This is a genomic window from Serratia sp. ID 25-353 (genome assembly GCF_054792795.1).
Window position 1 is genome coordinate 1,075,264 of the sequence record NZ_CM139236.1, and the last position, 56,896, is coordinate 1,132,159.

The window sequence follows — 56,896 nt, forward strand, 5'->3', positions numbered from 1 at the left end:
TGTCGCCGTAGGCGCTGTTGGCCTTGCCTTCGATCACCCGTTGGCGTTCGCTCAGGCTGTGCCCCAGCGCACTCAGAAAACCGTCGATCTTGTGGCTGCGCCCGACGGTCAGCGTCGCTTCGGTGGCGAACACAATGTGTCGGCAGCCGCGTTCGAGCAGGTGCTGCGCGGCCAGGCGCCCGGCGGCGACATTGTCCATCGAGACGCTGTCGAACAGCGGGGTATCGATGGCCGCCCGCTCGGGAAACGGATTGTCATAGCTGACGATCTTCATGCCCCGTTCGGCGGCCCGGACAAAATGGGTCTGGCGAACGTCGCTTGCCGCCACGATGATGCCGCGCACGCCATGCAGGAACATATCGTCGATAAACGCGGCCTCTTCCTGTTCCTGGCGGTAGGCGTTGCCGAGCAAGACGCGGTAGCAGTGAGCCCGCGCCGCGCCGTCGACCGCATGCGCCAGCGCCGAAAAGCTCGGGTTGACGATCGACGGCAGCAGCAGGCCGATGATCTTGGCCTGCGGTGCGGGCACCGCCGCCGCCCGGGCCGGTCGATACCCCAGGGTCGCCATCGCTTGTTCGATGCGTTCTCGGGTCTGCGCGCTCATCTGGTGGCTGCGGTTATTCAGCAGGTTCGACACGCTGCTGATGGAGACGCCGGCCAACCGCGCGACATCACGAATATTTGCCATTTGCCGATACCTTGCTGCCTGCCGTTAGCCTGCAATCTATAAGGGAAGCCGGCCGCAGGCAAGCCGTAACCGGGGCGCCGCACGCATGGGATTGCGCATTTGTGAGAGTCGTCAGGCGGCGGCCGGATTGTTTACTAAACAGTAAGGCGGGGCAGGAGGTTAGGCCAAGATCGGGCATGCGTCCGGCGGTGTCTCGGCGGCCTGCTGGCGGAATTTTCCCGGCGTCAGGCCGAAGTGGCGGGTGAAGGCTTTATGCAGCGCCACTTCCGACGAATAGCCGGTCTGTTCGGCGATACGGCTCAGCGGCAACGCCTGGCGCGCCAGCAGCCGGGCCGCCAGCTGCATGCGGATGGCGGTAAGGGCCTGCAGCGGCGTTTGCTGCGTGACCTGACGAAAGACGCGGGCGAAGTTGGCGCGCGACATATGGGCCCGTTCGCTCAGTTCCACCAGCGTCCAGGGGTGTTGCGGGCGGCGCAGCATCTGTTCAACCACGTTGCCCAACTGCGGATGCAGCAACGCAGCGACCAGATTGCCGCTCTGGTTCGGCTGGGCCAGCCAGGCGCGGATCGCCAGCGCGAACAGCAGCGCCATGGTCTGGCTGACAATGGCGTTGTGCCCCTGGCCCTGTTGGCTGAACTCATCGCTCAGCAGCTGGCCGGTCGCCTGCAATAGCGCCAGCCGCCCCTGCTGGCGGCTGTTGAACAGCAAACATTTCGGCAGGCTCGCCAGCAGTGGCGATGCGCTGTGCGGCAAGATTTGCACGCCGCACAGCAGGTGCGTAGCGCTGTCGGCCCCCTCCGGCAGCAGGCGGTGGGCGGAGTTGTGCGGCAAGAACAGCAGGCTGCCTTGCTCCAGCGGTACCGGGCGGCCGCCGGGGATCTCCAGCCGACAGCTGCCTGCCAGCACCATGTGCCAGCGGATCTGGCTCCACTCCCCGGCGGCATGCGGCGAGCGCCACTCGCCGCTGAAATGGCAATCGCGCGCCACGTAACCGCGCATGTCGTTAAGCATCAACAGTTGGCTGAGCGGATCCATTTTGAGACTCCTGGCTAAGAAGCTGATTGTTTCGGCAATGGGCCGGCGTAATGCGAAGCACTAAGATCGGTTCGATAGTGCAGCGATGCGGAGGGCGCCGCTGCGATGCATGAGTTATCAATGACATGGAGCCGGTAATGAAAATACTATTCTTTCTGAGCAAGGGCGACAAGCTGGGATTAACGCTGATTCGCCTCAGCATCGCCATCGTCTTCTTATGGATTGGCCTGCTCAAATTCATCCCTTACGAAGCGGACAGCATCACGCCGTTCGTCGCCAACAGCCCGCTGATGTCGTTTTTCTATGACATGCCGCAGGACTATCAGGCGCATCTGACGCACGAAGGCGAACTGAACCTCGCCGCGCGCGCCTGGCAGCAGGCCAACAATACCTATGGCTTCTCCAACGGCCTGGGCGTGGTGGAGGTGGCGATCGCGCTGCTGGTGCTGGCCAACCCGTTCTCCAAATGGCTGGGGCTGTTGGGCGGCATGCTCTCCTTTTGCACGCCGCTGGTGACGCTGACCTTTTTGATCACCACCCCGGAGGCCTGGGTGCCGGCGCTGGGCGATGCGCATCACGGCTTCCCTTATCTCTCCGGCGCCGGGCGCCTGGTGCTGAAGGACACGCTGATGCTGGCGGGCGCGGTGATGATCATGGCGGATTCGGCGCGCAGCTTGCTCGAGAAACAGTGGCGGGGGAAGGCCGCATGAGCGTCATGAACCGAGCCGTGGCCGGTAGCCTGATGATGCTGGCCTGTTCTGCAGTGGCGGAGGGGACGCCGGGGCAAGAAACCCGAACGGTAGAGAGCGCCTACGCTTATCAGGAAACGCGTCAGCGCATTATCAGCACGGCCGAGCAGAAGGGCGTGACGCTGTTTGCCGAGTTCGATCACGCCAGGGCGGCGCGTGAGCATCATCTGGCGATGCCGCCCACCACGGTGCTGGTGCTGGGCAACCCGCTGGCGGGCACGCCGCTGATGCTGGCGCGGCCGGCGTTGGCGCTGGATCTGCCGTTCAGGGTGCTGATTGCGCAAGACGAACGGGGCAAAACGCAGGTCAGCTACCACCCGGCGGAAAGTCTGAAGTGGAGCGCCGGGGCCGACGAACGACAGATCGCGGCGCTGAGGCCGCTGGAGCGGTTAGTTGAGGCCGCAATACGCTGATTGACCGGCGATGAACATCACGAGACGAGGCGACACAATGTACGATTATCAAGCGATTATCATCGGTTTTGGCAAGGCCGGCAAAACGTTGGCGGCCTTTCTGGCCGGGCAAGGATGGCGCGTGGCGATGGTGGAGGCGTCGGCGCAGATGTATGGCGGTACCTGCATCAACATCGGCTGCATACCGACCAAAACGCTGGTGCACGATGCCGAGCTTCACGGGCCGGGCGAACAGGCGTTCAGCCAGGCGATGGCGCGCAAGCGGCAGGTGACCGGCCTGCTGCGGGAGAAAAACTACCAAAACCTGGCGGGGCTTGAACAGGTCACGGTGATCGACGGACGGGCGGAGTTTATCGATCCGCACCGCATCAGCGTGCAGGGCGCCGCGGGAACGCAGGTGCTGAGCGGCGAGCGCATCTTCATCAACACCGGGGCCGTCAGCCGCCGGCCGGCGATCGACGGGTTGGATCGTTCGCAGCGGAGTTACGACAGCACCGGCCTGCTGCAGTTGACGCAGCGGCCCGCGCGGTTGGGCATTATCGGCGGCGGTTATATCGGGCTGGAGTTCGCTTCGATGTTCGCGCAGTTCGGCAGCGCCGTGACGGTATTCGAAGAGGCGGGCGCGTTGCTCGGCCGGGAAGACCGCGATATGGCGCAGGCGATACAGCAAATCCTGAGCGACGCCGGGGTGAGCTTCACGTTTAACGCCGGCGTGAAGCAGGTGCGCGATGTGGAAGGGGGCGTTGAGGTGGTGCATCAGGGCGGCGTGCAGTCGTTCGATGCGCTGCTGGTGGCGGCCGGGCGCGCGCCGAACACCGCCGGCTTGCAGCTGGCGCGCGCCGGTGTTGAGACGGATGAGCGCGGCGCCGTGCGGGTGGACGCGCAGCTGCGCAGCAGCGTGCCGCATATCTGGGCGCTGGGGGACGTCAACGGCGGGCCGCAGTTTACCTATATCTCGCTGGACGATTTCCGCATTGTGCGCGACAGCCTGTTCGGCGCGGGTAAACGCAGCACGACCGATCGCGGCGCGGTGCCTTACTCGGTGTTCATCACCCCGAGCTTCTCGCGCATCGGTCTCAGCGAAGATCAGGCCCGGCAGCAGGGGCGCAATATTAAGGTTGCCACGCTGCCGGCGGCGGCGATCCCGCGCGCCCGCGTGCTGGGCGACACGCGCGGCCTGCTGAAGGCGGTGGTCGATGCGCAGACCGGCCAGATCCTCGGCGTGGCGCTGCTGTGCCGCGATGCCCACGAGATGATCAACATCGTCAAAACGGCGATGGACGCCGGGCTGCCCTATACCCGGCTGCGCGATCAGCTGTTCACTCACCCGACCATGAGCGAGTCGCTCAACGACCTGTTTGGGTTGATAGGGTAAAGCGGGGCGAGAGGGGCGGCGCAGATGAGTGAGATCTGCGAAGCACCTCTCGTTTATCGCCCTTCGGGGCGGCGGGTTCTGTACTATTGTTTTCTCTTTGCGGCACGTTCCAGGCCGATGGGGCGCTGGGCGCAACGGAGATCACAGATGAACAAACGGGAATTAGAAAGCGCGATTGTCACCGATTTTTCCAAACGCATGAGCTACGGCGACTACCTGTGCCTGGACTCGTTGCTGGACTGCCAGCACCCGCTCTCCAATCCGCCGCATCATGACGAAATGCTGTTCGTGATACAGCACCAAACCTCCGAACTGTGGATGAAGCTGATGCTGCACGAACTGCAAGCGGCGGTGCGGCTGGTGCAGCAGGACAAACTCAGCCACTGCTTCAAAATCCTTGCGCGCGTCAAACAGATCCAGCGGCTGCTGTTCGAACAGTGGGCGGTGCTGGAAACGCTGACGCCGTCGGAGTACGTCGAGTTTCGCGACGTGCTGGGCAGCTCGTCGGGCTTCCAGTCGCACCAATACCGCTCGATCGAGTTCCTGCTCGGCAACAAGAATGCGGCGATGCTGGCGGTGTTCAGCAGCGATGCGGAAAAACACGCGGCGCTGAAGGCGATCCTCGAAGCGCCGAGCCTGTACGACGAATACTTGCTGTACCTGGCGCGCCACGGCCTGCCGATCCCGCAGGAGTGCCTCGAGCGCGACTGGACGCAGCCCTACCAGCGCAACCCGGATCTGCTGCCGGCGTTCAAAGTGATCTACGACAACCCGCAAACCTACTGGGAAGCCTATGAAATGGCGGAGAAGCTGGTGGATATCGAAGAGAGCTTCCACCTGTGGCGCTTCCGCCATATGAAAACGGTGGAGCGGATCATCGGCTTCAAGTCGGGCACCGGCGGTTCCAGCGGCGTCAGCTTCCTGAAAAAGGCGTTGGATCTGACCTTTTTCCCCGAGCTGCTGGACGTGCGCACCGAAATCGGCGCCTGAGATAACGAGAGAGGATAAGGGCGATGAGCGTGAGGGTTATCGATAAAGCGGCGGAGAAGGTGGCGGGAGTGAGAGTCGTGGGGCCGTATCCGCAGACGATCCCGCAGGGCTCGCAGCAACTGCTGGCATGGCGGCAGCGCCACGGCGTGCCGTTCGGCAAATGGCTGGTGCTGTATTGGGACGATCCGGCGGAAGTGGCGCCGGAAAAGCTGCGCGCCGACGTGGTGATGAGCGTCGCGGACGATTTCGCGCTGCCGTTGGGCAGCGAGGGCGTTACCGTGCAGACGCTGCCCGCCGGGCAGTATGCGGTCTACCACGTGCGCATCAGCGATGGCGACTTCGAGCGGGTGTGGGGCGAGTTCTACCAGAAGCTGCTGCCGGCCAGCGGCTACCAGCCGGTTGAGGGGGTGAGCTACGAACATTATCTCAACGACTGCGAAGCCGACGGCTATTTCGACCTCGATATTTACCAGACGGTGAAGAAGTGGTGAGGGTGGCTTAATGCGAAGAAAGGCTGAATCGATGGGGTGTGCCGATTCAGCCTGTGACTGTCATTCCTGTTCAGTTTAGGCGTCGTGAGCAGACGAGCGAGAGTGTAAATTTATTTTTCTATCGGACCGATACCCGTATTGTTTTCCTTTAGTCGGTTGCTATCTACCCATCCCACACCTCTTGAGAGGAGCTTAAACCTGAAATAAACAGCGTTGTGGTGATGATGCTAATTCTTACGAGCCTGTTTATTATGCTGCTTGCTGAAGTTATTTTATTTTCTATATTCACGTGTTGGTGGGTGGTTTCACTCTTCATCTGAGTCGAGAACGACTTGGCTCAAACATTGCTGTTCTTTCGCCGTGAATCCAAATGATATATGTTGGCCGTACGGGTTATTCCCTGTTGTATAATAGGTCTTTTCTTCAGGTGATTCACCGCGAGGGTAATCCGTAAGCTGCAGATTACTATAACGCTTCTTGATGTCATCAAGGGTAATGCAGTCACCGGTGACTTCAAAGGAGAGAAATACAGCGGCCGCTTTCTCGTCCTTGCTGACTCTAAGATCTAAATGTGATATTTTTATCTTTCCAGTTAAAGTTACATCTTCGCCTGAATAAAATGCCGTGTATTCATTTTCTGACTTTATGGTGAAGGGAGGGGTAATTTTCTTTATGCTACTTGTTGTTAGTGTTCTGGTTTTTTTTTGCATGTCATCGATGAAATGCCATAATTCTGTATTTTTCACGGGTGCTCCTGCCGCAGAGTGAAAAGAGAAGGTAAAGAGGCTTAATGTCAGGGTAAGGATCTTAGTTGGCATATTCTTTATCATACCATCCTCCATAATAGGCCTCATAATTTTCTCCTGTATTGGACGTAATTTCTCCCTTGCCGAAAATGCGTCCTATTGATTCGCGCGCTCGAATCTCACTAATCTCTTTTCTTTCGAGCGCATCATAGATGGTATTGTAGTTTGGCTGATTAGCGGGGTTTCCCGCAATACCAATATCGGGGCCACCATTAGCAATGATTTCACGTTGCACACGGATGTTGTTCAGAGTTGCAGCTCCTTCGTCACTGAGTGAACTGTTCAAAAATCGTTCTCTTGTGCTTGTGTCCATACGTGGCTTGTAAAGAGCATGCCCGCTTTCATGGGCCAACGATTGTACGACTCGTTGGGGGTTATCTAATTCATTACTGTCTATTGTAATGGTCTTCAAACGCTTGTCTGCAAAGGTCCCTTTACCTGCCACACCTTGATTAAATCGCCATTTTTTCTTTTCCAAATCGCTAATGTTTTGGCTCAACGTCGGTGACTTTGCCGCCAGCTCATTCACCTCCTTGCCAAAAGGGGTTACAGCGGCAGCCGGTTTCGCCGGCGCCGCTGCCGCCGCCCGAGGGGCGGCGTTAACCGGCTTTCCCGGCGTACCACTCGCCTCCGCGTTCGGGAAAAGCTGATCGACGGCACTCTGGATCGCCGCCTGATGGCCGCCGCCTGGTGCGGCGGTGCGTGCGGCGCCGCCGGGCTGGTTGAGATCCAGCTGGCCGCCGGTATTGATCTCTCCGTCCTCTTTCACCGTGATATTGAAGCTGGTGCCGGTGATGTTGATTTGGCCGTTCGCCAGCAGCTCGATCACGCTTTCGCCGCACTCCAGCCGCAGCGATTCGCCGGAGCCGAGGGTAAAGGCGTTGACCACGGCGTCGCTGCGCGTTTTGCCGGTCAGCGCGGAGGCATCGCCTTTGACGCCGGTGGCCTGATTGAGCACCACCCGTTTGATCTGGTTGCCGCCCACCAGATGGGTGTGGTCGTTATCGATGGTGTGGCTCTCATCGTTTTTGACCTGGGTGTCCATGTTGCGTTCCGCCTGGATCCACACCTGTTCGGCGCCGGCCTTGTCTTCGAAGCGCAGGGCGTTGGCGTTGTCGGCGGTGCCGTCCTTGGTGCGGCTCATAAAGCCCATTTGGGTGGCGGCGGCCGGCAGCGCCCACGGCGGCATGCTGGCTTCGTTATAGACGCGCCCGGTGACGATCGGCCGATCCGGATCGCCGTTGATAAAGTCCACCACCACTTCGTCGTTGACACGCGGGATCTGCACGCCGCCGTAGCCCTGGCCGGCCCAGGCGCTGGAGACGCGCACCCAGCAGGAGCTGCCGTCGTCCTTCGGCCCGAAGCGGTCCCAATGGAATTTCACCTTGATGCGGCCGTATTTGTCGGTCCAAATTGATTCGCCGGCCGGGCCGACCACCCGGGCGGTCTGCGGCCCGTGGGTTTTCGGCCAGGTGGCCTGCTGCGGCGGGTGCCAGGGCACGTCCGCCGGCAGCACGATGAAGTCGATACGGTGTTCGCTGCTTTGATCGTCGCCGCTGGCATAGCGGTTCTCTTTCAAATGGTAGTTGGCCTGCAGCGTCAGGTACTCGCGGTTGTCGTCGGCGTGCGGGGCGTTATACAGCGTAAAGGTGCTGCCGGGAGCGATGCCCAGCGCGGTGGCGGTGCCCCGGATCTGCTGATGTTCGGCCTGCCAGGCTTCCTGACGCACGCGGGCGTAGAACTCCCCTTGCTGATGCTCGGTGTAGCGGCCCGGCCAGTCGTAGACGTCAATCTGCCCCGGCGTTGGCGAAACCGGGTTTTGCCGCGCCTGGAACAGCCAGGCGTTCGGCTTGCGGAAATCGTAGTCGTCCAGGCTGTAGATGCCCGGTGTGACGCGATCGGACAACGTCCACTGACTGATGCCTTCCTCGCTGGTGCTGCCGCCGGACGGCGTCAGGTGATAGGGGATCATCTCGTAGCCGGGATAGGGCTGGTGGTGGTGGGGCGCATCCCCGAGCACCAGCGTGTGTTTGCCCATCTCGTGTTTGAAATAGTAATAGATGCCCTCCAGCTCCATCAGGCGGCTGATGAAGTTGAAGCTGCTTTCGTTGTACTGCACGCAGTAGCCCCACAGGCGATAGTCGCCGGTCAGCTGATCTTCCAGCTGCACGTTGTGCTCCGCCAGCAGGGTCTTGACGATCTGCGGTACCGTCTGTTCCTGGAAGATGCGGAAGTTGCGGTCCTTGGTCATCGGCCACAGATCCGGCTGCACGTGCAGGTTATACAGCGCGTAGCGGGTGCCGCCGATCTCTTCGCTGCTGACGGCGATGGCGGTGATCTTGCCGTTCAGGTAGCGCGGGGCGCTGAGAAAGCCCTGGGTCGGGATCTCCAGCGTCAGCGGTTGGCCGAGCAGCGCTTTGCGATCGAGCCGCGCGTCGGTGCTCAGCAATTCAATAGAGAAGTTGAAAGGGGTGGAAAGCGCTTCGATGCCGTCCAGTGAGCGGAACAGTAGCTGCTCCTGGCCCAGCGGCGTGTGCGCAATAATGCGATCCAACATGAGGACGTCCTCTGTGATTGACGTCATGCCCTGCATACCCCGGCGTTGCAGCGGCCTTGCCACGCGGCCAATGAGGGTGGGCAGTGGTGCGTCAGTCTCATGAAATAGGAGAAACCCCGCCGCGACGGGGCTTCAGAACGGAATTAACCGGCGCTGGCCGGATTGACCAGCCAGGTGCCGGCGGTGTCGATGCTGAGTTGCTGCTGGCGACGCCGATCGTTGTGACGGATCTCCAACTGATAACGGCCCGGCGCCAGATTCAGGCTGGCGAAGCCGTTTTCGCCCGGCGTCACCTGCTGCGGCTTGCCGTCGAGGCTGACCTGTTCGCCCGGCTGCAGTTTGAAATACACCAGCGCCACCGGCTGCGGTGGCGGCGCCGCCTTTTCAGGTTCCACCGGCGCAGATGGCGCGGTTTGCGGCGCGCTCGGCTGCTCCGTCACGGTTTTCTGCGCCGGTGACGCCGCGGTGTTTTTCGCTACGGCCTGGGTATCGTCCTTGCCGCCGCTCAGCCAGGCGACGGCGCCGATCACCAGCAGCGCCGCGACGCCGGCGCCGGCCATCATCGGCCGTGAGAATTGGGTGCTACGCGCGGTAACGGCACCGGCGGCCGCGGCGGCGGCTGCCGGGTTGGCGGCCACCAACAGGTTCTCCGGCGCGGCGGCCGGGGTGCTGACGATTTCGTTTTCATCGGCGATCGGCAGATGCAACAGCTCGGCCATTTCATCGATGGTCTGCGGGCGGTCTTCCGGCTTCAGCGCCAGCGCACGGTCGACGGTGCGCAGCAGCTCCGGCGAGTAACCGGCGGGGCGACGCTCGGCCAGCGGCTGGTAGCTGTCTTCGATGCTGCGCACCACGCTGACCGGCGGCGGCGAACCGACGATCAGCGTGTGCAGCACGGCGCCCAGCGCGTAGATATCGGTCCAGGGCCCCTGTTCACCGTCGCTGTTTTCGGTGTACTGCTCGATCGGCGCGAAGCCCGGCTTCAGCATGATCTCCGTTTCGTCCGACAGGTTACCGATCTCTTTGCGCGCCGACCCGAAGTCCAGCAGCACCGGCAGCTGGCTCTCCTGGATTTGGATGTTATCCAGTGAGATGTCGCGGTGCAGGTAGCCTTCCTGATGGATGGTGTTGATGGCGCTGAACAGCGGCGGCAGCAGCCGCCGGATCCACGCTTCGTCGATTTTCTCCGGCTGCTGCGCCTGCAGGTTCTTCAGCGTGGTGCCGCTGTAGAACTGGGTGCCCATGTAGGCGGTGCCGTTCTCTTCCCAGAAGCGCAGCACGTGCAGCAGGCCGGGGTGCGAGAAGCGGGCCAGCAGGCGCGCCTCCTGAATAAAGCTGTTCAGCCCGGCCTGGAAGGTTTTGCCGAAGCGCTCGCCGCGCAGCCCGATGCTGAGATCGTCGTTGCGTTTCGCCAGCGAGGTCGGCATGTACTCCTTGATGGCGATGGTGCGTTCCAGTTGGTGATCGTAGGCGCGGTAGACGATGCCGAAGCCGCCTTCGCCGATCGCTTCCTGGATCTCGAATTCATTGAATCGATAGCCGCTCGGCAGGCTGTTCGAATTCGGTTTGGTTATCCCGGTTCCCGACATAGTGATGACTCTCTGTGTTCAAAGGGCCGCCGTCTCGGCGGCCGCGGCGTTATGCCTGAAATTGACAAATGAATTCGTGGTTCTGCAGCGCGATATGCAGCTGGCGATAGCGCTGGTCGTTGGCGCTGCCGGTCAGCAGGGTGTGGCTGATCTGCGGCAGCAGGGTGTTGGTCAGGATGGCGTCGACCATGCGGCCGCCGGACTCTACCTCGGTGCAGCGGCTGACGATCTGCTCGATGACCGCGTCGTCGAAGGTGCAGACGATGTCGTGATTCTCCGCCAGGCGACGCTGGATGCGCCCCAGCTGCAGGCGCACGATGTTGCCCAGCGTGGCGTCGGTCAGCGGGTAATACGGCACCACCAGCAGGCGGCCGAGCAGCGCCGCCGGGAATACCGACAACAGCGGCTGGCGCAGCGCGCCGCTCAGCGCCTCCGGCTCCGGCAGCAGCTCCGGATCGCTGCACAGCCCGGCGATCAGATCGGTGCCGACGTTGGAGGTCAGGATGATGATGGTGTTGCGGAAATCGATATGGCGACCTTCGCCGTCCTCCATCCAGCCCTTGTCGAACACCTGGAAGAAGATTTCATGCACGTCCGGGTGCGCCTTCTCGATTTCGTCCAACAGCACCACGCTGTATGGGCGGCGGCGCACCGCCTCGGTCAGCACGCCGCCTTCGCCGTAGCCGACATAGCCCGGGGGGGCGCCTTTCAGCGTCGAAACGGTGTGCGACTCCTGGAATTCGCTCATGTTGATGGTGATGACGTTCTGCTCGCCGCCGTACAGGGTTTCCGCCAGTGCCAGCGCGGTTTCGGTCTTGCCGACGCCGGATGGCCCAGCCAGCAGGAACACCCCGACCGGCTTGTTCGGATCGTCCAGGCGCGCCCGCGAAGTGCGCACCCGGCGGGCGATCAGATCCAGCGCATGGCGTTGGCCGATCACGCGCTGGTTCAGGGTGTCGGAGAGTTGCAGCACCGCCTCAATCTCGTTTTTCACCATGCGCCCCAGCGGGATGCCGGTCCAGTCGGCCACTACCGCCGCCACGATATTGGCGTCGACGGCGGCGAAGATCAGCGGCGCTTCACCTTGCAGCGCGCTTAACTGCTGCTGCAGTTCGCCCAACTGGGCGCGCAGCGCGTCGGCGTCAGGGCGCGCCTGCGTCTCTTCTTCAGTAGACTCTTCTTCCTGCCGGTGCAGCTGGGCGCGCAGTGTGATGATCTCTTGGATCAGCGCCAGCTCCTGCTGCCAGCGGTCGGTCAACTGTTCCAACTCCTGGCGCAGCGCGGTCAGCTGGGCTTCAATCTCCTGCGGGCGCAGGGGATCGCCGATGCCCACCTTGGCCTCGCGACGTGCGATATCCCACTCTATCTGCAGCGCATCGATGCGGTGGCGGCAGTCTTCGACCTGGGCAGGCTCGGCGTGTTGGCTGACCGCCACGCGCGCGCAAGCGGTATCCAGCAGCGCCACTGCTTTGTCCGGCAACTGGCGGGCAGGAATATAGCGATGCGACAGCCGCACCGCGGCGTCTACCGCTTCATCCAGCAGCAGCACGCGGTGGTGTTGCTCCAGCGGGCTGACGGTGCTGCGCAGCATCAGCAGCGCTTTGTCTTCGCTCGGCTCGTGTACCTGTACCACCTGGAAACGGCGGGTGAGCGCCGGATCCTTCTCGATGTATTTCTTGTATTCCGACCAGGTGGTGGCGCCGAGGGTGCGCAGTTGGCCGCGCGCCAGCGCCGGTTTCAGCAGGTTGGCGGCGTCGCCGGTGCCCTGGGCGCCGCCGGCGCCGATCAGGGTGTGAATTTCGTCGATAAACAGGATGATCGGCGTCGGGCTGGACTGCACTTCGTCGATCACCGCCTGCAACCGTTTTTCAAACTCGCCTTTGACGCCGGCGCCGGCCTGCAGCATGCCGATGTCCAGCAGGCACAGCTTCACGTCGCGCAGCTGCGGCGGCACGTCGCCGGCCACGATGCGCAGCGCCAGGCCTTCCACCACCGCGGTTTTCCCGACGCCGGCCTCGCCGGTCAGCAGCGGGTTGTTCTGGCGGCGGCGCATCAGGATATCGATGATTTGCCGGATCTCTTCATCGCGGCCGGCCACTGGATCGATCTCGCCGTTGCGCGCTCTGGCGGTCAGGTCCTGGGCATACTGCGCCAGCACGCTTTCACCGCTGCGCGGCGCGCCGGATACGTTCTCGGCGCTGCTTTCCGCCGGCGCATCCTGGGCGTTTTCCGCCGAGTGAGCGGTGATGGCGGCGAACTGCTCCATCAACAGATCGGCGTTGATGCGCTCGAACTGCGGGGAAATGGCCTTCAGCAGATGGCGCAGGCTGTAGGTTTTCAGGATGCCGAGCAGCAGGTGGCCGCCGCGGATGCGCGCCGCGCCGAATTTCAATGAGCCATAGACCCAGGCGCGTTCTACCGCGCTGTCGATGTGCTCGGACAGATCGGAGATGGCGCTGGCGCCGCGCGGCAGGCGATCGAGCGCCTCGACGATGTCGCGCGCCAACTGCGCCTCGTCCAGCGCGAAGTGGCGCACGATCTGTTGCAGATCGCCGTCCGGCGATTGCATCAGCTGATGTAGCCAGTGCGCCAGTTCGACGTAGGGGTTACCGCGCAGCTTGCAAAACGCCGTCGCACTTTCCAGAGAGGTGAATAACAGGCTATCCAGTTTGCCAAATAATACCGAGCGGCTGATTTCAGACATGGTTTTCCTCAGGTCTCAGAGTGGCCTGGCGCCGCAGGGCGCCGGCCGAAATAGGGTCAGAACGGATTTTCCAGCGGTTCAGGGCTGAAGATCAGATCGTCGAGATCGCGTTGCCGCCGATCGTCGGCCAGCCAGCTGCTCAGGCCCAGTCGCTGCGCGCCGCCGAGCTGGATGCCGTGCGCCTGCTCCTTCGCCAGGATCAGGCGGACTTCCCAGACGAACTCGATGCCCAGGTATTGGCGCACCCAGTCGCGCAGCTGCCGGCACAGATCGGCGCCCGGCAGGAAGCGGTCATAGTCCCGCTGCGGCATCGGCCCCAGCTCGATGCGGAATTTGTGCTGAATATCGCGCACCGCGATGCCGAGAAAGGCCGACTCGCCGAGCCGCGGCGCACCGCGCCCGGCCTTGAGCCGAGCTTGCTCGCGCGGCTCCACCCGCAGCCAGTGCGGCACGTTTTCGACGATGCGCACCGGCACCTTGAAATACTGCTGCAAAATCTTGCTCAGGCCTTCCGGATCGCGGCTGTGGCGAATCAGATGACCGGCCATAAAATGTTTGGCGTGGGCGTTGATGCTGTCGCGTTCCTGCTGCGCCGGCTGGCCGATGCCGATCAGGCTCGACAGGTACTCGTCGAAGCGCCGGTTGTCTGGACGATCCAGCGACACCGTCGGCTGCGCATCGGCCCAGGCGCGGTAAAACAGCAGCGTGAGCCGGTGATGGAACAGGTTGGTGAACGCCAGCAGGGTGGTGTCCTGATGGTGGTACACCCGTTCGCGCACGTATTCGGTCAGGTGTAGCGGCAGCGGCCCGTTGGGGCCGAACAGACCGAAGCTGAAGATCGAGACGTCGTGCAGCGTGCTGTTGGCGCGCGGCGCCACCTGCGCCAGCGTGGAGGGCGCGAACGACAGCGATGGCTCCTGGCCCAGGCGCAGCATCTCGTGGCGCGGCAGCGGCGCGCGCCCCAGCAGGTAGGGTTGACCGCCCTGGGCGTCGATGCGGCGCAGCAGCTGAAACAGATCGTGCTGGTAAGGCGCGCTGCGCAACCGCGGCCAGAAGTCGTCCGGCAGGCGATACAGCGCGTTGATCTGCGGCGGCGCCAGTTCGGTGGCAATCATCTCCGCGTTCATATCAGCGTCCTTTTGCCCATGCGCGCCTGCCAGTGGGCGATTTCGCCGCGCTGCTGACTGGAGAGCGTCATCTCGGTGAAGGTGTTCATCGCCACCAGGCGCGAGAACAGGCGCTCCAGCACGCTGCCGAGCAGATAGGGGCTGTTGCCGGAGAACGCCTGCTCATCGACCGTCAGATCGATGGCGATGCCGCGCGCGAACACGATGGGGCCCGGCTCCGGCACTCGCCGGTAGACCGGCCGCAGGTTGCAGTGGCGCACGCCCTGGATCTGTTTGGCGATCGCCGGTTCGCTCAGGTTGCCGTACAGCCCCAGCAACTGGCGCAGGCTGGCGGCGCCCTGTTCCGGATCGCCGTCCATCATGCTGAGGTAGTTCAGCTGCAGCTGGCTGATCAACCGCCAGGTGATCATCCCTTCGGCCAGCGCCGGGCGCGGCGGAGTGGGGCCTTTGCGCAGAGAGACCTGTTTGATCGGGATCGAGTCGGGCATCACGAAGTTGCCCTGATCCTGTTGCAGCAGCATCAACGGCAGGTCGCGGCTGGTGCACAATACGTCGGCGGTGAGGTATTTCAGATCGCTGTGCCACGGCGATTGCCGCTCGTCCACCAGCGACACGAACACTTCCGAACCGGCATAGCCGGTGCGGGTGCCGTAGCGGCGGGCGTGCTCCGACAGCGTGCGCTGTTCGCGCCGCAGCGAGAAGTAGGCGCCATAGTTGCCGTCGTCCGCGCTCAGGGTGCTGTAAAACGGCCGAAACTCTTGCTCGTAGCGTTTTTCGCTGGCGCTGCCGCCGAGCCGCTGCACCGAGAACACTTCGTAATCCAGCGGCCGGATATTGTCGACCACCAGATGGTATTCGTGGTTTTTTTCGTTGATCGCGATGCGTTCGGCGACCTTCGGAAACAGGTTGATCACCGGCGTGCAGTGCAGCGCCAAATGGGCGGCGTCGACCACCCGTTCCAGCGCGGCATCGTGCCGATCCAGCAGCACCACGATCTCGAACTGGCGCAGCGCCTTTTTCCCTTCGCGCACGCTTTGCAGCAGCGGGCGCAGGCCGTTGACGCTGAAGAACTGGAAGCGCGCCGGGAAGGCGAAGTACTCCTGCAGCAGCCGGTAGCCTTCGAAGTTGCGCAGGTCGTTGGGCAGCAGCGCCTGTTCGGCGGCGAAGCCCTCCTGCCGCAGCCCGTCCAGCGCCAGCGCGCGCCGCTGCGGCTGCGCCTCCACCGTTTGGCAGACAAGCCCGACGCTGTGCTGCATCAGCAGTTCCAGCAGCTGCTGCGCCTGTATGTCCGGCCCGGCCAGGTAAAACATCAACTGGTCCAGCTGCAGGTTGTTGAGCGTCACGCTTTCGTAGCACTCGAGGCGAATGCGCAGCGCGCTGACGCAGCCGCTGTGCTGCAGCCCCAGCGAGGCCAGCGGAATATCGGCCGGAATGCCGCCCAGCTCGACGCCGGCGATGCGCACCGGCTGCAGCGTGACGTCATGCGCCGTGGTGTAGCTGCAGGTGATGCCGCTTTTCTTCAGCGTCTGGCTGTCCATCATGGTGCCGCGCGGCACCACGAAGCCGTTGCTGATGTCGCCTTTGCTGCTGTCCGGCTGCAGCTCGGCGATCGCCATCGACGGCGTCGGCGACAGGTAGTTGGGGTAGATGATCTCCAGCAAGCGCTGAGAAAAGCGCGGGAACTCGGCGTCCATTTTCAGCTGCACGCGCGAGGTGAGGAAGGCGAAGCCCTCCATCAGACGCTCGATATAGGGATCCGCCACGTCGATGCCGCGCATGCCGAGACGGCCCGCGACCTTCGGGTACTGTTCGGCGAACTCGGCGCCCATCTCACGCAGATAGGCCAGCTCGCGGTTGTAATAATCTAAAAGTTTACTGTCCATCGCCTTACCCTATGTCTTTCAGATCGAAGTGGCCGTTTTCCAGATCCACGTCGGTACGGAACAGAAACTCCAGCGGATAGGGCACGCACCACAGGCGGCCCTTGATTTCGATCGACAGCACGTTGTGCAGCTCCAGCGAGCCGGTGTCCGAGATGCAGCGCACCTGCAGCCCCTCGGGCAAAATGCGCGGTTCGAAATGGAGAATGGACTCGGTCAGCGCGCGCTGAATGTCGAGCCATTCGATGTCCGACATGCGCTTGCCCGCCAGCGAGGCGATGCCGTAATTCAGGGTGGAGCGCCGCACCTGTGGAAAATCGCCCAGATCCAGATTGGATTCGCTGTTGACGCAGTTGAACAGCCACTGCAGATCGCGCAGCACCCGGCGGCGCAGCTCGCTGTGCGACACCAGGTTGCGCACCTGCGCCTCCTGCTTTTTCTGCGGTTCGTCGTCGGTCAGCATGTCGAGCAGCACCGGCTGCATTTTGTCGCGCGACGTCAGGCGCTCGCTGTCCTGACGATAGCGATAGCCCTGGCGGCGCAGATCGCCGCCGTCGTAATGGGGTGGGCGCTTATCGTTCATGTTCAGGCGCTCGCGTCGAAGCTCAGCTGCCGCAGGCTGTGCAGCGGGAATTCGTCGCTTTCGCTGAGCCAGGTCTTCAGGCCCAGCCCCGCATAGTGGGTGCCGTCGCCCAGCGGTTGCCATTCGGTGCGCTTGCCCAGCAGCAGCGCGTCGTCGCTGCCTTCGGCCAGCGGATAACGGGCGGGCAGTTGGCACACCTGTTCGCGGCCGTCGGTGAGGCGCACCAGCGCATGGCTCCACACCAGATCGATGGCGCTCTGCGGCGCCTGGAACTGGATCGCGGCGATATCGGCGAACGGCAGCCAGTAGTAAACGCCGTTCAGCGCCAGCTCGCATACCGGCCCGAGGCGGCCGTCACCGTCGGTCAGCCAGTCGAAACGCAGCTGCCGTTCTTGGTCGCCTTCGGCCAGCGTTAACCGCCCGGCGCCGGCCGGGGCGGCTTCCAGCGCTTCATCGCGCAGCGCCTGGGCCTGCTCGGCCGCGCCTTGCGCATCCTGATGCAGCGCCTGCACCATCAGTTTCAGCCAGGGCTGATCCTGCCGCAGCAGCGCCGGCGCGGCCGTGCCGGCGAACACCGCCTGGCGTTGCAGCTCGGCGTTAATCGACTGCGCCAGCAGCAAGGTGGTTGGTTGGGCGATCGGTTTCAGCGCCTGCCAGGATTTCAGCTGCGCGTTGGCGCGCGTCCAGTTGCCGCTCAGGCACAGCAGTTGCACCAGCGCGGCGCGCAGGTCGGCATCCGCCGGTTTCGCCTTGATCTCGTTTTCGACGGCGGTGATGGCCGCGCCAATCGACTGGCCTTGCAGCATGCTTGCTAATGATTTCACAGGCTTTCCTTATAATCAGTGAGTGGCGCCGTTAACCGACAGGTAGCTGCCGCTGGCGGGATCGACCCGGTCTGCGGCCAGCTTTTCCACCAGCTTGAAGGTCAGCGGAGCGGGGGCGTTCAGCAGCGGTTGCCAGGCGGTTTGCGCCTGCTGCAGGCGCTGTTTGACCTTGTTCTCGTCAGCGGCGTCGATGCGCGGCATTTCAACGATCGCTTCGCCGTTGAACGCCCAGGCGTGCAGCTTCGGTTCGAATCTCAGCAGCAGGAAGCTGCCCGGCGCCTGCGGGTTACCGCCCAGAACCAGCCGTTGGGCGTTGGCGCTGACGACGGTCAGCGCGCGATCGCCGCCGTTGATCTGCGCCAGCGGATAGCCCTGCAGGAACCACAATGTCGGCGAGAGGATTTGGCCGCCCTGTTGCAGCGTGACCGCGCCGCTGCCCTGCAGCCAGCCGTCCTCGCCGCAGCGCAGCGCGTCGCCGGCGGGAATGAACAGCGCGCCGCCGTTGGCGTCGTCATGCCAGAAGGTGCGGAAGTGGCAGCCCTGCGGCAGGTTGAAACGCTGAGGCGGCGCGGTGTCCGCCTGCGGAGAGGTCACGGCTACCGCCGCAGGGATCGCCGGCTGCGGCGGGGTTTCCGGTTGCTCGGCGGATTCCTGTTTGACCACCGGTTTCCAGCCGCGCGCTTTGGCGGCTTCGCCGCTGGCCAGCTTTTCACCGCGCTTGTCGGTCAGCGTCCAGGGCAGGTGGCCGGCTTTGGGGCACTGCTTTTCCAGCAGATTGCCGACGCGCGGCAGAAAGTCGTTCAGCACCGCCGGATCTTGGCTTTGCGCCGAGACGATGCGCAGCGGGATGCTCTTGCCGCACCAGCTTGCCGGATTGCTGTTTTTGACGTCATCGATAAACACTTCCAGCTTCTGGCTGGGGGAGTAAACCAGGCGATAGTTCATCGCCTGCGCGGTCGGTACCGCCATCAGGGCGACGAGCCCCGGCATCCAATATTTCATAGTGAACCTTGCTGTGAATGTGCGCTGCTCAGTCGCGGCTCAGAAACCGCTCCGCATCCGCCAGCGAATGCAGCAGGGTGGTTTCCTGCGGTGAGCCAATCCAGACGGCGATAGCGCTGTAGTTATCGCTGTTATTGTTTTTCTTCCATGCCTGCTGCATCAGGGCGATCCACTCGCTGGGGGAGTTGACCATGTGCAGCGACTGTTCCAGCTCGGCCTGGCTGAAGCTGTGCCAGAAGCCGTCGGTGCACAGCAGGAAAACGTCGCCGTCTTCCAGCTGCAGCACGTCGCTGTAGGTGGCGTCGCGCTCTTCGTTCAGCCCCAGCGCGAAATACAGCAGGTTGCTGTTGATGCCGTTGGTCTGATAGCCGGCGTCCTGCATCTGCTGGATCAGGCTGTGGTCGGTGGTGACGGCATGCAGGTAGCCGCGGCGGAACAGGTACAGGCGGCTGTCGCCGGCGTGCGCCCAGTAGGCCAGCTGGTAATCGCGATCGATAAACAGGCTGACCAGCGTGGTGCCCATCTTGCTGTATTCGTCCGACTGTCGCTGCTGCTGGTGGATGGCGGCGTTGGCGCGCGTAATGTGCTGGCGAATGCTTTGGGCGTTCAGGTGCTTTTCGCCGTCGAAGTTTTGCAAAATGGTGTCGCGCGCCAGTTTGGCGGCGATATCGCCGCCCGGAAAGCCGGCGATGCCGTCGCACACCACGAAGCAGGCGGCGCGGTTGCCGAGCACCTCGCCGGTCTGATCCTGGTTGGAGGCGCGGCCGCCCTGGTTGGAGGTAGAGGCTATGGTGATATTCATTACGCGTCCGGTTTGGTCTGTGAGTCTTTGTATTGATTCACTTCAACGTCATAGGCGTGCAGGAAGGCTTCGCCGAACAGGGTGTGGAAATCGTCCTCGATCTCGCCGGAGGTTTGCTGATAGTTCTTCACGAAGTAGTCCCACAGCGCAGCCTTGCGGTTGGCGGGCAGCGACAGGCGCGGCGCCACGCCTTCCTTGCGCGCTTCCTCTTCGAGGCGCTCCGGGTTAAACGACTGCAGCATGGCGGCGATGATGGCGCGAATACCGGCGATCATTCCCAGCTGGTGCGCCTGCAGGTCGATCAGCGCGTCGCGCACCGCCTGCTCCGGCGGCATAAAGCCCGGCATCTGGCTGCCGAACATCTGCATCAGCACCGTTTTGCCCGAAGGCAGCAGCTTGAACGGGTTGTTGGCCTCGTCGAGGATCATGGTCATCTCGGCCTTCACGCCGCGCTTGAGGATCGAGCGGGATGAAAGCAGGGCGACGGTGCCCTGCGAGAACAGGCTCAGCAGGCGGCCGGCCTGGCGGATCTGCCGTTCGTCGAAGTGCGGCTGTGGCTGCAGATCGTCGAGGCCGATGCCTTGCAACAGCGCCGTCAGCAGTGGCCCCTCTAAGGTGTCGCCATTCGGCGCGGCGGCGTGCTGCCGCTGAGCGGACTGGTAGGCGACCGGATCGATGCCCAGGCGGTTGCCCTGGCGCGGGCGCGGCGGCTGCGCAGGCGGTTCCTGCTGGTTGAACTGCGGCACGGGTTGTGGCTGTGGCTCAGGCGTCTGCACGGGCGGCGGCGTCGGCTCTGGGCGTGGCGCTTGCGGTTGTGCGGCGATCGGCGGAGGAGACGGCGGCACGGGCGGCTGTACCGGCTCGTCCGGCTGAGCCAGCGGCACGGCGCCGCCCATCAGCAGCCCCAGCGGATCGTTGCTGTTTAGCGTCTCGGGCGACGCGGGAGCGGATGAACCGCCGAACAGCGCCAGCGGATCCAGCTCTTGCTCCGGTTGCTGCGCATTCTGAGCCGGGGTTGCCGGCCGCGCTGGCGCAGCCTGCTCCGCCAGCAGCGCGCTGGGGGTGGTATCGGCGAGGATGTGTTCGCGCTCAAAGGTGGTGTCGGTGTTGAACAGCGCCGCCGGATCGGTTTGCTGCTGCTGCAGCTGGCGCAGATCGACATCGCCCGCCAGCTGCGCCAGCGGATCGGCCGGGTTCAGCTCGCGAGCGGGGGTGTCCAGCAGCGGGTGGTTGCCAGGATTGGCGACCGGCGGCGGCGTGACGGCGGCCGGCGCATTCGGGGTAAATTCTTCCACCAGGCTGTCCCAGATTTCGTTGGGGATGGGCGCGGCGGATTTTTCTTTGGCGGCGGCTGTTGGGGCCGCCGCAGCGGCAACGGCGGCGGCCTTGGCCACCGGTTGAGTCTGTGGCGCGGCGTGCTGGTGCAGCGCGCTGACTTCAATCTGGTAATCGTCGATGCCGAGCACGTCGCCGTCCTGCAGTTCAACCTGGCGGCCACGTTCCAGCGGAATGTCGTTCAGCAGCACGCGGGTAACGTTGCCGCGGTTGGTGATGCGGCATTCGCCGTCAGCGGAAATATGCACGATCGCCTGCAGGCGAGAAATGGCGCGCTCTTCGTCCGGCAGTACCAGGTTGTTGTCCACGCTGCGGCCGATGGTGCCGCCCGGCGGCAGAAAATCGCAACTGCTCTGCGGCGGAACCTGGCCGCTTTTATTTTTTACAATGGAAAATCGCATAAGGCATTCCTGCTGATTAGGAGGTAGTGCAATAATTAATGATTCGATCTATGGCTTGCCAAAATTTGCGGGTATTTTGGCAAGCCGTTAAGTTGTTTCTTAACTCGTTCACTAAGGCTTGTTGTAGTCTTAATTTTACTAAATGCTTTTATTATTAATTGAAAGAATTATGGAATAAGAAGGTGAAATAAAATTCCGTTGAACATCTCAAGGGTAACGGCTCTCTCATAACTAATTCTGATATCAGTTGTCGTCTTTCCCTTGGTACTTCTTGATGATGGCTTGCAACGCTTGGCTATGTACAAGATCGATGCACTTTGCCATCGTCATCGGCTCCCCAGACATGCTGTCATAGGGCTTTGCCAGAAATTCTTTTGCCAGCGCCCTGACAGCGGTATGCGCTTCCAGAGAATAATTGCCGAACTCCATGTAACCCCTGGCGGCGGCATCGTTTTTGACTTCTTTTGCTGAGTACCCCTCGGCGATACAAACGCTAAGCGCGTAGTTTTTGAGGTACTCGGCAGGGGAGTACTTTTCGTTGGCGGAAGCTTCAGTATTTAATACCGCCAACGTGAGTAGGAATACAGTTTTAATCGTATGACGTGAGTTCATCGATTCGTTTTTGCATGGTATTGGCCAGGCAGTCTTTGTCATCTCGGCATTTATCCCTTTGCAGTAACCAAGATTTTTGCGTGTTGTTTAAAGTGGCCACCAGTTTTTTATCTCCTGCATCGGCCGCCTGCTTTTTTGCCAACAGCCAAGCTTGAGAAACGCTTTTGTCATAGGCGGATAAATTGAAGTCTGAGCAGATAGTTTTTTCAACAACGCTTGTAGATTTAGCACAGTCGAAAGACGCAGCAGGTTTAGGATCTTTCGGTAACCGTTCTAATTGCAGTAGCGAACCATCGTACCAATTAACCAGCATTTTTTGTGGATTGAGAGCGGCAAAGCTGGAGCCTGCACCATTATCGGATGGGCCGAATGATCCGGAGTGACAAGCGATCTTGAAAAGAGAGACTTCTGCTAGGCCGTTTTCTTTCAATGTATAGTTTTTAGCCGAGATGCTTTTATCTCCGCCCATCGACTTGCCGATGAATTGATTCAGCGTGCTTCTCTCAATACTTAAGGTTGGCGCTGTGCAGACGTCTTTTTCCGGCAGATTGTTTTCTATTGATTTAGTGGAAATATTGATTACCCTTCCTAGTAAACGAGGGTCGTTAAGTTGATAGTTAAGTGTGCGGGTAGTCTCATTGTCTATGTTGACCTGAGTCACTTGCCATAAGCCATCAATAGTTGATGATGTTGGGGCATTAACGTTTTTTTCTGCCGCGTATGCACAGAACGATAACAAGACGCCACTGATTAGAAATTTATGTTTTTTCAATAGAGTGATGCCCTTCTTTCTGCAGCGAACTGTCCTGTGTTTGCTAACCAACCTCCCCATAACGGGGAGGTTGTATAACAATTAAGCTTCGCGGTTTTCCTTGATGTTCCAACCTGCGCTGCTTTCGGCGCCTTTGCCGCCTTTGTCGCTCTGCTCCCAGTATTGCTGTTTCACTTTCGCCGCCTGGAAGGAGTAGGTGACGCCCACGGTGTCTTCGCCGCCTGCGCCGGTGTACTGCACGGCGGTGACCAGCACGTCGTCCAGGGTGATTTTAACGTACTCAACCTGAGTACCGCCCGCCTTGCAGACAGACAACTCAACCTTGGTCAGGTGCTTACCGCTGGAGCAGTGCTTCAGCAGCGCCGGGGTTGACTTGTCGACCAGCGCGTTAACGTGCAGATCGTTGAAGCACACTTTACCGGCGCCACCGCCGCCGCCAACGCCCATATTGCCCGGTTGAGAAGCGCCCCAGGAGAAAGAAGTAATGTCGGTCCAGCCTTTGTGATTCGAATCTTTAGATTCGCCGCTGGCACCTTCAACTTTCAGGAACATATCAATAGCCATAGTTTCTTCACTCTTTATTAAGGGTTAACAGTAGTATTAACGTTACGTTGAAAAACTCAGGTAATAGCAGCAGGAATTGCAAGTGTGGTAATGCATTACCAATTTATATCCTTGTGCCATGCACCTTCTTAAATACCGAAAACTATCGGTACGGGTTACCGAGCCACTATTAAGTGCTAATGGCTCAATGCTTCATTATTTCGCGTTATCTTGATTCCACGTGCGATCTGGGTTGCCAGCTATAAGCTGTCGAGAAAGCTTGTCCAATTCAGGGCTATGGTACAATCGCAGGCAGTTTAAGGTGACACCTTGACTCTTGTCTTTAGTTTCGCTGTGAAACTCATTAATTCTGGATTTATATTTGTCGATGAGAACATTGATTTTCTCATCACCTGATTCGATATCGAATGGCATCCATTCTCTCATCGCATTCGCCGTTCTGGCTGCATCAAGAGAGAATGCTTTATCCGAATCGGAGACCTGTACCAGGCAGCGTGACAATGCCAGTTCTTTTACGACCTGGTGATAAGGCATCTGTTTGATAAATGCCACAGGATCCTGAATCAGCGCTGCTTGCAGCCTTAATGAGGCGATAAGCAAGCATGCAGTTAAACCAAACCTCATGCATTTACTGATAAGCCGATGAAACACTAGCTTAATTCCCAAAACCAGACTTCTTTGCAGTTAAAATAGCAATGGGAATGGCAGGTCAATAGCGAGTTTTCTGGTTCGATAAGATCAATGTGTCCGCCATCATAGTTGGTTATTTTATTGAAGAACACGACGCCTTTTTTATTGCCGATACCCTTCTCTGCATCTGGAGCATTAAAGAAAATGTTGGCTTTGCCAAAACTACTGGAGCGATGCAACTGATCGGCCAGCAGTTTGGCTCCAGGTTCAATCGCTTTACCCTTATAGGCGCCTTTTTTGATTGGCAGGCGGCCTTTGAAGCTGATGCCGGCTTTCAACAGCGCCAGGCTCATGCGGACGGCACAGGTATTGGCATAACCAGGGTTTTGCTTTAGAAGCGTATCAAGCTCATAACCAATCTCGGCGTAAACGGCTTCTGCTGCCAAATATCCCGGGCTAGAGTAATCAGAGGAGTAATGGCTGCTTTTTAGCTGACGATATAAAGGTTTCATGCTTTGCCTCCTTTGCAGGGGAAGCGAGTCGCCAGAGCCTCTTCAATCAGGGGGGCAGCCCTTTCGTGCAGGCGCGCAGCGGGAAGTTTATTAAAGAATTCGAACACAAACTCCTGCAGAGTGACGGTTTGTAGCTGGCTGTATTGGCACCAGCTTTTTCCTTCCGTCGCGTCCAGCACGCCCAGCAAATAAATCCGCGCTTTCTCTTTTTCCTGTTTATCTGCACTGCGATAGAAACGGAAAAAGTCGCTGCCTGGCAGATTGACATCATCGGACGTCAAATGCGCTATCGATGTCTGCTCTGCGAAAGCTGGCGGCGCGGCGGAGAGCGAGCAGACGACAGCCAACAGCGATGCCAGATAAAACCGTTTTGTCTTCATCTTTCTTTCCCTGTGATGAGGTTGATGTATCAGCCAGGCCGCACTACCGCGGCCTGACTTCAGTCCATCAAGACGCGTCGTTTTGCTTCAGCGAAGGCAGCTTCGACACCAGGCGCAGGGAGACGGTCAGGCCTTCCAGCTGGTAGTGCGGGCGCAGGAAGAACTTGGCGCTGTAATAGCCCGGGTTGTCTTCGATCTCTTCCACCTGCACTTCCGCCGCGGCCAGCGGTTTGCGCGACTTGGTTTCCTGCGAGGAGTTGGCCGGATCGCCGTCCACGTAGTTCATGATCCAGTCGTTCAGCCAGCGTTCCATGTCGTCGCGCTCGCGGAAGGAGCCAATTTTGTCGCGCACGATGCACTTCAGGTAATGCGCGAAGCGGCAGCAGGCGAACAGGTACGGCAGGCGCGCGGAAAGCTGGGCGTTGGCGGAGGCGTCGGCATCGTAGTATTCCGCCGGCTTCTGCAGCGACTGCGCGCCGATAAAGGCAGCGAAGTCGGAGTTTTTGCGGTGCACCAGCGGCATAAAGCCGTTTTTGGCCAGCTCGGCTTCGCGGCGATCGCTGATGGCGATCTCGGTCGGGCACTTCATGTCCACGCCGCCGTCGTCGCTCGGGAAGGTGTGGCACGGCAGGTTTTCCACCGCGCCGCCGGATTCCACCCCGCGAATGGCGGTGCACCAACCGAACTCTTTGAACGAACGGTTGATGTTGGCGGCCATGGCGTAGGCGGCGTTGGTCCAGGTGTAATTGCCGTGGGTCGCGCCGTCGGTGTCTTCTTCGAAGTCAAACTCGTCCACCGGGTTGGTGCGGATGCCGTATGGCAGGCGCGCCAGGAAACGCGGCATTACCAGGCCCAGGTAGCGCGCGTCTTCCGACTCACGCAGGCTGCGCCAGGCGGCGTACTCGGTGTTCTGGAAAATCTTGGTCAGATCGCGCGGGTTGGACAGCTCCTGCCAGGACTCCATCTGCATCACGCTTGGCGCGGTGCCGGCGATGAACGGGCAGTGCGAGGCAGCGCCGATCTTGGCCATTTCGCCCAGCAGCTCCACGTCCTGCGGGCTGTGATCGAAGTAGTAGTCGCCCACCAGGCAGCCGAACGGCTCGCCGCCGAACTGGCCATACTCTTCTTCATAGACTTTCTTGAAGATCGGGCTCTGGTCCCAGCCCACGCCCTTATAACGCTTCAGCGTGCGGCCCAGCTCCTGCTTGGAAATGCTCATGAAGCGGATCTTCAGCATCTCGTCGGTTTCGGAGTTGTTGACCAGATAATGCAGGCCGTGCCAGGCGCCTTCCAGCTTCTGGAAGTCGTCGTGGTGAATGATCTGGTTGATCTGCTGCGACAGCTTTTCGTCGATTTCCGCAATCAGCGCCTGAATGGTGCGGTAGGCGTCGGAAGAGACGGTGACGGTGTTTTCCAGCGCCTGCTGCGCCAGGGTTTTCACCGCGTTCTCGACCGCTTCTTTGGCCTGATCGGTCTTCGGCCGGAACTCTTTATTCAGCAGCGCGCTGAATTCATCGCTGGAAAAAGTCTCGGTGGTCTGCAACGCATTTTGTTGCTGAGGCGAGTTGCTCATCGATTAATCCTCACGCTCGTTGTTTTCGTCGTTAACCGCCGGCTTCGGCGCGTCGGTCAGGGATTGCAGCAGCGCCGGATTTTGCAGGATCTTGGAGATCAGCTCTTCGGCGCCGTTCTTGCCGTCCATGTAGGACAGCAGGTTGGAAAGCTGGGTGCGGGCGTCCAGCAGATTGTCCAGCGCGTCGACCTTGCGGGCGATGGCGGCAGGGGAGAAGTCTTCCATGCTTTCGAAGGTCAGATCGATGTTCAGCTTGCCTTCGCCGGTCAGCGTGTTGTCGACCTGGTAGGCGACGCGCGGCTTCAGCGATTTCATGCGCTCGTCGAAGTTGTCGACGTCGATTTCCATGAACTTGCGCTCTTCCACGCTGGCTTGCGGATCGACCGCTTTCCCCACCAGATCCGCCATCACGCCCATCACGAACGGCAGCTGGATTTTGCGCTCTGCGCCATAAATTTCGACATCGTATTCAATCTGTACGCGCGGCGCGCGGTTGCGGGCGATGAATTTCTGCCCGCTGCGGGATTTCGAGTTTGACATGATTTACTCCATCTAATGGCGATTGGGAACGCGCCTCGTCCGGCTGGGAGAGTCAGGTTCTGATTCGGGTCTGCGCGGGAGCAGACGGTATCGGATGCGTCAAGAGAACAAAGGTCGGCGGCTAGCTGTTCTCCTCGTTGTCGGGGCGACCGAGAATGGTCTCCAGTTGGTTAAGCCCATCGGGCGCCAAATCGCGGACGATTTGCATAAAGTCCAGCGTAATCAACCGCTGGACCCGATCGATCATCAGCGGCGCCGGGTGGCTCGGCTCATGAAGACGAAAATAGTTTTTCACCTTGTCCAGCATCAGCTGTGCGTCGTCGCGCGACTGGATCTGCGCGCTGCGCCAGTTGAGCGGGGCGGTGGCGCTTTGCACGGCGGCGGGGGGGGGCACGGCGGCGGTGTCCGGCAAGGCGTCCGGTTCGGCGGCGGCCGGGGCATCGCTTTGGCCGGCGAGCGCCACCAGAGAAAAGACCTTGGTGAGCGCGCTCATTTCCGGCAGTGCGCTTTCTCCCAGATGGCGGGTCACTTCGCCGCGAATGGCGCTCAGGGTGTTGGCGATGCGCGTCACCAGGGCGCCTTCGGGGCGATCCTGCTGCGCCAGTTCATCCTGCAGCCGCGCACGGCCGCCGGGAAAGTTGGGGCACTCCTGCTTGCTGCCGTCGAGCAGGGCGCCGGCATCGCGCAGCGAGATTTCTCCGGCAGCGCTTTTCAGCAGCGGCGCAGCGCGGACGCTGGCGGCCAGCGCGGCCTTGTCGCCAAGGTCAGCCAGCGCGTTGATGCGAAACAGCGGGTCGGCTTCCCCATCGAACTCCAGAGGCGGTTGCAGGGTGTCCCAGTAGCGGAGTATCGACTGGTGGATCAGCGTCAGCCCGTCGGCGTAGCCCGGCAATCCGCGCAGCTGGGTCCAGGCGCGGGTGAGATACAGCATGACGCGCAGGTCCTTGGTTCGTGCCAACAGCGAGGTCGCGAGGCGCTCGACCTGCACCCAGTCCGGTGCTTCTTCCGGAATGATGGTGCTGCCGAACTGCTGTTCGGCCTTGCCGGTGGCGGCTTGTTCCATCGCCAGAAAGTCGGCGTCGTATTCCAGGTTGTCGCCGCAGGGATTGTCTGCGTCGACCGGGGCCAGCAGGGTATCGGTGTCGATAGCCATAAAATTTCCTTCAACGAGCGATGTTAATCAAACATTTGCGGGTACTGGCCGCCGCGACCGGGGCGCGCCCAGCCGTTGGGCTCGAACAGCAGTGAAAACAGCTGCACGGTGAGGTTGCCGCTGTGCACGTGGGTGTAGAGCGGGTGTCCGTCGGCCTGATTGGTCCACCAGAAACTGGTGTACTGCGCCGGGTCGAAACAGTCGGCGGCCTGTTGCCAGCCGAGGCCCGGCACGTCCGGATGCTGAAAACCGATAATCGACAATATCTCAGAATCCGCTTCCGCCGGCGGGCTGGGCAGCGCCGGAATAGCCTGCAACGTGCGGTCGATCTGCTCGGCGGAGAAACCGTTGCGCACGCCGTTCAGCAGGGTATGACCGAGCTGTTGGTACCAGCTCGCCGCCATGTTCAGCTGTTGCGGTCGCCAATCCTGTTGGCTGAACAGGCGCAGCGCGCAGATCGGGTAGCGTCGCCCGACGCGATCGCGCGCCGGCAACAGGCAACCCATCTGCACGTACGGGCTGCCGAGCGTGGCGGGGATCACGAAGTTCCACACCGGTGCATTGCTGAACGGGTGGCCGTTCGGCCCCTGTGCATCGCGCTGCAAATTCACCAGCCCGTTATGGAACCAGTGGGCCCAGTTGTTGACCACCGGATCGGGCAGGCGGCGCTGCAGGAAGTCGCCGGCGGAAGGAAGTTTGCCGTACCAGCCGAGGCTCGTCGGGGCGCTTGAATCAGTGCTCATGGTCATGTCCTTTCGGGGCTACGGGCACGAGAAGGCCGGCAGTTGGAACGGATTACGGATGCTGTTGGGCGTGAACTCCAGCGTGACACGGTGGCCGTCGAGATTGAAGGTCGCCTGGCGGCCGAGGCCGCCGGTGCCCGAAGATTGCGCCATATCCACCAGGCGGTTCAGCGCCCATGGCCCGCTGGTCACCAGGCTGGCGGTGGTGCCGTTGGCCAGCGCCAGCTGCAAATGCACCTGGTTGGTATTGCGGGTGCCCGGCCAACTGACCACCAGCGGCACCTGTGGGCCGTGGCTGTATTTGAACAGCTGGCCGTCGATATCCAGCGTCAGGTTGAGGATATCGTTATCCATCCGCACCGGCCGTACGGTCACGCGGTAGGAGGGCGTCGCGGTACCGTTGGCGAAAAAGGCGTCGCGGATGCGCTGTGCCTGCTGGAATGAACGCAGGATGCCTTCGCCACCGGGCAGCGTCTTGCCGTCCACGCCGGGGGTAAAGCGCCAGTTGGCGCGGGTGGTATCGACCTTGCCCTGCAGATTGTCGCGGAAGAAGCTGTCCATCAGCCCGCTGTTCGGCGCGAACATGCGCGCCAGATCGTCCGGCGTCACGTCCTGGCGCGCCCGGGCCACCAGCGGATAACGGCCGGCGATCGCCTGGCGGCAGAAGCTGCCGACCTCGAAGCTGATGCGCTTTTTCACGTTCTCCATCTCTTTGCGCTGGGTGTCGCTGCTGGCGCCGATCGCCAGCGACAGTAGCATCTGTTTGAACGGCACCGGCAAGCGGCCGGACTCGGCCTGCAGGCGCGGGATGATGTCGCTCGGCGGCGCCGACATGCCGCTGTTGGCCGCGCCCTGCACCGCAGTCAGATAGCTGTACAGCTCATCGACCTGCTTCAGCACGCTGTCGAAAGGGATCGCCTTATTGCCTTCGCCCTGGCTTTGCGCCAGCTCCAGCAGCGGCGCGAAGTGCGCCATCACCAGCTGTTCCGGCTGGACCGACACGTCGCCGTCGGCGTTGGCCGGCCGGTTGGTGAACAGCGCTTCCAGCGTGCGGTTGGCGTTTTGATTCAGCCTGTCTTCGGTTTTTGCCAGCAGCGAGCGGGAGTCGGCGTCGCTTTTCTCGTCGCGCAGGGTGACGTTTTTGCTGACGTTGACCAGCAGGTTGCGCATCGGCGACGGGTTGCCGGAGAGCAGCCGCGCGCTGCTGATGCGCTGGGTCAGGTTGCCGATGTTGGCCAGCTGGATATCCCCCAGCAGCTCATCCCAGGCGCCGATGAAATCCTGCATGTACAGCTGGCGGATGGTCTTGGTCAGATCGGCGCTTTTCTGCTCCGGCGTCTGGCTGTTCAACACCCAGACGTCTTCCTTGCGCAGGGTGTCGGTCACCGGGTCGATGTTGTCGTTGAACGCTTTCCAGTACCCCTGCGGGGTGAACAGGCCCGGCACGCCGTCGGTGACCGGTTTGCCGCTTTTGCGACTGAACGCCAGCTCGGTCTGCGGGCCGGCCAAATCGACCAGGCTGACCGGCTTGATGTCGGTCTGTTTCAGCAGCAGGCGCTTGAGGCGGCCATAGACGCGCTGCGACAGCGGCGCCCGATTGATGGCGGCCTGCGCCTGTGCCACCAGCTGTTCGTCTTTGGCGTAAGGCGAGGCCTGGATCTGCGTATCCAGCAGCTGGCTCAGGTGCCATTCGATCTGCTGCAGCTGTTTCTGCGTGCTGCCCTGCGGCAGGTTGCGCTGCAGGTTGAGCATCACCCAGGCGCGCAGGAATTTGCCGTCGTACTGCTTCGGCAGATACAGCATCTGATAGGCCTTCAGCGCTTCGTAGCTGAAGTCCGCGTCGCCGTGGTTGTCGTTGCGCAGCGTGGTGGCGATCTGTTGCGCCACCTGCGGCAGCAGCAGCTCTTTCAGCGCTTTTTGGTACAGCGCATTGCCGGCGTCGCTCACCTGATCGCCGCGGAACAGCCCCATGCGGTAGGTGAACGGTGGATCGTCCAGCGAAAAGTTCTGGCTGTCCGGCAGGTGCAGCAGGCTATTGAGGAACGGCAGCAGCGAGAACATGTCGCCGTTGCCCAACTGCGTCAGGTTTTGCCCCTGGCGCTCGACGCCGGGCACCTTGGCGGCCACTTCCGCCAGATAGGCCTTGTTGTTGCCGTAGCTGGTGAACCAGAGCATCGCCAGCACCGCCAGGATCGCCGCCAGCGCGATGTAACCCGCCCAGTGCAGGGCGCGGTTGCGGTATTCCCACCAGCGGTTGCTGCCCGCCAGCCCGGATTCCTGGAAGACCACCGATTCCAGCGTCTCTTTCAGGAAGAAGCTTTGGCCCTTGGCCGCCGGGATCGGCGCTTCTTGGCCCACGCTGTCCCAGGCCGCGTTGGCCTGCGCTCCTGAGTTTGCCGTCGGCAGCTGCAGGTAGCGGTTCAGCTCGCCCATCACCCGGTCGAACGGCAGACCTTCCTGTGTGCCGCTGGTGAAATAGATGCCGCGCGGGGTAAAGCGGGTTTCAAAACTGGAGGTGGCGAACACCTGTTCCAGGTATTGACTGAGCAGCGGGCGCAGGGCCGCGAACTCCTGCGGGAACAGATAACTTTCGGCGCGCTGGCGCGCGTCGTGCTCCATCAGCAGCGTATCCGGCAGCGCCGCGTCCAGCCGCTGTTGCAGCAGGGCGTATTGCTGTTCGAAAGCGGCGTTCAGATTGAAGTCCGGCTGCCGCGAGCGCTCGTAAGGGAAGGTGAACCCCCAGATCTGGTCACGCTGCGCTTTGTCGAAGCTGCCGAAGTAGGCCATAAAGCCGTTGAGCAGGTCGGTTTTGGTCACCAGCACATAGACCGGGAAGTGAATGCCCAACTGCTCGTGCAGTTCGATCAGGCGTTTGCGCAGCGCGCTGGCCTGGGCGGCGCGCGCTTCGGCGCTGTCACTCAGCAGATCGGCCACGCTGATAGTCACCATCACACCGTTGATCGGCTGACGGGTGCGGTATTTTTTCAGCAGCGCGACGAAGCTTTGCCATTCGCCGGCGTCTTCTTCGCGCTGGCTTTCCTGGGTGGTGTAGCGGCCGGCGGTGTCGAGCAGCACGGCGTCGTTGGTAAACCACCAGTCGCAGTTGCGGGTGCCGCCCACGCCGCGCAGCGCGGCTTTGCCGAAGCGATCCGCCAGCGGGAAGTGCAGCCCGGAGTTGACCAGCGCGGTGGTCTTGCCGGCGCCGGGCGCGCCGATGATCACATACCACGGCAGTTGGTACAGGTATTGGCGGCTGAAGCGGGTCATCCAGCGGTGTTTGCCGCCCTCCTGGCCCGGTGCGAAGCGCGCCTTTTTCAGCAGCTGCGCCGCTTCGTCGAAGCGCTGCGCCAGCTGTTCGTCTTGTTTAACTTCGGGCTTGCCGTCTTCCGCCGGCACCGCTTCGGCGGCGCGCAGGTTGCTCAACAGGCGGCTGTTGAACCAGGCGCTGTAGAGGCGCGGGATCAGGCGGCACAGGAACCAGATCAGGTAGATAACGCCGATGGCGATCTGGCGGTTGAGTTCCGGCTCCAGCGGGCGATAGTCGCCGATGGCCACCAGCGGGCCGATCATCCAGATGATGAACGCCAGCGCGGTGATGCCGACAAAGCCCCACAGCAGGCGGCTGGTGATGATGGAGAATAACGTACTGAGCATTACTTTCCGGTTCCTTGCGGCAAGCCGTTGATTTCCGCCTGGGTATTTTCCGGGGCGACCAACAGCGTAATTTCTACCCGGCGGTTCAACGCGCGGTTCACTTTGTTATCGTTCGGCGCGACGGGGTTGCTTTCGCCGCGGCCCTCGGCCTTGACCCGCTGCGGGTTGGCGAGGTGCTTTTGCAAACGGGCGCTGACCGCTTCGGCGCGCGCCAGCGACAGCTCCCAGTTGGAGGCGAAACGGGCGCTGCGGATCGGCACGTTGTCGCTGTAGCCGGTGACGAGGATCTTGCCGCTGACGCCGTTCATGGCGGCGGCGATGCGGTCGATGACCGGAATATAGTTGGCGCGCACCGTGGTGGCGGCGGAGTCGAATAGCCCGTCGCCTTTGAGGATCACCACGCTTTGCTGCGCTTCGTCGCGCACCACCACCAGCCCTTCGGCGATCTCTTTGCGCAGGAAGCTTTTCAGGCTCAGCGTCGGCGGCGCGGCCGGCGCCGGGTTACCGATCGCCACCTGCGGCAGATTGGTTTGGTAAATCGCCGCCAGCACCGGGCTGGTGTTGTCGCCCAGCCGCCAGTTGAGGGCGATGAACAGCAGCGAAGCCAGGAAGCCGGTCAGCGCCACGCAGGCCCACAGCGGCACCAGCGGGCGCCACAGTTTCTGCTGTACCGGCAGATCCAGCGCATGAGGCGACAGCGGCGGGGCATAGCCGCCACGCACCGACCGGATCAGCTGCAGCAGGCGCTGCTTCATGGTTTCTAGCTGCGAGCGGCCGTTTTCCATCACCCGGTAGCGGCCTTCAAAGCCCAGCAGCAGGCAATAATTGATCAGCTCCAGCAGGTTGATGTGCTCGCGCGGGCTTTGCGACAGCTTGGCCAGCAGTTGGAAAAACTTCTCGCCGCCCCAGGTTTCGTTATGGAAGGTCACCAGCAGCCCGCTGCCGGACCACACGCTGTTGCTGCCCCACGGGGTCAGCGCCGCCGCTTCATCCAGCGCGGTGCACAGGCAATAACGCGCGCCGATGATCACTTCGTACGGCAGGTTGGCGCGTTGGCCGCGGATCTCGAAGCGGCGCATTTCGTCGATCAACTGTTGGCGCAGCTGCGCCGGGTTGGCGTGCGTGGCTGACTGGCGGATCTGCGAAATGGCGTTCAGCAGCGGGTTGGCGGCATCTACCAGCGGGTTGGCCGCCGGCGCCGTGCTATTTTCCTGAGTCATAGGTTACCGGTCCGTATGGCTGCGAATCGCCCAAAATTCCATGTCCAGCCCCGGAAATTCGCCGGCCAGGTGCAGGGCGAAGGCGCTGGATTTTTCCATCTGTTTCCACAGGTCGCCGCCTTTTTCCAGCTCGAAGTAGGTGTAGCCGGCGTGATAGGGGATCTGGCGCGGCGCGGCGGGCATGGTGCGCAAACCGATGCCCGGCAGCTGCAGCTGCACCAAATCGCGGATGCGCGTGACCGGGGCGATCTTCATCTGCGCCGGGAAATGGGTCAGCAACACCTCGGCGGCCACGTCGGCGCGCACCGCCAACACGAAACCGAAGTCGCGCATCATTTTGGCGTCCTGCACGGTGGCGACGTTCAGTCCGTGGGAGCGTTCGACCAGCGTCAGCTGAATGGCGTTGTCTTCCAGCACCACCGACAGCCCCTGACGCAGCAACAGCATCAGCTTGCCGAAGCACAGCGCCAGGTTGTCGTGGTCATACACCGGCAGGCGGCCTTCCGGGGTGCGCTGCGCCGAGAAGCTGGCGAGCTCTGTCGCGAACTGCAGCCAATCGGCGAACAGGCGCTCCGGGTGCAGATGGTCGAGATGGTAGGCGTGGCTCACCTGGCCGAGATGGCGGTTGATCAGCTGCAGCAGCATGAAATCGACCATTTCGGAACTGCCGCCGCGGCCCGGCTGCAGCAGACGCTGGCTCATCTGCTGGCTGCGCTGTTGCAGCAGGCCCTGCAGATCGTTGATGAAGGTTTTCAGTACCGGGTTGCCCTGGCAGTTCAGCATCGGCGGGATCTGCGCGGTATCGAGACGCAGGCTGTTGTCGCCGCGTTTTTCCAGCACGCGGGTCACGCCGAGCGCCGTCCATTCGGCGTTGAGTTCGCTCTCCAGCATCAGCCGCAGGCGCAGGCGGCCGAACTGCAGCGCCGCGCTGCCCACCGAGACGGCGTTGAGATCGTCGACTTCGTTCTCGTAAGCCAGATAGCGCGCCAGCGCCTCCGGGCTTTCCTGAAAGATCACGTCTTCACGCCCCGCGCGGTAGGTCGGCAGGGCCAGCACCACGTTTTCACCGGTCTTGTTTTCGGCGATGGTCAGCGGCGCGGGCGCCTGCTGGGCGCCGGAGAAGCGAAACGGCGTGCCGTCCGGCATGATGCCGCTGGCGGCGTTGAGCGCAATCTTGCCCTGGCGCAGCAGCGTTTGGTCCAGATCCAGGGTGAGGAACCCCCAGAAACAGCCGCTGTGGGCCTGGCCCCAGTTGCGCATATAGCCTTCGAGATAGTTTTCCGCCTGCTGGAAATGGTGAGGGCGCAAAAACATCCCCTCAGTCCAGACAACCTTATGAGCATCTTTCATCATCACACCTATAGTTACTTCGCTTCAGCGCAGCGGTAGGTCAGTCGACCTTTTTTACGGGGCGCAGGCCACTCACGCCCGCGACGATATGCGCTTCCAGCTCATCCGGCGAGAATTGCCATACCTTGTAGAAATTGGTTTCGGTAGGTTCCGGCAGCGGCAGTGAAATGCGCCAGGTCTTGCCGTCCAGATTTTGATACTCGGCGATCACGCCGATGTAACGCGCGTCCAACGCGCTTTGCCCTCCGAGCTTCTTGCCGGTCTGGCCCGGCGTCAGGAAGAACTGATCGCTGTCCAGCAGGCTGTTGCCGAGCACGCTTTTGGCGTCGTTTTGCAGACTGAAGAAGTCGGCATCCATGAATTCCGCATCCGAACGCAGCAGCAGCACGCGAATTTTTATCGGCGCCGGTTGTGCACCGGCGGCGGCGTTGACCTGGCGATCGGCATCGAACACCAGGCTATAACGCGACGGCACGCTTTTGGCGGAAGACATGCAACCGCCGAGCGCCAGCGCGCCCAGCAGCAGAAACAACATCCCGCACCAGCGGGAAGCGATAGGGGTCGTCATCATGGGAATCTCGTCGCCCGCAGGCGTGCTGACTACTGGAGGATCCAGGTGGCTGAGCCGGCGTTTTTACACGCCTTGCTGTCGCCGCCGACTTTGACGCAGTCCTGTTTGGCGGCGCGCGCGCGGCGCGGCAGATCTTTGCGCAGCGTCGATTTGTAGCGCGCTTCCGGCACGCCGGCGTTGGCCTGGATATAACCCATCAGATCGCCCCCGCGGATGGCGGAGATCGCCAGCCAGTTGTTTTCCACTTCGCCCAGCGCGTAGAACGCGGCGGCGTTGTCCAGGCTGCCGACGGCGGTGCCAGTATAATTCGGGCTGCTCATGATGCTGGCGGCATACAGACTGCGGTACTCCTCACCGATCGGCTTGAACTGTTTCGGCGCGCTTACCGCGGCGCGGTGCTGCAGCGTGACGCCGTTGACTTCACTGCTGACGAGGGCGTCGTTATTGAGTGCCGGCGGCGGCGGCGGGGGGGTGGAACAACCGGCAAGCGTCAGGGCGGTCAGCAGCGTCAGGGTAATCCGTGTTTTCACAATATCCTCTTTTCTTGTTTGAATGGCTGTGTAATAAGGCGCCGTCATCAGGGCGCAAGCAGCAACACTTTTAATTGGCTCGGCACGATGCGCATGCCGAGCGCGTTGGTGGAATTCTGCAGGCTGAGGCTGGTCAGCCGGGTGGCCGGGGTGCCTTTGAGCAGCACGGTAAAGGCGCCGGTCAGGTGGCGGGACGGCCCCATTACCGTCCCGGAAGCGACGCCGGTGGCCACGCCGGGGTTGTCGCCGTTGGTCAGCGGCGTCACCGTCGCCATGTTGTGCGCCGGGGTGCCGACGAACAGAATGTTGAACGCGTTCGGGATGGCGGTCGGCGCCAGGGCGATATCCGGGTAGGGCACGGGCACCGGCGCCGGGCTTGGCGTCAGACAGACGTCGGGAAACGCCAGGTCCACGCCGATCATTTGGCTGTTGGCAAACATAAAAGGCCTCCGCAGGTTATCCGACGTGGATTTGTTCCGAATCCAGTTTGGTGATGTCTTTTGAGGTAATGAGCGTGTTGCGGGCATGAATGCGGGCGTAATCTTCCGCTTGATAATCCAGCTGTCCGGCGCGCACGTGCTCGGTTTGGCGCACTTTGCGGAACAGCGAATGGCTGATCTGGCTGACCGAATGCCACAGCGACTCGCAGCGTTTACCGACCAGGCGGCTGATGCTGACGAAGGCCGACAGCTCCTCGCCGCTGTATTTCATTTTGTCGACGTGGCAGTCGCCGCTGTTGGCCTGCAGCGTCATGGCGTCGCCGCTCAGTTTCAGCGCCTGCGCGCTGTGCAGCGACAGCGAACCGTTTGGCGTTTCAATTTGCAGATCGCCTGCGACGCAGAGCCGCGCCGCGCTTTGCGGTTCTGCGCGCTCGAGGACGGCGATCGCCCACAGCTGGTGGCCGCAGCCGGCGACCAGCACGCTATCGCCGAGGGCCGGCGTCAGCAGGCAGCTCGCCGCCCGGCGGCAATGCCAGCCGCGGCCTTCACATTCCACTACCAGGCTGCCGTCCGGCAACAGGTTGACGACCTGGCCGGCGGCCTGTTGGGGCGGTGCGATGTTGACGGCGCGAGTTGTGTTGGCAACGCTCATGGTGATCCCCTCGTGAAGTGGTCAATGCATTCAGATTCGGCTCTGGCGCTGTGCGCTCCAGGTTTCGGCGGCGTACAGCTCTTCGTCGCGCTCGAGGATCCCGTTGCGATCGCCCCAGCGCGTTTGCTGCTGGTGGGCACGATGCATGCGGGTGCGCATAAAGCGCGCGCGCCGGAAATCGGCGGCACCGATGTCGGCATAACAGAAATCGGCGTAGGTCAGGTCGCTGTCGCTGAAATCACAGCGTGCTGCACGGCTGCGCTGGAACACGCATTGATACAGGCGCGCCTGGCTGAAAATGGCGGCGTCCAACGTCGCTTCGCTGAAGATCGCCTGATCGAACTGCCCGCCACGGCACTGCGCCTGAGTCAGGTTGGCCTCCAACCACAGCGACTGTTGCGCCTGCACGCCCGCCAGGTTGGCGCGCCGCAGCGAAGCGCCCTTGAAATTGCTCTGGCGCAGCGTCGCCTGGCTAAAATCGACGTCGTCCAATTGGTTATCGGTAAACTGGCAGGCGATCAGGCGCTGCCCGGCGTAACTTTTGCCTCGATGGTCACATTCGAAAAACGTGACGCGGTCGAAATCTACCCCATCAAGCCCTGTCTCACAGAGGTTTAAGCGAAAAAACGTGACAAGGGATAACCGCGCCTGATTCAACGCAGCGCCGCTGAGCGGGCTTTCGTAGAAGGTGGTGCGATCGTGCTGAGTGGCGGAAAAGTTCGCGCCGGCCAATTGGCATGACATCCAGTGGCTTTGGTTGAGCGACAGCCGGCTGAAGTCGCTCTGTTCAAGCCGGCAGTCGTTGAACATCGTCAGTTCGATATGGCTCTCGTTGAAGCGGCCGCCCGGCATGGCGCACTGATTGAAGGCCGTTTGCTTCAGGTTCGCCCGTGCAAATTGCGCATGCTCGAGCCGGCAATCGCTGAAGACGCTGTCGCGCAGATCGCAATCGGAGAAGTTCACGCCGTTCAGGTTCAGTTCGTTGAACATGCCACCGGCCAAATCCATACCGGCGAATGACAGGCCGTGCAAATCCTCACCGGCAATCAGCTCGCCGCGTTTCACGCGCTGGCGTATCTGCTCAGGTTTTGAGGTCATACTTCCTTCCCGTTGTGGCGAGGCAATGTTTTCACCCTGGCGGTATAGGCACCGTCGAGCCGGGTCGCCTGATCCACTTGGGATTGCGACAGGTCTGCCCGGAACAGATTGGCGCCCTGCAGGTCGGCGCCTGACAGCACGCATTTTTGCAGGATAGCCGCAATGAAACTGGCGTCGCGCAGGTTGGCGCGAGACAGATCGCTGCGGATGAACAGGCTGCCGCTGCCGTTGGCCTGACGGAAATCGGCCTCGTTCAGCCGGGTTTCAGACAGGTCGCAGTTGTCGAGGCGCGCCCGGCTGAAATTAGCCCGCTGCAACGGCATCTGGCGCAAATTGCACTGGTTTAGCGTCGCGTCGCTGAAATCCGCCTGCGGCAACAGCGTCTTTGCCGCAAAGGCGCAGGCCGTGAGGCGTGCGGCGCGGAAGCTGAGGCTTTGCGTCTCGGTATCAACCCAGGCGCAGCTTTCCAGCCGCGCCCGATCGAAGTTCACCGCCTGCAGCCGGCATTTGACGAAGCTGACTTTGTCGAGCCGGGCGTGGCTGAATGCCAGTTGCTCCAACTGCAGCTCCATCAGCGTAATGTTGGCCAGCGTGGCGCGGCTGAAATCACACAGCCCGAGCAAGGTTTCGTATCCCAGCAAATCGCGTAATGACGCCATCGTGAAATCGCAGCGTTGAAACAACGTTTGCTGAATGTTGGTTTCGTGCAGCTGCGCGCCGCCGAAATTCGTCGCTTCGCATTTCGCCAGGGCCAAAGAGGCGTGGCTCAGATCGGCCTGCTGCAAGACGGCGCCGCTGAGATCGGCGCGCGCCAACATCGCCTCGCGAAGATCGCAACCCACCAGTTGGGTTTGGCGCAGATTGGCGTTTTCCAGCAAAGCGCCGCGCAAGTTAGCCTGGCAGAGATCCATGCCGGACAGATCGGCGCCGGTGAGATCAAGACCGCTGAGATCCTTATCGCGCAGCATGGCGGCGGCGACGCGTTGGCGAATGATTTGCGCCAGATCGCCGCTTAAACGCAGTGCAGGGCTTTGCGTCTGTGCCGACATTAAATACATTTGGTGCAGCGCGCGCTCGCTTTCCCCCAGCTGTTTGTCGCTAAACGCGTCGGGATGCTGGCGCGCCTCCTGGAACAGCAGATCGCGCTGCTGCTGGTAGCTTTCCGCACCGGATGGCGGCACGTGATCCCCACCAGGGTTGAGCGGATCGATACCCTCGGCTTGCGCCAGCTTGAGCATGTCCTGATACTGCGCCTCGGCCTGGTTTTCCAGACGCTCGACGAATTCGGCGAGCTCGTCCAGCTTCGGCGGCGCGTCTTGCGACGGCAGCGGGAACAGTTCATCGATGTCCTGACCTTCACGCAGCAGACGCAGGCGATGCTCTTCGCGTTGCTGGTGTTCGTAGGTTGCGATATTTTCCGCCATCGGGCTTTGCTGCGTCGGCGTTTCCGTATCCAGCCAGGCGCCGATGCACGCTTCCGGCAGTAACTCTTGTTCACGAAAAGCGTGTAAAGCCCCCCGTTCTTTATCCAGCCGCTGGGCCAACACCTGCCGATAATGCGCGGTGGAGCGGGGCTCGCCTTCGGTTTCCAGGGCCGGCATCAGCTGCATCACGTCGGCGGCATCGTCCTCATTGATGCGCGCGCTACCCTGATAGATCAACAGCATTTGTTCCCGATGCGGGAAGAACCAGACGGTGGTATGGCGCATCGCAATCTCTTCGAAATGCGTTTCGCCGCCGCGCAGTCGGTTGATGAAGCAGCGCGCGCGCCACGGCGGCAAATGCCCTTGCTGTACCGGTTCTGAAGGGTGCATGTTCCAAATCCGATAGGCAGCCCGGGGCGGCAAGCTGTCGCGTTGAGGAAACTGCTGATCGCTGTCCGCCATGTTGAACAGGCGCCAGTCGATGTCGTTGGCGAAGCCGGGAAAGCCGTTTTTCAACCAGTCGGCGTCGTAGTTTTTACCGATGCGGGAGAAGCGGCGTGGCCAGGTGATATCCAACGCGTCAAAGCTTGCCGGTTGCGCGCTTTGCCGAGGAGACGCGAGGCGCCCCTGCAGCGGTTCAACATTGGGTAGGCGATGGATACGGCCTTGCGGAAATGTTTCTGGAGTGGCGCCGATGCCGTGCGGATTATCGGCGAACTGGGTGCCGCCGTAAGCCCGGCGCCAGTCCAGACGCATTTCTGCAAAAGGGAGGGGAGTGGAGGGACGATCGTTGATCCAGTGGCGATCGCCGAAAACCACCAGCGTTTTTTCCAGAGAATCCAGCTGGATCTTCACGGCGCAAGCGGTTTTGTCTTGTTGATGGTGGGTGTAGGCGTTGCCGGTAGCGAGAAACTCCGCGCAGGCTTTGGGAATAGCCAAATCGAGCACGCCGCCGCTCAACGTGAGTTCGTCGGCGGCCAACTGCCACAGCTCCGGTTCGGGACGCAGGCGCGGGGAGGCCCCCATGTCGGCCAAGGCCAAAACGGAAACGCCCAGATGGTTTTGCCCTTGCCAAGAGAAGGGGCGATGAAGCGCGCTGAGGCGCAGAGGTTTTACGACTTTCATTGTGTGTGTAAAGCTTCCTGTGGATATCAGCTGGCAGCCAGGCTGCTTGCTCAAAAACAATCCGTTTTTCGGTTTAATAGATATCAGGCTATGTCACAACAGATGAAGAAAACGATGCGGCGTTAAGCGCCGATCGCTAATGCGGGGGAGAGCCCCGCTTTGAAATGGATGATCAAGAGGACAGTGCGCTGTCCTTCCCGTTTATTCCGCGAACCAACAGCACGGCGGCCACGGACAACGCTGCGGCGATCGCCTTGGCGGTAAATTGGCCGACGCTCTCCAGGTGATAGGGCGCAAAAAAACCGACGCCGGCGGTGCCCAGAATCAACAGCGCGGCGAGCGCTGCAAAACAGGGCAGTTCTATCGCCAGCGCCAGTCTGCCGGTGGGCGCCGCACCCAGGTAACCCATCAAAAAACCGGGCAAAATCAGGAAACCGATCAGTTCTGCGGGGGCATTCACCGCAGACATCACCTGCTGGTTGTATTTCAGCAGCGCCAGCATCAGCGCGACAAAGATCAGCAACCGTACAGGCAACGCGGCCGCTCGGCTTGCCGACAAAAAGGTTTTGCCGATCGCGGCGAGCAATACGCAGCCAACCAGGATGCCAAAGAAGGTAAACAGGATTTGCCCCCAGAGGCTGTCCTGCGTCGAAAAGGCAATGAACGCGCCCATCGTGACACTTCCTTATGCAAGGTGATTTAGCGAACTGATGAACGGTAAGCCGTTTGCAGAACGTTGAAATCGGATCGCGTGGTTGAAGGGATCGTTTTCGCTCAAAGTCGCGAAAGCTCTTCGATCACCGCTTTTTTTGGGTTCTTCGGGTCGTACTTTATCGCGATGAAATGGCCCGGCTGATAACGCGGCAAATCCACGACGCTGATCGGGCCTTTCGCCACCGCCGTATGGTTTTTTCCGTCTTGGGCGATGTACTTGACTTCGACTTCGCAGACCGGTCGATTCCCATCCCACAGGTTGGTCTGGCGAATGCTGACGATTTGCCCTGAGGCGGAAATACCGTTCTCCATCACGCTGAGGGACGAACCGATATGTTTGAAATAGCCCCAGATATCGACCGTGATAAATTTGAAAAAGCCCACCAGGCTGAGGATGGGAGCCAATAAAATCAAACCGATAACGGTGAAAACATTTTTGGCCTTCGACATGGGAGTCCCTTTACAAGAAGATCGCCAGCGCCTTGGTGCTCAACCGTAAGGCGCCGTTGGTGACCAGCGCGCCAAGCTGAGTGAACGTCATGGGATCATTACTGAGCTTGAAATTGGTTTTGCTGATCGACAGCGGGTTGTGCGAGATATCCAGCATCGTGTGTTTCAGGCTGGTTGCCGTCAACGAAAGATTGGAGCCGTAGAAGGCAAAGTTGGCCCCGGTCGCCACCCATTTCCAACCGTGGCAGTTATCTTTCCAGCTCGGTGTTTGCACCGAGACGCCGTCCGCGCTGGTGATATCGATGGTTTTCGCCTTGATGGTCAGCGTGCCGGTTATTGTCGTGTTCTGGTTGTTGTTGTAGGTTTCGGTGACATCCCCGGTCACGGTGGCCGTCTGACCACCCGCTTCAATCGTCAGAATTTGCCCGCCGGCGGTGATGGTGGTGTGCTGGCCGCCGGAGGTGATGTTGACCGTCTGCCCCTGCTTGATGGTGCTGGTCTGTTGCCCTTCGGTAATGTCGAGGGTCTGGTTGCCTTTCACCGTGACATGCTGGGTTTGCGTAATGTTTTGCGTCTGCGCGCCGTCAAGCTTGAAGGTCTGATTGCCGGTGATGTCGATTTTATCGCCGCCGTCGATAATCGTCAGGTCGCGGCCGCCTTTGATGTTCACCGTCTGGTGAGCGTTCAGGTTGGCGGTTTCCAGCCCATTGACGGTAGTCGTGCGTTTCGCTTTGTACAGGAACGTGGCGTCGCCGGTGACGGTGTCGTCCTGCTGGCGCCCGATGGTGGTGGTGCGACTGCCGTCAATATTGACGTTCTTGTCGTTCTCCACCGTCATGTTCATGTTGCGTTCGGCATGCATGTCGAACGATTCGTTGCCGGGCGAGTCTTCCAGGAACAGAAAGCTGGCGTTGTCGGCACCGCCGCCTTTACTGCGGCTCATAAAGCCCATTTTAGTGGCGTCGCCGGGCAGATCCCACGGCGGCATGCTGTCTTCGTTGTAAACGCGGCCGGTGATGATTGGGCGATCCGGATCGCCGTTGATAAAGTCGACCACCACTTCCTCACCCACGCGCGGGATCTGGATCCCGCCGTATTTCCAGCCGGCCCAGGCGCTGGAGACGCGCACCCAGCAGGAGCTGGTTTCATTGCCGCTGCCGTGGCGATCCCAACGGAATTTGAGTTTCACCCGGCCATATTTATCGGTCCAGATGCTTTCCCCTTCCGGTCCTACCACTTCGGCAGTTTGCGGGCCATGGGTTTTCGGCCAGGGCGTGGTGCGCGCCGGGCGCCAATTGATGTCCGCCGGAACGACCTGAAATTCGGTTCGCTGCTCGCCAACATCGTTATCGTTGCTGGCGTAGCTGTTTTCCTGCATGAAGTAATGCGCGCTGACCACCAGGTAGGTGCGATTATCTTCCACACGCGGCGCCTGGGTCAGTTGAAAACGGTAGCCGGGTGCAATGCCCTGCGAATTGCCTTCGCCGCTCATCTGCTCGTGCTGCGCTTCGAACTCCTGCTGGCGAACCTTGACGTAAAACTGGCCGTGGGCGTGATCGGTATAACGGCCGGGCCAGTCGAACACCTCGGCTTTGTCCTGCGCGAACGAGGCGGGATTTTGCCGGGCCTCCAACAACCGCGCGCGCGGCTTGCGAAAATCGTAGTCATCCAGGCTATAGAGGCTGGGCGTGATGGCGTCAGAAACGCTCCAGCTGTTGATGCTGTCTTTGTTTTCCACCAGGCCGCCTTCCGCGAGCTGATAGGGAATGCTGGCGTAGCCGGCGAGTTCCTGATGTGCCGACGGCGCGTCAGCCAGCACCAGCGTATGGCCGTCTTGTTGGTGCGTGAAATAGTAATAGATGCCTTCGTGTTCCATCAGGCGACTGATGAAATCGAAATCGCTCTCCTGGTACTGCACGCAGTACCCCCAGATACGGTAGTCGTAACTCAGGCGGTTATCGATTTTCACCTGATACTGCCCCAACACCTGAGTCAGGATGTCGGGAACGGTCTTTTCCTGGTAGATGCGAAAATCGCGGTTTTGCGTTAGATACCACAGCGTGGGGCGCAGCACGGCGCGGTAGATATAGTAACGGTTGCCGCCGGCTTCTCGTCCGGAGAGGGTCATGCGCGTGATATTGCCGTTGAGATAACGCGGTGCCAGCGGATTGCCCCGCAGCTCCAGCGTGATTTTTTGTCCCAGCAGCGCTTTCAGATCGAGCCGATTGTCAGGACTGAGCAGTTCGACGTCGAATTCGAACAATCCGGCCAGTTTTTCCTCGCCGGAAAGGCTTCTGAACAACAGCTGATGGGAGGGCAAAGGTGTGTGCGCAATGATAAGACGATCCATACTATTCCCCGCTTTAGGCATAGCTACCGCACGAGAATTGACGCGCGATCCCGATGGCGTATCTGTCACGAATGGAGACAGGAACTGACGAAAGATTTAACAAAGTTTACACAAAGGCACGATTTGTGCAGTCTACAATAGAGCTCTGCATTTGCAAAATAGCCTTGTGGATCAATGCTCAATTCGTTAACTTGCTCACGATCTTGTTTTTTATCACCTAAAACATATAGATACGGGTAGATCGTTTTTTATCTCAAATTATTGGAAAATTGGTAATACCAAAAAATAAATATGTAACACTTAAGTCAACGTGTTTATAAAACAACTCTTTTTTTACGTAAAAAAAGTCACTGACTGTTTTTTATCCTTACCATTTGCCAGTTAAAGATGATCAAATATATAAATTTGGCGAATGTTAATTCGGATGATTCCTATTTGGTGGGCGTCCCAGCGCCCACCGACGGGCCCGGGAACAGGCGTTTGAACGGTTGAAAATGCAGCGTATGCCGTCGTTAACGTGAGGAGGCGGCGAAGGGGAGTTGGCCTATCAGCTCACAGAGCCAGATTAACGCCGGGTCGCGTTGCGCCTGCCGGCCGGCGATCAGCTCAATGGGGAAAGGCGCGATGGCCAACTCGTCAGGCAGCGGGAGAATGCGTACGCGTTGCGGATCGGAAAAATGCCGGGCCGCGCTGGCGGCCAGGGTGGCGATCAGATCGCTGTCGGCGACCACGGCCGGCAGAGCGGCAATATGTGAAAAGGTCACGGCGACGCGCCGTTGACCGCCGATTTCCGCCAGGCGCCGGTCGACCAATCCCCTGGCAGAGCCGTCGTCTGCCGGTGCGTATAGCCCATGCGGCAGGCTGAGGTAGCGTGCCAGATCCCAGCGGCCATCCGCCAACTGTGGGTGTGAACGGCTGGCGATACACACCAGATGTTCTTCAAACAACGTGCGCACATAGTGGCTTTCCGCTCCGGAAAGGTGCCCTCCCAGCGCGATATCCACCTCGCCGCGATCCAGTTGCCGGTAAATATTGTGGCGATCCAGGCGCGAAACGCGAATATCGATGCCGGGTGCTGTCTGACGTAACCGACTGATGATAGCGGGCAGCAGCAGGATATCGGCATAGTCGCCGGCCGCCAGCGTAAAGCGCCGCTGCCCGGCGGTGGCCGGATCGAAACGGGCAGGGGGCGCCAACGCCAGATGGATCTGTTCAAGCACCTGCTGTATCTGCGGCATAAGCTGATGGGCGCGTGGCGTAGGCGCCATGCCGCCGCCGCTGCGAACAAACAGCGGATCGTTCAGCAGCGTGCGCAGCCGTGCCAAGGCATTGCTGACGGAGGGCTGGGCGCGGTTAAGACGCCGGCCTGCGGCGGTGACGTTGCGCGTCTGATATAGCGCCTCGAACACCACCAGCAAGTTGAGATCGACGTTGGCTAAATTCATTTTATGAATACTCTATATACAGATAATCCATTTCCGGAATCATACTGCGTTCTTTAGGCTGGTAGCATACGAATTTAGCCTTCAATCAGGGGAAATGATGAACAAAGTCTTGATCACCGGCATTGAGCCGTTCGATGGCGATGCGGTGAATCCTTCCTGGCAGATTGCGCAGGCGTTGGCCGGTGAGCGTATCGCCGGCGCGGAGATCGCGGTGCTCGAGCTACCTTGCGTGTTGGGCGAGGCCAATCAGCAATTGATCGCGGCGATTGAGGCGCTGCAGCCGCTGGCGGTGATTTGTCTGGGCCTGGCCGCCGGCCGGGCCGAGATATCGTTGGAACGGGTGGCCATCAATTTGATCGATGCCCGCATTCCCGACAATGCCGGTAAACAGCCGGTCGACATACCGGTGGTGGCCGGCGGGCCGGTGGGGTATTTCAGCACGTTGCCGGTCAAGGCCGCAGTGCAGCAGCTGCGCCGACAGGGGATCCCGGCGGCGGTCTCTTATACGGCAGGTACCTATAACTGCAACCATATTTTTTACGGTCTGCGGCACTATCTCGAGACGCAGCACGCGAGGGTCAGGGGCGGATTCGTGCATATTCCGTACAGCCATGCACTGGCGGCAGCGCATCCGGGCAAGCCGAGTATGGCGCTGGCGACGATGGTGGAAGCGGTGCGCACTATTGTGCAGGTGACGCTGACGGTCGAGGAAGATGTGCGATTCGGCGACGGCGCCGTACATTAACAGCAGGGCGTGGTACGCCACGCCCTGCTACGGGTTATTCATCGGCGACGCGGATCACCAGTTTGCCGAAGTTTTTGCCCTGCAGCAGGCCGATAAACGCCTGCGGCGCCTGCTCCAGTCCGTCGACGATGTCCTCGCGGAACTTGATTTTCCCCTGTTCGACCCAGCTGCTCATTTGTTGCAGGAACTCATCAAAGCGCGAGCCGTAGTCGTCGAAGATGATAAAGCCCTGCATACGGATGCGTTTGCGCAGGATCAGCCCTTCCAGCAGCGGCAAGCGGTCCGGCCCCGCAGGTAACCCGGTGGCATTGTAATGGGCGATGATGCCGCATACCGGAATGCGGGCTTTGGCGTTCAACAGCGGCAGTACGGCGTCGAACACCGCCCCACCGACGTTTTCGTAATAGATGTCGATGCCTTTAGGGCAGGCGGACGCCAGCTGTTCGGCAAAGTCAGGGGCGCGGTGATCGATACAGGCGTCGAAACCCAACTCTTCCACCACATAGCGGCATTTTTCCGCCCCGCCGGCAACGCCGACGACGCGGCAGCCTTTCAGCTTCCCGATTTGGCCGACCACTGAACCGACTGCACCGCTGGCGGCAGCCACCACCAGCGTTTCACCCGCCTGCGGTTGACCGATATCGAGCAGCCCCATGTAAGCGGTAAACCCCGGCATGCCCAGCACGCCCAGCAGGCGGGAAGGATGCGGCAGGTGCGGGCCGAGGTTGCGCAGGCCGCTACCGTCGGACAGGGCATAATCTTGCCAGCCGTCATAACCCAACACCCAATCGCCGACGTTGAAGTCGGGATGCTGTGAGACCGCGACGCGCGATACCGTGCCGCCCACCATCACCTGACCGATCTCGACCGGCGGCGCGTAGGAAGGGGCATCGCTCATGCGCCCGCGCATATAAGGATCCAGCGACAGATAAACGGTACGCAGCACCAGCTGCCCGGCGCCGGGCTGTGGCACGGGGACAGTGTCGAGACGGAAGTTCGCCGCCGTCGGTTCACCGTGCGGACGCGAAGCCAGCAGGAAGCGGCGGTTCTGTTGAGAAGGGGGCATCGAAAGCTCCTTTGCGTTGCGACAAACAAGATTCGTTAAGCCTAGTTCAGGGGCGGCAAGGCAACGTTACCGAATGTGCTTAGCCTTAGAGCGGAACGATCAGCACGTCGATATGGCTGATATTGATAAAGCGGGCGGCGGAACAGGAGACCTTATTCATCATGCCGTCACGATGATTGCCGCACAGCAGGAGGTCGAACGGCTGACGGCGGCTGGCGTATTCCAGGCTGTCACCCAGCTCGCCGTGCACGATCAACGTATTGGCGATCGGGTAACCGGCGCGTTGACGCAGTTCTTCCATAAACAACCGGGTTTCCTCCTCCATCAACGAGCGTAAATCGCCCAGCATCGGCCCGGCGAAATTATTGTACATTTCCGGGTTGGCGAGGGTGCTTAACAAGGTGATGCTGCCGCCGTAAGGGCGAACGATGGAGACGGCCTTTTCCACCAGGCGGTGGCTGTCAGGGGCAACGGCGACGGTGACCAGAACGTTTTGATACCCCATATCCTACTCCTTGTTGTATCCATCGTGTTTCAGGCTGCCGCATCGGCGGCCTTGGTGGAAGTACTGCGTCGGATAAAGGGTAGAACCTGGCGAGGGTAATAAATGTGTTTCGCATCACGCGCGGCAATAAAAGCCGAATTTGCCCCGGTTATATAGCAATAAAAGATAAAACCGTTGCCGCACGTAATTTCACTGAATTAAAGCACCTGCGCCCACAGCGTTTTCGGCACCTTGCCCAGATCGAACAGTTTACCGGCCACCAACTCGGCGCGACGGTGGTCGGCGGCACGGTACATATTGCTCATTTCCGTATCGTTTTCAATGGAGTAGTTCAGTTTGTCGTACACCTTCTCCAGGCTGTCCAAAGAGGAGCATTTACGGAATGTCAGCAGATATTCGAGCGTATCAGTCATGATTAAAATATAGCCTGTTAATAGTTAAAGCCGGGTGAATAACACATCGGCGGCTCACGGCGGCGCCGTCGAGGCAGCGATGTACGACCTGACAAAAATCATTTCAAGTAGATAAATTGCACTGGGTAATGATGTCGCGCCGCCCGTGGCGGCGCTTTGATAAATCATAATATGCCCGTGCGCCGTCAGCAATCTCATCCTGCTGATAAATGAAGAAATAGGGAAAGTCTCAGAGCGAGGCTGCACGGGATGGCGGCAGAAGCACCGCGGTTCCTGCTGCGCGCAAGTTCGCGCCGTCGTTTTGCGGCGTTTTCTTCACCTGCCCTAAGAGGCGCAACGGCATTACGCGGTGTTTGTCGCCGCCGCTTGCGTTGAAAAGCCGTTTTTCTCGATGGAGAAATATGAAGAGTAAAACAAAACTGCGTTTTATTTTATCGCCATGAAGGGAGGGGAATGGGGGGCTGGTTAATAATTTATTCACCTGGGGAATAATTATAACGGCAACAGAAAAAGAAATAAAAAGCATTAAAGTTTTATGAATTGCTGCCGATATGGCGTTTTGGGGGAATTTAACTCAGAAAAAATATTCTTGCATCGTGCTAATACGGAAACATATCGTTACGTCTGTTAGCTTGTTCACTACGCCTACGAATCATTGATAAGCCTTAATCACCTGATGTTGAAAATTAGAACAGCCTCAGGCTGAGGGCTTAAGTCAAATCCGATAGCTAATAACCTCATAGTTTACATTGGTTATTTTTCAGCTTGGATATTTTTCAGTAACTCAAATGGTTATTTATACTGAGTTTGTTGCCTATATACAGATTTTTGTTCTGTTATTTTGGTTTGGTGATGCTTTTGTTCGAATTGATCTAAAAAAGATAATTTTTTGGCGCATAAACATTGTTTTTAAGACGTTTTTTTACCTATGGTTATTTTATGAGCAAAATGGCGGTCAATAAGTGAGCGTATTTGGGTGTATTTGGCTTAATTATTTTTTATTTTTGTGATCTATGTCACATTGTATTTAAAATTGCCTCTCACTTACATTGTGTGTGCTAATGGTTCGGGGGTAGAGTTGCGCTGCTTTAGGAATAATCTTATTAAATTTGTAAAAATAGTTTCATGGTGACTAAACACTATCGAAGCAGAATGCTGTACATCCATACACGTTGGTTTACGCTCGTAGCAAATACTGAACAGTGGTCGAATTTAGCGATTGTCGAAAATTATAGCAGTCGTTTTTGAGCGATTAATTTGCCAACTTTGGGAAACAACCCAAGTCACGGGCGATAAAATTTATCACCCAGCGTATGTTTTTAAACATAGTCTGTCGGGATGGGGAATATGGGTACGTCTGAATTACTTAAGCATATTTATGACATCAATCTGTCATATTTACTTTTAGCACAGCGTTTGATTAACGATGAAAAAGCGTCCGCGATGTTCCGCCTTGGTATTGATGAAACCATGGCCGATGCGCTGGCACAGCTGACTTTACCGCAAATGGTTAAGCTGGCCGAGACCAACCAGCTGGTTTGCCACTTCCGCTTTAACGAAAGCCAGACCATCGAACGCCTGACCAAAGAGTCGCGCGTCGACGATCTGCAACAAATCCATACCGGCATTTTGCTATCAAGCCATTTACTGCAAGAGCTATCGAGTAAAGACGCTAGCCCGACGAAGAAAAGAGCCTGATGATGGTTGAGAAAAGTATCGTTCAAGAAGCCAAGGACATTCAGCTCGCCATGGAGCTGATTTCGCTGGGAGCCCGATTGCAGATGCTGGAGAGCGAAACTCAGCTCAGCCGTGGGCGCTTGATTAAACTTTACAAGGAGTTACGCGGCAGCCCGCCGCCAAAAGGAATGTTACCGTTCTCAACCGACTGGTTTATGACCTGGGAACAAAATATTCACTCGTCGATGTTTTACAACGCCTACCTGTTTCTGATGAAAAGCGGGCAGTGCAGCGGGGTGGAGGCCGTGATCAAAGCCTATCGCCTCTATCTCGAGCAGTGTCCGCAGCAGGCCGGCGAGGCGCCGTTGCTGGCGCTGACCCGTGCCTGGACGCTGGTGCGCTTCGTCGATAGCGGCATGTTGCAGCTCTCTGCCTGCAGCTGCTGTGGCGGCGCATTTATCACTCATGCGCATCAGCCGCTGAATGGTTTCATCTGCAGTTTATGCCAACCCCCATCCCGCGCCGTAAAAAGACGTAAACTTTCGCCGCAACTGGCCGATATTATTCCTCAACTGCTGGACGAGCAGGTCAAACGCGCCATTTGAGCCGCCACATTGCCGGCTCTCGGCAATGAATACCGACGTGTGATACGCAGGGGCGGCATGCCGCCCCCAGACATGCAGCCTGGTCTGTCGCGCCAGGGCGCGTTTGCCCCACCTTCCATCCACATTGTTAATTTAAGGAATGCGTGTGCTAGTTATTTTGGGTTATCTCGTGGTATTGGGTGCGGTGTTTGGCGGCTACCTTATCGTGGGCGGTCATCTCGGTGCGTTGTATCAGCCGGCGGAATTTCTGATTATCGGCGGGGCGGGGGTCGGGGCCTTCATCGTCGGCAACAACGGCAAGGCGATCAAAGCCACGCTGCGCGCGCTGCCGCGGCTGATGCGCCGTTCCAAATACAACAAAGATCTGTATATGGATCTGATGGCGCTGTTGTTCCGCCTGCTGGCCAAATCGCGCCAGCAGGGCATGCTGTCGCTCGAATTCGATATTGATAATCCGCAAGAAAGTGAAATTTTCTCTAATTATCCGCGCATCCTTGCCGATAACACCCTGGTGGAGTTCATTACCGACTATTTACGGCTGATGGTGAGCGGCAATATGAATGCGTTCGAGATCGAAGCGCTGATGGACGAAGAGATCGAAACCTACGAGCAGGAAAGTGAAGTGCCCGCCGGCAGCCTGGCGATGGTGGGCGACTCCTTGCCTGCGTTCGGTATCGTCGCGGCGGTGATGGGGGTGGTGCACGCCCTGGCTTCGGCCGATCGGCCGGCTGCGGAACTGGGCGCGCTGATCGCTAACGCCATGGTCGGTACTTTCCTCGGTATTCTGCTGGCCTACGGCTTCATCTCGCCGCTGGCCACGTTGCTGCGCCAGAAGAGCGCCGAAAACGTCAAGATGATGCAGTGCATCAAGGTCACGCTGCTGTCGAGCCTGAACGGTTACGCGCCGCAGATCGCCGTCGAGTTTGGCCGTAAAACGCTGTATACCACCGAACGTCCTTCTTTCGTTGAGCTGGAAGAACACGTGCGCCGCGTGAAAGCGCCGGCGCAGCAGGCGACGGAAGAAGAAGAAGCATGAAACAGAATCATCCGGTCGTTCTGGTCAGAAAGCGCAAGTCGCATCATGCCGCCCATCACGGCGGCTCCTGGAAGATCGCTTATGCCGACTTTATGACGGCGATGATGGCGTTCTTCCTGGTGATGTGGCTGCTGGCGATCGCCAGCCCGCAGGAGCTGACGCAAATCGCCGAATATTTCCGCACGCCGCTCAAGGTCGCTCTGACCAGCGGCGACAAGAGCAGTTCCGAAAGCAGCCCGATCCCGGGCGGCGGCGACGATCCTACTCAGCAGCACGGCCTGGTGAGAAAGCAGGTCGATTCGCCGGACAAGCGCGCCGAAGAGCTGCGCCTGAACAAGCTGCGCGAAAAGCTGGATGAGTTGATTGAGTCCGATCCGCGCCTGAAGGCGCTGCGCCCGCATCTGCTGATCAACATGATGGACGAGGGGTTGCGCATTCAGATTATCGATAGCCAAAACCGGCCGATGTTCAAAACCGGCAGCGCGCAGGTCGAGAGCTATATGCGCGATATTCTGCGGGCGATAGCGCCGATCCTCAACGATTTGCCGAACAAGATCAGCCTGTCCGGCCACACCGATGATATCCCTTACGCCACCGGCGAGCGCGGCTACAGCAACTGGGAACTGTCGGCCGATCGCGCCAACGCCTCCCGACGCGAGCTGATCGCCGGCGGCCTGGCGGAAGGCAAGGTGTTGCGGGTGGTGGGCATGGCGGCCACCATGAGCCTGAAACAGCACGGCGCCGATGACGCGATTAACCGTCGCATCACCGTGCTGGTGCTGAATAAGCAAACGCAAGAAGGCATCGAACATGAAAATGCCGAAAGCAACGCGATGGATATCGCCCAGCCGGACAGCCTGAAACAGCTGGCGCCGTCGGCGACTGCGCCGGCCAGCCAAACGCCGGAACCCCAGGCGGTAACGCCGACCGATCAAGCTATGCCGCCGGCGACGGATCCCGTCTCCCAATCGCAGGTATCCCCGGCGATAGCCCCGACCGGCCAAGCGCCGGAGCAACCGGCGGCCGCACCCGCACCGACTAACCGCGACTCACAGCCAGAGGTGACCCCGTGAGCATGGACATTAGCGATTTTTATCAGACCTTCTTTGATGAGGCGGACGAGTTGCTGGCCGACATGGAGCAACACCTGCTGGAGCTGGATCCGCTGGCCCCCGATATCGAGCCGTTGAACGCCATCTTCCGTGCGGCGCACTCGATCAAGGGCGGTGCGGCGACCTTTGGCTTTTCGGTGCTGCAGGAAACCACCCACCTGCTGGAGAACCTGCTGGACGGTGCAAGACGCCAGGAAATGAGCCTGAGCACCGAGATTATCAACCTGTTTCTGGAAACCAAAGACATTATGCAGGAGCAACTGGACGCCTATAAAACCTCGCAACAGCCTGACGCCGAAAGCTTTGAATACATTTGCCAGGCGCTGCGCCAGCTGGCGTTGGAGGCGCAACAGCAGCAGGAGGCGCCTGCGGCTCAACCGGCCGTTCAGCTGCCTGTCGAGAAGCCGGCTGCTGCGCCGGCGGCGATCGAAGGCGGCATGCGCATCAGCCTGAACGGGCTGAAAGCCAGTGAAATCCCCTTGATGTTGGAAGAGCTGGGCAACCTGGGTGAGGTTAAAGATCCTCATCAGACGGAACACAGTCTGGACGTGACGTTGCTCACCTCCGCCAGCGAAGACGACATCAGCGCCGTTTTGTGCTTCGTGCTGGAACCGGAACAAATCAGCTTCTCGACGCCGACGCAAAGCGAACCGGCCATTGCAGAAGCGAGCTTACCGGCAGCGGTCGCCGCGCCGGAGCCAGCGTCGGCCACGAACGCCGCGCCGCCTGCCGCCAAACCGGCCGCCGCAGCGGCGGAAGCGCCAAAAGCGCGCGCCAAGGCGAGCGAGTCCACCAGCATTCGTGTGGCGGTGGAAAAAGTGGATCAGCTGATCAACCTGGTGGGCGAGCTGGTGATCACCCAGTCGATGCTGGCGCAGCGCTCCGGCACGCTCGATCCGGTGAACCACGGCGATCTGCTGAACAGCATGAGCCAGCTGGAGCGTAACGCGCGCGATCTGCAGGAATCGGTGATGTCGATCCGCATGATGCCGATGGAATACGTCTTCAGCCGCTATCCGCGTCTGGTGCGCGATCTGGCCGGCAAGCTGAACAAGCAGGTGGAGCTGACGCTGCAAGGCAGTTCCACCGAACTGGACAAGAGCCTGATCGAACGCATTATCGATCCGTTGACGCACCTGGTGCGCAACAGCCTCGATCACGGTATCGAAGAGCCGGCCACCCGCATCGCCGCCGGCAAGTCGGCGGTGGGCAATCTGGTGCTGTCGGCCGAACACCAGGGCGGCAACATCTGTATTGAAGTCATCGACGACGGCGCCGGTCTGAACCGCGAAAAAATTCTCGCCAAGGCCGCATCGCAAGGGCTGGCGGTGAGCGAGAGCATGAGCGACGAAGAGGTCGGCATGCTGATCTTCGCGCCGGGCTTCTCCACCGCCGAGCAGGTGACCGACGTTTCCGGCCGCGGCGTCGGCATGGACGTGGTGAAACGGAATATTCAGGAGATGGGCGGCCACGTCGAGATCCGTTCGCAGGCCGGTAAAGGCACCACCATCCGCATCCTGCTGCCGCTGACGCTGGCGATCCTCGACGGCATGTCGGTCAAGGTGAACGACGAAGTCTTTATCCTGCCGCTGAACGCGGTGATGGAATCGCTGCAGCCGCAGGCGGAAGATCTGCATCCGCTGGCCGGGGGCGAACGCGTGCTGCAGGTACGCGGCGAATACCTGCCGCTGGTGGAGCTGTATCGGGTATTTGAAGTGGACGGCGCCAAAACCGACGCCACGCAGGGCATCGTCGTTATCCTGCAAAGCGCCGGCCGCCGCTATGCGTTGCTGGTGGATCAGCTGATTGGCCAGCATCAGGTGGTGGTGAAGAATCTGGAAAGCAACTACCGCAAAGTGCCGGGCATCTCCGCCGCGACCATTTTGGGCGACGGCAGCGTGGCCTTGATCGTCGATGTCTCGGCGTTGCAAACCTTGAACCGTGAAAAGCGTCTGACGGACGCCGCCGCATAATAATGAGTTTATTGATTTAAAAGGTGAATGATATGGCAGGATTGGCAGCCGTCAGCAAATTGGCTGGCGAAACGGTAGGGCAAGAGTTTCTGATTTTTACCCTGGGCAACGAGGAGTACGGCATCGATATCCTCAAGGTGCAGGAAATTCGCGGCTACGATCAGGTGACCCGCATCGCCAACACGCCGGCGTTCATCAAGGGCGTTACCAACCTGCGCGGCGTGATTGTCCCGATCATCGATCTGCGGGTGAAATTCTCGCAGCAAAGCGTGTCTTACGATGAAAACACCGTGGTGATCGTGCTGAACTTTGGCCAGCGCGTGGTGGGCATCGTGGTCGATGGCGTTTCGGACGTGTTGTCGCTGACTGCCGAGCAGATCCGCCCGGCGCCGGAGTTCGCGGTGACGCTGGCGACCGAATACCTCACCGGTCTCGGTTCGCTGGGCGAGCGCATGCTGATCCTGGTGGATATCGAAAAGCTGCTGAGCAGCGAAGAGATGTCGCTGGTCGACAGCGTGGCGAAAAGCGTCTGATTCATGACCCCAGGGGGCAGGGCGCTGCCCCCTTCATCCATCACTCTTCTTGACCTGTTGCGACGCCGCAGGCCGCGCCCGGAACCCCCACTAAAAATAGTTACTTTCCCGCATAAAGTTTTGCCGCACGGCGCCGATAACTCTCACATTCAACGTCATCAGAGCCTGTCTGCGCGGGCTTCAACAAGGGAAATCATGTTAAATCGTATGAAGGTGGTCACCAGCCTGTTGCTGGTGTTGGTGTTGTTTGGCGCCTTGCAGTTGATTTCGGGCGGACTCTTTTTCTCCTCGCTCAAGAATGATAAAGAGAACTTTGCCGTACTGCAGACGATTCGTCAGCAGCAGTCTGAACTGAACGAAAGCTGGGTCAACCTGCTACAGACTCGTAATACCCTGAACCGAGCGGGTATTCGTTACATGATGGATACCAACAAAATCGGCAGCGGTGCCAGCGTCACCGATCTGTTGACTTCGGCGAAGAGCATGCTGACGGTTGCGGAACAGCATTACGCCGCCTATGAAAAAATTCCTCTCGATCCGCGTCAGGACGCGCAGTCCGCGGAAAAGCTCAAGCAACAGTATGACATCTTGCACGGTGCTTTGACCGAACTGATTCAGCTGTTGGGCGAAGGCAAAATCAATGCTTTCTTCGATCAACCGACACAAAGCTATCAGGACGGCTTCGAGCAGATCTACAACACCTACCTGGCACAAAACGACAAGCTGTACCAAGGCGCGGTAGAAGACAGCAACAAGTCGTTCTCCTCGGCCATTTGGACGCTGGTGATCGTGTTGCTGGTCGTGTTGGCCGTGATCGTGCTCGTTTGGACCGGCATCCATCATATCCTGGTGCGTCCGCTGAACCGCATGATTGACCACATCAAACAGATCGCCGCCGGCGACCTGACTCAGCAGATCGTCGTCACCAGCCGCAACGAAATGGGCGTGCTGGCGGCCAGCCTGAAACACATGCAAAGCGAACTGATCGAAACCGTCAGCGGCGTGCGTCAGGGCGCGGACGCCATCTACAGCGGCGCGTCGGAAATCGCCGCGGGCAACAACGATCTCTCCTCCCGCACCGAGCAGCAGGCCGCTTCGCTGGAAGAGACCGCCGCCAGCATGGAGCAACTGACCGCCACGGTAAAACAGAACGCCGAAAACGCCCGTCAGGCTTCACAGCTGGCGCTGAGCGCCTCCGAAACCGCGCAGAAAGGCGGCAAAGTCGTGGCCAACGTGGTGCAGACCATGCACGACATCGCCGGCAGCTCGCAGAAAATCGCCGATATCACCGGCGTGATCGACGGCATCGCCTTCCAGACCAACATCCTGGCGTTGAACGCCGCGGTGGAAGCGGCGCGTGCCGGCGAGCAGGGCCGCG

The 56,896-nt window shown here is 60.1% G+C and carries 53 protein-coding genes (2 of these 53 running past the window's edge); 13 read left to right on the plus strand and 40 right to left on the minus strand.

Features of this window, described 5'->3' with window-relative positions; translation table 11 throughout:
* Window positions 1-688, minus strand: the 5' portion of a protein-coding gene (locus ACYF6X_RS05145) for a LacI family DNA-binding transcriptional regulator (RefSeq protein WP_130017249.1). The gene continues 350 nt to the left of window position 1, outside the view; only the first 688 of its 1,038 coding nucleotides appear in the window; the start codon lies at window positions 686-688; its stop codon lies off the left edge, out of view.
* 159 nt (window positions 689-847) lie between these two features.
* A complete protein-coding gene (locus ACYF6X_RS05150) occupies window positions 848-1,723 on the minus strand; it encodes a cupin domain-containing protein (RefSeq protein ID WP_130017250.1) in 876 nt (291 codons plus the stop codon).
* Between the two features lie 137 nt (window positions 1,724-1,860).
* Between ACYF6X_RS05150 and rclC the strand changes: the two genes are divergently transcribed.
* The 5 genes from rclC (at window position 1,861) to sbmC (ending at window position 5,741) form a co-directional block, all read left to right on the plus strand.
* Window positions 1,861-2,433, plus strand: a complete 573-nt coding sequence (gene rclC, locus ACYF6X_RS05155) for a reactive chlorine resistance membrane protein RclC (RefSeq protein WP_107226407.1) — start codon at window positions 1,861-1,863, stop codon at window positions 2,431-2,433.
* A gap of 35 nt (window positions 2,434-2,468) precedes the next feature.
* Window positions 2,469-2,885 (plus strand): DUF302 domain-containing protein, encoded by a 417-nt coding sequence (locus ACYF6X_RS05160; RefSeq protein WP_242512509.1) that lies wholly within the window; start codon window positions 2,469-2,471, stop codon window positions 2,883-2,885.
* 37 nt (window positions 2,886-2,922) lie between these two features.
* Window positions 2,923-4,260, plus strand: coding sequence for a reactive chlorine resistance oxidoreductase RclA (rclA, locus tag ACYF6X_RS05165; RefSeq protein WP_130017252.1), 1,338 nt, complete (start codon window positions 2,923-2,925; stop codon window positions 4,258-4,260).
* Window positions 4,261-4,407: 147 nt separating this feature from the next.
* Window positions 4,408-5,250, plus strand: a complete 843-nt coding sequence (gene kynA, locus ACYF6X_RS05170) for a tryptophan 2,3-dioxygenase (protein WP_025303311.1) — start codon at window positions 4,408-4,410, stop codon at window positions 5,248-5,250.
* Window positions 5,251-5,273: 23 nt separating this feature from the next.
* A complete protein-coding gene (gene sbmC / locus ACYF6X_RS05175; protein WP_130017253.1) occupies window positions 5,274-5,741 on the plus strand; it encodes a DNA gyrase inhibitor SbmC in 468 nt (155 codons plus the stop codon).
* A gap of 305 nt (window positions 5,742-6,046) precedes the next feature.
* Here sbmC and ACYF6X_RS05180 read toward each other — a convergent pair whose 3' ends face one another.
* From ACYF6X_RS05180 to ACYF6X_RS05345, 34 genes are all read right to left on the minus strand, one after another.
* On the minus strand, window positions 6,047-6,571 hold the full coding sequence (locus tag ACYF6X_RS05180; RefSeq protein ID WP_080473405.1) for a hypothetical protein: 525 nt from the start codon (window positions 6,569-6,571) through the stop codon (window positions 6,047-6,049).
* Window positions 6,549-9,104 carry a type VI secretion system Vgr family protein gene (locus tag ACYF6X_RS05185; protein WP_130017254.1) on the minus strand — a complete coding sequence of 852 codons (2,556 nt, stop codon included), beginning with the start codon at window positions 9,102-9,104 and terminating at the stop codon, window positions 6,549-6,551. The genes ACYF6X_RS05180 and ACYF6X_RS05185 overlap by 23 nt, the downstream gene beginning before the upstream one ends.
* A 143-nt stretch (window positions 9,105-9,247) precedes the next feature.
* Window positions 9,248-10,693, minus strand: a complete 1,446-nt coding sequence (locus tag ACYF6X_RS05190) for a serine/threonine protein kinase (RefSeq protein WP_130017255.1) — start codon at window positions 10,691-10,693, stop codon at window positions 9,248-9,250.
* Window positions 10,694-10,742: 49 nt separating this feature from the next.
* A complete protein-coding gene (gene tssH, locus ACYF6X_RS05195) occupies window positions 10,743-13,397 on the minus strand; it encodes a type VI secretion system ATPase TssH (RefSeq protein ID WP_130017256.1) in 2,655 nt (884 codons plus the stop codon).
* A 56-nt stretch (window positions 13,398-13,453) separates the two neighbouring features.
* Window positions 13,454-14,524 carry a type VI secretion system baseplate subunit TssG gene (gene tssG / locus ACYF6X_RS05200; RefSeq protein ID WP_107226397.1) on the minus strand — a complete coding sequence of 357 codons (1,071 nt, stop codon included), beginning with the start codon at window positions 14,522-14,524 and terminating at the stop codon, window positions 13,454-13,456.
* Complete coding sequence (gene tssF / locus ACYF6X_RS05205) at window positions 14,521-16,407, minus strand: type VI secretion system baseplate subunit TssF (RefSeq protein WP_063990295.1); 1,887 nt, start codon at window positions 16,405-16,407, stop codon at window positions 14,521-14,523. The genes tssG and tssF overlap by 4 nt, the downstream gene beginning before the upstream one ends.
* A gap of 4 nt (window positions 16,408-16,411) precedes the next feature.
* A complete protein-coding gene (locus ACYF6X_RS05210; protein WP_038876749.1) occupies window positions 16,412-16,987 on the minus strand; it encodes a type VI secretion system baseplate subunit TssE in 576 nt (191 codons plus the stop codon).
* 2 nt (window positions 16,988-16,989) lie between these two features.
* Window positions 16,990-17,811: a type VI secretion system accessory protein TagJ gene (locus ACYF6X_RS05215; RefSeq protein ID WP_277986671.1), complete on the minus strand. Its 822-nt coding sequence runs from the start codon at window positions 17,809-17,811 to the stop codon at window positions 16,990-16,992.
* A gap of 15 nt (window positions 17,812-17,826) precedes the next feature.
* Entirely contained in the window at window positions 17,827-18,813 is a 987-nt protein-coding gene (locus ACYF6X_RS05220) for a type VI secretion system-associated protein (RefSeq protein WP_130017257.1), read from the minus strand.
* Between the two features lie 28 nt (window positions 18,814-18,841).
* Complete coding sequence (locus tag ACYF6X_RS05225; protein ID WP_015378289.1) at window positions 18,842-19,615, minus strand: PP2C family protein-serine/threonine phosphatase; 774 nt, start codon at window positions 19,613-19,615, stop codon at window positions 18,842-18,844.
* Window positions 19,615-21,351 (minus strand): type VI secretion system-associated FHA domain protein TagH, encoded by a 1,737-nt coding sequence (tagH, locus tag ACYF6X_RS05230; protein WP_130017258.1) that lies wholly within the window; start codon window positions 21,349-21,351, stop codon window positions 19,615-19,617. Before tagH ends, ACYF6X_RS05225 begins: the two co-directional genes overlap by 1 nt.
* 243 nt (window positions 21,352-21,594) lie before the next feature.
* Window positions 21,595-21,963, minus strand: coding sequence for a T6SS amidase immunity protein Tai4 family protein (locus ACYF6X_RS05235; RefSeq protein ID WP_130017259.1), 369 nt, complete (start codon window positions 21,961-21,963; stop codon window positions 21,595-21,597).
* The gene (locus ACYF6X_RS05240; protein WP_130017260.1) at window positions 21,941-22,735 is read right to left on the minus strand and encodes a lysozyme inhibitor LprI family protein; all 795 of its coding nucleotides are present in this window, start codon (window positions 22,733-22,735) and stop codon (window positions 21,941-21,943) included. The genes ACYF6X_RS05235 and ACYF6X_RS05240 overlap by 23 nt, the downstream gene beginning before the upstream one ends.
* An 81-nt stretch (window positions 22,736-22,816) precedes the next feature.
* Window positions 22,817-23,299: an Hcp family type VI secretion system effector gene (locus tag ACYF6X_RS05245; protein ID WP_004961372.1), complete on the minus strand. Its 483-nt coding sequence runs from the start codon at window positions 23,297-23,299 to the stop codon at window positions 22,817-22,819.
* A 195-nt stretch (window positions 23,300-23,494) separates the two neighbouring features.
* A complete protein-coding gene (locus ACYF6X_RS05250) occupies window positions 23,495-23,923 on the minus strand; it encodes a T6SS amidase immunity protein Tai4 family protein (RefSeq protein ID WP_130017261.1) in 429 nt (142 codons plus the stop codon).
* Window positions 23,924-23,949: 26 nt separating this feature from the next.
* Window positions 23,950-24,441, minus strand: a complete 492-nt coding sequence (locus tag ACYF6X_RS05255) for a T6SS effector amidase Tae4 family protein (protein ID WP_130017262.1) — start codon at window positions 24,439-24,441, stop codon at window positions 23,950-23,952.
* Entirely contained in the window at window positions 24,438-24,821 is a 384-nt protein-coding gene (locus ACYF6X_RS05260) for a Rap1a/Tai family immunity protein (RefSeq protein ID WP_025303292.1), read from the minus strand. Before ACYF6X_RS05260 ends, ACYF6X_RS05255 begins: the two co-directional genes overlap by 4 nt.
* A gap of 67 nt (window positions 24,822-24,888) precedes the next feature.
* The gene (tssC, locus tag ACYF6X_RS05265) at window positions 24,889-26,394 is read right to left on the minus strand and encodes a type VI secretion system contractile sheath large subunit (protein ID WP_016927259.1); all 1,506 of its coding nucleotides are present in this window, start codon (window positions 26,392-26,394) and stop codon (window positions 24,889-24,891) included.
* A 3-nt stretch (window positions 26,395-26,397) separates the two neighbouring features.
* Window positions 26,398-26,934 (minus strand): type VI secretion system contractile sheath small subunit, encoded by a 537-nt coding sequence (tssB, locus tag ACYF6X_RS05270; protein WP_033635026.1) that lies wholly within the window; start codon window positions 26,932-26,934, stop codon window positions 26,398-26,400.
* A gap of 121 nt (window positions 26,935-27,055) precedes the next feature.
* Complete coding sequence (gene tssA / locus ACYF6X_RS05275) at window positions 27,056-28,087, minus strand: type VI secretion system protein TssA (RefSeq protein WP_308385602.1); 1,032 nt, start codon at window positions 28,085-28,087, stop codon at window positions 27,056-27,058.
* Between the two features lie 23 nt (window positions 28,088-28,110).
* Complete coding sequence (gene tagF / locus ACYF6X_RS05280) at window positions 28,111-28,830, minus strand: type VI secretion system-associated protein TagF (protein WP_063990285.1); 720 nt, start codon at window positions 28,828-28,830, stop codon at window positions 28,111-28,113.
* Window positions 28,831-28,848: 18 nt separating this feature from the next.
* Window positions 28,849-32,484, minus strand: a complete 3,636-nt coding sequence (gene tssM, locus ACYF6X_RS05285) for a type VI secretion system membrane subunit TssM (RefSeq protein ID WP_130018213.1) — start codon at window positions 32,482-32,484, stop codon at window positions 28,849-28,851.
* A complete protein-coding gene (locus ACYF6X_RS05290; protein WP_060427397.1) occupies window positions 32,484-33,704 on the minus strand; it encodes a DotU family type VI secretion system protein in 1,221 nt (406 codons plus the stop codon). The genes tssM and ACYF6X_RS05290 overlap by 1 nt, the downstream gene beginning before the upstream one ends.
* Window positions 33,705-33,707: 3 nt before the next feature.
* Window positions 33,708-35,054, minus strand: coding sequence for a type VI secretion system baseplate subunit TssK (tssK, locus tag ACYF6X_RS05295; RefSeq protein ID WP_048322102.1), 1,347 nt, complete (start codon window positions 35,052-35,054; stop codon window positions 33,708-33,710).
* 40 nt (window positions 35,055-35,094) lie between these two features.
* On the minus strand, window positions 35,095-35,625 hold the full coding sequence (gene tssJ, locus ACYF6X_RS05300; protein ID WP_049206024.1) for a type VI secretion system lipoprotein TssJ: 531 nt from the start codon (window positions 35,623-35,625) through the stop codon (window positions 35,095-35,097).
* 29 nt (window positions 35,626-35,654) lie between these two features.
* Complete coding sequence (gene tagV / locus ACYF6X_RS05305) at window positions 35,655-36,155, minus strand: type VI secretion system accessory protein TagV (protein ID WP_063990282.1); 501 nt, start codon at window positions 36,153-36,155, stop codon at window positions 35,655-35,657.
* Between the two features lie 47 nt (window positions 36,156-36,202).
* Entirely contained in the window at window positions 36,203-36,595 is a 393-nt protein-coding gene (locus tag ACYF6X_RS05310; protein WP_004934933.1) for a DUF4150 domain-containing protein, read from the minus strand.
* Window positions 36,596-36,611: 16 nt separating this feature from the next.
* The gene (locus tag ACYF6X_RS05315) at window positions 36,612-37,247 is read right to left on the minus strand and encodes a DUF3540 domain-containing protein (RefSeq protein WP_063990281.1); all 636 of its coding nucleotides are present in this window, start codon (window positions 37,245-37,247) and stop codon (window positions 36,612-36,614) included.
* 30 nt (window positions 37,248-37,277) lie between these two features.
* Complete coding sequence (locus ACYF6X_RS05320; RefSeq protein ID WP_130018214.1) at window positions 37,278-38,345, minus strand: pentapeptide repeat-containing protein; 1,068 nt, start codon at window positions 38,343-38,345, stop codon at window positions 37,278-37,280.
* Complete coding sequence (locus tag ACYF6X_RS05325) at window positions 38,342-40,894, minus strand: DUF2169 family type VI secretion system accessory protein (RefSeq protein WP_130018215.1); 2,553 nt, start codon at window positions 40,892-40,894, stop codon at window positions 38,342-38,344. Before ACYF6X_RS05325 ends, ACYF6X_RS05320 begins: the two co-directional genes overlap by 4 nt.
* A gap of 172 nt (window positions 40,895-41,066) precedes the next feature.
* The gene (locus ACYF6X_RS05330; protein ID WP_063990278.1) at window positions 41,067-41,567 is read right to left on the minus strand and encodes a hypothetical protein; all 501 of its coding nucleotides are present in this window, start codon (window positions 41,565-41,567) and stop codon (window positions 41,067-41,069) included.
* Between the two features lie 101 nt (window positions 41,568-41,668).
* A complete protein-coding gene (locus ACYF6X_RS05335) occupies window positions 41,669-42,058 on the minus strand; it encodes a DUF3592 domain-containing protein (RefSeq protein WP_004934914.1) in 390 nt (129 codons plus the stop codon).
* A gap of 10 nt (window positions 42,059-42,068) precedes the next feature.
* Entirely contained in the window at window positions 42,069-44,408 is a 2,340-nt protein-coding gene (locus ACYF6X_RS05340) for a type VI secretion system Vgr family protein (RefSeq protein ID WP_130018216.1), read from the minus strand.
* A 512-nt stretch (window positions 44,409-44,920) separates the two neighbouring features.
* Window positions 44,921-45,853, minus strand: coding sequence for a LysR family transcriptional regulator (locus ACYF6X_RS05345; RefSeq protein WP_063990276.1), 933 nt, complete (start codon window positions 45,851-45,853; stop codon window positions 44,921-44,923).
* Window positions 45,854-45,950: 97 nt separating this feature from the next.
* Here ACYF6X_RS05345 and pcp point away from each other — a divergent pair, with 97 nt between their 5' ends.
* Complete coding sequence (pcp, locus tag ACYF6X_RS05350; RefSeq protein ID WP_130018217.1) at window positions 45,951-46,598, plus strand: pyroglutamyl-peptidase I; 648 nt, start codon at window positions 45,951-45,953, stop codon at window positions 46,596-46,598.
* Between the two features lie 34 nt (window positions 46,599-46,632).
* Here the strand turns inward: pcp and ACYF6X_RS05355 are convergent, their stop codons facing one another.
* From ACYF6X_RS05355 to ACYF6X_RS05370, 4 genes are all read right to left on the minus strand, one after another.
* Window positions 46,633-47,664: an NADP-dependent oxidoreductase gene (locus ACYF6X_RS05355; RefSeq protein WP_130018218.1), complete on the minus strand. Its 1,032-nt coding sequence runs from the start codon at window positions 47,662-47,664 to the stop codon at window positions 46,633-46,635.
* Window positions 47,665-47,749: 85 nt separating this feature from the next.
* Window positions 47,750-48,169 carry a universal stress protein UspC gene (uspC, locus tag ACYF6X_RS05360; RefSeq protein WP_063990274.1) on the minus strand — a complete coding sequence of 140 codons (420 nt, stop codon included), beginning with the start codon at window positions 48,167-48,169 and terminating at the stop codon, window positions 47,750-47,752.
* A gap of 197 nt (window positions 48,170-48,366) precedes the next feature.
* Window positions 48,367-48,582 (minus strand): transcription modulator YdgT, encoded by a 216-nt coding sequence (ydgT, locus tag ACYF6X_RS05365; RefSeq protein WP_004934895.1) that lies wholly within the window; start codon window positions 48,580-48,582, stop codon window positions 48,367-48,369.
* A 229-nt stretch (window positions 48,583-48,811) separates the two neighbouring features.
* The gene (locus tag ACYF6X_RS05370; RefSeq protein WP_130018219.1) at window positions 48,812-49,108 is read right to left on the minus strand and encodes a hypothetical protein; all 297 of its coding nucleotides are present in this window, start codon (window positions 49,106-49,108) and stop codon (window positions 48,812-48,814) included.
* An 821-nt stretch (window positions 49,109-49,929) separates the two neighbouring features.
* Here ACYF6X_RS05370 and flhD point away from each other — a divergent pair.
* The 7 genes from flhD to tsr all read left to right on the plus strand — a co-directional run.
* On the plus strand, window positions 49,930-50,280 hold the full coding sequence (gene flhD, locus ACYF6X_RS05375; protein ID WP_004934891.1) for a flagellar transcriptional regulator FlhD: 351 nt from the start codon (window positions 49,930-49,932) through the stop codon (window positions 50,278-50,280).
* A complete protein-coding gene (gene flhC, locus ACYF6X_RS05380; protein ID WP_016927281.1) occupies window positions 50,280-50,864 on the plus strand; it encodes a flagellar transcriptional regulator FlhC in 585 nt (194 codons plus the stop codon). The genes flhD and flhC overlap by 1 nt, the downstream gene beginning before the upstream one ends.
* Before the next feature lie 145 nt (window positions 50,865-51,009).
* Window positions 51,010-51,900 (plus strand): flagellar motor stator protein MotA, encoded by an 891-nt coding sequence (gene motA / locus ACYF6X_RS05385; protein ID WP_015378266.1) that lies wholly within the window; start codon window positions 51,010-51,012, stop codon window positions 51,898-51,900.
* Complete coding sequence (motB, locus tag ACYF6X_RS05390) at window positions 51,897-52,973, plus strand: flagellar motor protein MotB (protein WP_130018220.1); 1,077 nt, start codon at window positions 51,897-51,899, stop codon at window positions 52,971-52,973. The genes motA and motB overlap by 4 nt, the downstream gene beginning before the upstream one ends.
* Complete coding sequence (cheA, locus tag ACYF6X_RS05395; RefSeq protein WP_130018221.1) at window positions 52,970-54,985, plus strand: chemotaxis protein CheA; 2,016 nt, start codon at window positions 52,970-52,972, stop codon at window positions 54,983-54,985. Before motB ends, cheA begins: the two co-directional genes overlap by 4 nt.
* A gap of 32 nt (window positions 54,986-55,017) precedes the next feature.
* A complete protein-coding gene (cheW, locus tag ACYF6X_RS05400) occupies window positions 55,018-55,518 on the plus strand; it encodes a chemotaxis protein CheW (RefSeq protein ID WP_025303271.1) in 501 nt (166 codons plus the stop codon).
* A 195-nt stretch (window positions 55,519-55,713) separates the two neighbouring features.
* Window positions 55,714-56,896: the 5' portion of a methyl-accepting chemotaxis protein gene (tsr, locus tag ACYF6X_RS05405; protein WP_063990271.1), read on the plus strand. 488 nt of this gene lie beyond the right edge of the window; the window shows 1,183 of its 1,671 coding nt (coding positions 1-1,183); it begins with the start codon at window positions 55,714-55,716; the stop codon falls past the right edge of the window.

Bases quoted from the DNA above. Each gene is read 5' to 3' on its own strand.
- ACYF6X_RS05150 (WP_130017250.1), bottom strand. From the start codon at position 1,723: ATGGATCCGCTCAGCCAACTGTTGATGCTTAACGACATGCGCGGTTAC.
- rclC (WP_107226407.1), top strand. From the start codon at position 1,861: ATGAAAATACTATTCTTTCTGAGCAAGGGCGACAAGCTGGGATTAACG.
- ACYF6X_RS05160 (WP_242512509.1), top strand. From the start codon at position 2,469: ATGCTGGCCTGTTCTGCAGTGGCGGAGGGGACGCCGGGGCAAGAAACC.
- rclA (WP_130017252.1), top strand. From the start codon at position 2,923: ATGTACGATTATCAAGCGATTATCATCGGTTTTGGCAAGGCCGGCAAA.
- kynA (WP_025303311.1), top strand. From the start codon at position 4,408: ATGAACAAACGGGAATTAGAAAGCGCGATTGTCACCGATTTTTCCAAA.
- sbmC (WP_130017253.1), top strand. From the start codon at position 5,274: ATGAGCGTGAGGGTTATCGATAAAGCGGCGGAGAAGGTGGCGGGAGTG.
- ACYF6X_RS05180 (WP_080473405.1), bottom strand. From the start codon at position 6,571: ATGATAAAGAATATGCCAACTAAGATCCTTACCCTGACATTAAGCCTC.
- ACYF6X_RS05185 (WP_130017254.1), bottom strand. From the start codon at position 9,104: ATGTTGGATCGCATTATTGCGCACACGCCGCTGGGCCAGGAGCAGCTA.
- ACYF6X_RS05190 (WP_130017255.1), bottom strand. From the start codon at position 10,693: ATGTCGGGAACCGGGATAACCAAACCGAATTCGAACAGCCTGCCGAGC.
- tssH (WP_130017256.1), bottom strand. From the start codon at position 13,397: ATGTCTGAAATCAGCCGCTCGGTATTATTTGGCAAACTGGATAGCCTG.
- tssG (WP_107226397.1), bottom strand. From the start codon at position 14,524: ATGAACGCGGAGATGATTGCCACCGAACTGGCGCCGCCGCAGATCAAC.
- tssF (WP_063990295.1), bottom strand. From the start codon at position 16,407: ATGGACAGTAAACTTTTAGATTATTACAACCGCGAGCTGGCCTATCTG.
- ACYF6X_RS05210 (WP_038876749.1), bottom strand. From the start codon at position 16,987: ATGAACGATAAGCGCCCACCCCATTACGACGGCGGCGATCTGCGCCGC.
- ACYF6X_RS05220 (WP_130017257.1), bottom strand. From the start codon at position 18,813: ATGAAATATTGGATGCCGGGGCTCGTCGCCCTGATGGCGGTACCGACC.
- ACYF6X_RS05225 (WP_015378289.1), bottom strand. From the start codon at position 19,615: ATGAATATCACCATAGCCTCTACCTCCAACCAGGGCGGCCGCGCCTCC.
- tagH (WP_130017258.1), bottom strand. From the start codon at position 21,351: ATGCGATTTTCCATTGTAAAAAATAAAAGCGGCCAGGTTCCGCCGCAG.
- ACYF6X_RS05235 (WP_130017259.1), bottom strand. From the start codon at position 21,963: ATGAACTCACGTCATACGATTAAAACTGTATTCCTACTCACGTTGGCG.
- ACYF6X_RS05245 (WP_004961372.1), bottom strand. From the start codon at position 23,299: ATGGCTATTGATATGTTCCTGAAAGTTGAAGGTGCCAGCGGCGAATCT.
- ACYF6X_RS05250 (WP_130017261.1), bottom strand. From the start codon at position 23,923: ATGAGGTTTGGTTTAACTGCATGCTTGCTTATCGCCTCATTAAGGCTG.
- ACYF6X_RS05255 (WP_130017262.1), bottom strand. From the start codon at position 24,441: ATGAAACCTTTATATCGTCAGCTAAAAAGCAGCCATTACTCCTCTGAT.
- ACYF6X_RS05260 (WP_025303292.1), bottom strand. From the start codon at position 24,821: ATGAAGACAAAACGGTTTTATCTGGCATCGCTGTTGGCTGTCGTCTGC.
- tssC (WP_016927259.1), bottom strand. From the start codon at position 26,394: ATGAGCAACTCGCCTCAGCAACAAAATGCGTTGCAGACCACCGAGACT.
- tssB (WP_033635026.1), bottom strand. From the start codon at position 26,934: ATGTCAAACTCGAAATCCCGCAGCGGGCAGAAATTCATCGCCCGCAAC.
- tssA (WP_308385602.1), bottom strand. From the start codon at position 28,087: ATGGCTATCGACACCGATACCCTGCTGGCCCCGGTCGACGCAGACAAT.
- tagF (WP_063990285.1), bottom strand. From the start codon at position 28,830: ATGAGCACTGATTCAAGCGCCCCGACGAGCCTCGGCTGGTACGGCAAA.
- tssM (WP_130018213.1), bottom strand. From the start codon at position 32,484: ATGCTCAGTACGTTATTCTCCATCATCACCAGCCGCCTGCTGTGGGGC.
- ACYF6X_RS05290 (WP_060427397.1), bottom strand. From the start codon at position 33,704: ATGACTCAGGAAAATAGCACGGCGCCGGCGGCCAACCCGCTGGTAGAT.
- tssK (WP_048322102.1), bottom strand. From the start codon at position 35,054: ATGAAAGATGCTCATAAGGTTGTCTGGACTGAGGGGATGTTTTTGCGC.
- tssJ (WP_049206024.1), bottom strand. From the start codon at position 35,625: ATGATGACGACCCCTATCGCTTCCCGCTGGTGCGGGATGTTGTTTCTG.
- ACYF6X_RS05310 (WP_004934933.1), bottom strand. From the start codon at position 36,595: ATGTTTGCCAACAGCCAAATGATCGGCGTGGACCTGGCGTTTCCCGAC.
- ACYF6X_RS05315 (WP_063990281.1), bottom strand. From the start codon at position 37,247: ATGAGCGTTGCCAACACAACTCGCGCCGTCAACATCGCACCGCCCCAA.
- ACYF6X_RS05320 (WP_130018214.1), bottom strand. From the start codon at position 38,345: ATGACCTCAAAACCTGAGCAGATACGCCAGCGCGTGAAACGCGGCGAG.
- ACYF6X_RS05325 (WP_130018215.1), bottom strand. From the start codon at position 40,894: ATGAAAGTCGTAAAACCTCTGCGCCTCAGCGCGCTTCATCGCCCCTTC.
- ACYF6X_RS05330 (WP_063990278.1), bottom strand. From the start codon at position 41,567: ATGGGCGCGTTCATTGCCTTTTCGACGCAGGACAGCCTCTGGGGGCAA.
- ACYF6X_RS05335 (WP_004934914.1), bottom strand. From the start codon at position 42,058: ATGTCGAAGGCCAAAAATGTTTTCACCGTTATCGGTTTGATTTTATTG.
- ACYF6X_RS05340 (WP_130018216.1), bottom strand. From the start codon at position 44,408: ATGGATCGTCTTATCATTGCGCACACACCTTTGCCCTCCCATCAGCTG.
- ACYF6X_RS05345 (WP_063990276.1), bottom strand. From the start codon at position 45,853: ATGAATTTAGCCAACGTCGATCTCAACTTGCTGGTGGTGTTCGAGGCG.
- pcp (WP_130018217.1), top strand. From the start codon at position 45,951: ATGAACAAAGTCTTGATCACCGGCATTGAGCCGTTCGATGGCGATGCG.
- ACYF6X_RS05355 (WP_130018218.1), bottom strand. From the start codon at position 47,664: ATGCCCCCTTCTCAACAGAACCGCCGCTTCCTGCTGGCTTCGCGTCCG.
- uspC (WP_063990274.1), bottom strand. From the start codon at position 48,169: ATGGGGTATCAAAACGTTCTGGTCACCGTCGCCGTTGCCCCTGACAGC.
- ydgT (WP_004934895.1), bottom strand. From the start codon at position 48,582: ATGACTGATACGCTCGAATATCTGCTGACATTCCGTAAATGCTCCTCT.
- ACYF6X_RS05370 (WP_130018219.1), bottom strand. From the start codon at position 49,108: ATGCTTTTTATTTCTTTTTCTGTTGCCGTTATAATTATTCCCCAGGTG.
- flhD (WP_004934891.1), top strand. From the start codon at position 49,930: ATGGGTACGTCTGAATTACTTAAGCATATTTATGACATCAATCTGTCA.
- flhC (WP_016927281.1), top strand. From the start codon at position 50,280: ATGATGGTTGAGAAAAGTATCGTTCAAGAAGCCAAGGACATTCAGCTC.
- motB (WP_130018220.1), top strand. From the start codon at position 51,897: ATGAAACAGAATCATCCGGTCGTTCTGGTCAGAAAGCGCAAGTCGCAT.
- cheW (WP_025303271.1), top strand. From the start codon at position 55,018: ATGGCAGGATTGGCAGCCGTCAGCAAATTGGCTGGCGAAACGGTAGGG.